The 57,671-nt window shown below is 69.8% G+C and carries 48 protein-coding genes (2 of these 48 running past the window's edge); 22 read left to right on the plus strand and 26 right to left on the minus strand.

The features are described 5' to 3' along the window. A protein-coding gene (locus HUN07_RS08770) for an MFS transporter (protein WP_174909144.1) crosses the window boundary here: on the minus strand, nt 1–1,413 show its 5' portion. The gene continues 15 nt to the left of window position 1, outside the view; 1,413 of the gene's 1,428 nt are visible here — the first part of the coding sequence; it begins with the start codon at nt 1,411–1,413; its stop codon lies off the left edge, out of view. Between the two features lie 166 nt (nt 1,414–1,579). On the opposite strand from HUN07_RS08770, the gene HUN07_RS08775 reads away from it, so the two are divergent. From HUN07_RS08775 to HUN07_RS08795, 5 genes are all read left to right on the plus strand, one after another. After that, nucleotides 1,580–2,722 carry a winged helix DNA-binding domain-containing protein gene (locus tag HUN07_RS08775; protein WP_174909146.1) on the plus strand — a complete coding sequence of 381 codons (1,143 nt, stop codon included), beginning with the start codon at nt 1,580–1,582 and terminating at the stop codon, nt 2,720–2,722. Nucleotides 2,723–2,752: 30 nt separating this feature from the next. Then, nucleotides 2,753–3,340 carry a suppressor of fused domain protein gene (locus HUN07_RS08780; RefSeq protein WP_114718460.1) on the plus strand — a complete coding sequence of 196 codons (588 nt, stop codon included), beginning with the start codon at nt 2,753–2,755 and terminating at the stop codon, nt 3,338–3,340. 54 nt (nt 3,341–3,394) lie between these two features. After that, nucleotides 3,395–4,279: a PHP domain-containing protein gene (locus HUN07_RS08785; protein WP_114718461.1), complete on the plus strand. Its 885-nt coding sequence runs from the start codon at nt 3,395–3,397 to the stop codon at nt 4,277–4,279. After that, entirely contained in the window at nt 4,279–4,593 is a 315-nt protein-coding gene (locus HUN07_RS08790; protein WP_174914559.1) for a hypothetical protein, read from the plus strand. Before HUN07_RS08785 ends, HUN07_RS08790 begins: the two co-directional genes overlap by 1 nt. Before the next feature lie 362 nt (nt 4,594–4,955). Next, entirely contained in the window at nt 4,956–6,146 is a 1,191-nt protein-coding gene (locus HUN07_RS08795) for an NAD(P)-dependent malic enzyme (protein WP_114718463.1), read from the plus strand. 91 nt (nt 6,147–6,237) lie between these two features. On the opposite strand, the gene HUN07_RS08800 is transcribed toward HUN07_RS08795, so the two are convergent. After that, nucleotides 6,238–6,702 (minus strand): MarR family winged helix-turn-helix transcriptional regulator, encoded by a 465-nt coding sequence (locus tag HUN07_RS08800; protein ID WP_114718464.1) that lies wholly within the window; start codon nt 6,700–6,702, stop codon nt 6,238–6,240. 134 nt (nt 6,703–6,836) lie between these two features. Between HUN07_RS08800 and HUN07_RS08805 the strand changes: the two genes are divergently transcribed. Then, nucleotides 6,837–8,291: an MFS transporter gene (locus HUN07_RS08805; protein ID WP_114718465.1), complete on the plus strand. Its 1,455-nt coding sequence runs from the start codon at nt 6,837–6,839 to the stop codon at nt 8,289–8,291. Here the strand turns inward: HUN07_RS08805 and HUN07_RS08810 are convergent. From HUN07_RS08810 to HUN07_RS08825, 4 genes are read right to left on the minus strand one after another with little or no spacing between them, the layout of a single operon-like run. Further along, nucleotides 8,218–9,006, minus strand: a complete 789-nt coding sequence (locus HUN07_RS08810; RefSeq protein WP_254622859.1) for an ABC transporter permease — start codon at nt 9,004–9,006, stop codon at nt 8,218–8,220. The genes HUN07_RS08805 and HUN07_RS08810 overlap by 74 nt on opposite strands. A 1-nt stretch (nt 9,007) precedes the next feature. Then, on the minus strand, nt 9,008–9,694 hold the full coding sequence (locus tag HUN07_RS08815; protein WP_114718466.1) for an ABC transporter permease: 687 nt from the start codon (nt 9,692–9,694) through the stop codon (nt 9,008–9,010). A gap of 4 nt (nt 9,695–9,698) precedes the next feature. Next, nucleotides 9,699–10,820: an ABC transporter ATP-binding protein gene (locus HUN07_RS08820; RefSeq protein WP_114718467.1), complete on the minus strand. Its 1,122-nt coding sequence runs from the start codon at nt 10,818–10,820 to the stop codon at nt 9,699–9,701. After that, nucleotides 10,817–11,761 carry an ABC transporter substrate-binding protein gene (locus HUN07_RS08825; protein ID WP_174909148.1) on the minus strand — a complete coding sequence of 315 codons (945 nt, stop codon included), beginning with the start codon at nt 11,759–11,761 and terminating at the stop codon, nt 10,817–10,819. The genes HUN07_RS08820 and HUN07_RS08825 overlap by 4 nt, the downstream gene beginning before the upstream one ends. A gap of 201 nt (nt 11,762–11,962) precedes the next feature. Here HUN07_RS08825 and HUN07_RS08830 point away from each other — a divergent pair, with 201 nt between their 5' ends. Beyond that, entirely contained in the window at nt 11,963–12,853 is an 891-nt protein-coding gene (locus HUN07_RS08830) for an ABC transporter substrate-binding protein (RefSeq protein WP_254622860.1), read from the plus strand. A gap of 23 nt (nt 12,854–12,876) precedes the next feature. Here the strand turns inward: HUN07_RS08830 and HUN07_RS08835 are convergent, their stop codons facing one another. The 4 genes from HUN07_RS08835 to HUN07_RS08850 all read right to left on the minus strand — a co-directional run bounded on the left by HUN07_RS08835 (nt 12,877) and on the right by HUN07_RS08850 (nt 19,593). Then, on the minus strand, nt 12,877–15,222 hold the full coding sequence (locus tag HUN07_RS08835) for a hypothetical protein (protein WP_174909152.1): 2,346 nt from the start codon (nt 15,220–15,222) through the stop codon (nt 12,877–12,879). After that, a complete protein-coding gene (locus HUN07_RS08840) occupies nt 15,212–17,071 on the minus strand; it encodes an HSP90 family protein (protein WP_174909154.1) in 1,860 nt (619 codons plus the stop codon). Before HUN07_RS08840 ends, HUN07_RS08835 begins: the two co-directional genes overlap by 11 nt. Before the next feature lie 96 nt (nt 17,072–17,167). Beyond that, nucleotides 17,168–17,998: an SDR family NAD(P)-dependent oxidoreductase gene (locus HUN07_RS08845; protein WP_174909156.1), complete on the minus strand. Its 831-nt coding sequence runs from the start codon at nt 17,996–17,998 to the stop codon at nt 17,168–17,170. After that, the gene (locus HUN07_RS08850) at nt 17,995–19,593 is read right to left on the minus strand and encodes a flavin-containing monooxygenase (RefSeq protein ID WP_174909158.1); all 1,599 of its coding nucleotides are present in this window, start codon (nt 19,591–19,593) and stop codon (nt 17,995–17,997) included. The genes HUN07_RS08845 and HUN07_RS08850 overlap by 4 nt, the downstream gene beginning before the upstream one ends. Nucleotides 19,594–19,664: 71 nt before the next feature. Between HUN07_RS08850 and HUN07_RS08855 the strand changes: the two genes are divergently transcribed. Continuing rightward, nucleotides 19,665–20,273 (plus strand): TetR/AcrR family transcriptional regulator, encoded by a 609-nt coding sequence (locus HUN07_RS08855; protein WP_174909160.1) that lies wholly within the window; start codon nt 19,665–19,667, stop codon nt 20,271–20,273. 39 nt (nt 20,274–20,312) lie between these two features. Here HUN07_RS08855 and HUN07_RS08860 read toward each other — a convergent pair whose 3' ends face one another. The 9 genes from HUN07_RS08860 to HUN07_RS08900 form a co-directional block, all read right to left on the minus strand. Next, nucleotides 20,313–21,719, minus strand: a complete 1,407-nt coding sequence (locus HUN07_RS08860; protein WP_174909162.1) for a selenium-binding protein SBP56-related protein — start codon at nt 21,717–21,719, stop codon at nt 20,313–20,315. Nucleotides 21,720–21,830: 111 nt separating this feature from the next. Next, entirely contained in the window at nt 21,831–25,580 is a 3,750-nt protein-coding gene (locus tag HUN07_RS08865) for a multifunctional oxoglutarate decarboxylase/oxoglutarate dehydrogenase thiamine pyrophosphate-binding subunit/dihydrolipoyllysine-residue succinyltransferase subunit (RefSeq protein ID WP_174909164.1), read from the minus strand. A 112-nt stretch (nt 25,581–25,692) separates the two neighbouring features. After that, entirely contained in the window at nt 25,693–29,550 is a 3,858-nt protein-coding gene (locus tag HUN07_RS08870) for an ABC transporter ATP-binding protein (RefSeq protein WP_174909165.1), read from the minus strand. A 67-nt stretch (nt 29,551–29,617) separates the two neighbouring features. Further along, a complete protein-coding gene (locus tag HUN07_RS08875; RefSeq protein ID WP_174909167.1) occupies nt 29,618–30,391 on the minus strand; it encodes an ABC transporter permease in 774 nt (257 codons plus the stop codon). After that, complete coding sequence (locus tag HUN07_RS08880; RefSeq protein WP_254622861.1) at nt 30,388–31,518, minus strand: ABC transporter ATP-binding protein; 1,131 nt, start codon at nt 31,516–31,518, stop codon at nt 30,388–30,390. Before HUN07_RS08880 ends, HUN07_RS08875 begins: the two co-directional genes overlap by 4 nt. A gap of 76 nt (nt 31,519–31,594) precedes the next feature. Further along, the gene (locus tag HUN07_RS08885; protein WP_174909169.1) at nt 31,595–32,317 is read right to left on the minus strand and encodes a DUF305 domain-containing protein; all 723 of its coding nucleotides are present in this window, start codon (nt 32,315–32,317) and stop codon (nt 31,595–31,597) included. A 93-nt stretch (nt 32,318–32,410) separates the two neighbouring features. Further along, on the minus strand, nt 32,411–32,812 hold the full coding sequence (locus HUN07_RS08890) for a DUF6153 family protein (RefSeq protein ID WP_174909171.1): 402 nt from the start codon (nt 32,810–32,812) through the stop codon (nt 32,411–32,413). A gap of 29 nt (nt 32,813–32,841) precedes the next feature. Beyond that, complete coding sequence (locus HUN07_RS08895) at nt 32,842–33,660, minus strand: alpha/beta fold hydrolase (RefSeq protein WP_254622862.1); 819 nt, start codon at nt 33,658–33,660, stop codon at nt 32,842–32,844. A 32-nt stretch (nt 33,661–33,692) separates the two neighbouring features. Further along, nucleotides 33,693–34,436 carry a hypothetical protein gene (locus HUN07_RS08900; RefSeq protein WP_254622965.1) on the minus strand — a complete coding sequence of 248 codons (744 nt, stop codon included), beginning with the start codon at nt 34,434–34,436 and terminating at the stop codon, nt 33,693–33,695. Between the two features lie 101 nt (nt 34,437–34,537). Between HUN07_RS08900 and HUN07_RS08905 the strand changes: the two genes are divergently transcribed. Next, nucleotides 34,538–34,876 carry a VOC family protein gene (locus HUN07_RS08905; RefSeq protein WP_441346816.1) on the plus strand — a complete coding sequence of 113 codons (339 nt, stop codon included), beginning with the start codon at nt 34,538–34,540 and terminating at the stop codon, nt 34,874–34,876. Nucleotides 34,877–34,880: 4 nt separating this feature from the next. Here the strand turns inward: HUN07_RS08905 and HUN07_RS08910 are convergent, their stop codons facing one another. Together HUN07_RS08910 and HUN07_RS08915 are read right to left on the minus strand one after the other, a co-directional pair. Next, the gene (locus HUN07_RS08910) at nt 34,881–35,939 is read right to left on the minus strand and encodes a glutathione S-transferase family protein (RefSeq protein ID WP_114718481.1); all 1,059 of its coding nucleotides are present in this window, start codon (nt 35,937–35,939) and stop codon (nt 34,881–34,883) included. Between the two features lie 50 nt (nt 35,940–35,989). Then, a complete protein-coding gene (locus HUN07_RS08915; protein WP_174909175.1) occupies nt 35,990–36,694 on the minus strand; it encodes a GNAT family N-acetyltransferase in 705 nt (234 codons plus the stop codon). Between the two features lie 71 nt (nt 36,695–36,765). On the opposite strand from HUN07_RS08915, the gene HUN07_RS08920 reads away from it, so the two are divergent. The 7 genes from HUN07_RS08920 (at nt 36,766) to HUN07_RS08945 (ending at nt 44,334) form a co-directional block, all read left to right on the plus strand. Then, entirely contained in the window at nt 36,766–39,126 is a 2,361-nt protein-coding gene (locus tag HUN07_RS08920) for an ATP-binding protein (RefSeq protein WP_114718483.1), read from the plus strand. A 139-nt stretch (nt 39,127–39,265) separates the two neighbouring features. Further along, nucleotides 39,266–40,126: an alpha/beta fold hydrolase gene (locus HUN07_RS08925; RefSeq protein WP_174909177.1), complete on the plus strand. Its 861-nt coding sequence runs from the start codon at nt 39,266–39,268 to the stop codon at nt 40,124–40,126. An 18-nt stretch (nt 40,127–40,144) separates the two neighbouring features. Continuing rightward, the gene (locus HUN07_RS08930; protein WP_174909178.1) at nt 40,145–40,963 is read left to right on the plus strand and encodes an enoyl-CoA hydratase/isomerase family protein; all 819 of its coding nucleotides are present in this window, start codon (nt 40,145–40,147) and stop codon (nt 40,961–40,963) included. An 87-nt stretch (nt 40,964–41,050) separates the two neighbouring features. Beyond that, nucleotides 41,051–41,611, plus strand: a complete 561-nt coding sequence (locus HUN07_RS26900; RefSeq protein WP_254622863.1) for an AMP-binding protein — start codon at nt 41,051–41,053, stop codon at nt 41,609–41,611. Continuing rightward, complete coding sequence (locus tag HUN07_RS08935) at nt 41,527–42,609, plus strand: class I adenylate-forming enzyme family protein (RefSeq protein ID WP_254622966.1); 1,083 nt, start codon at nt 41,527–41,529, stop codon at nt 42,607–42,609. The genes HUN07_RS26900 and HUN07_RS08935 overlap by 85 nt, the downstream gene beginning before the upstream one ends. Next, entirely contained in the window at nt 42,599–43,360 is a 762-nt protein-coding gene (locus HUN07_RS08940; protein ID WP_174909180.1) for a crotonase/enoyl-CoA hydratase family protein, read from the plus strand. The genes HUN07_RS08935 and HUN07_RS08940 overlap by 11 nt, the downstream gene beginning before the upstream one ends. Nucleotides 43,361–43,365: 5 nt before the next feature. Beyond that, on the plus strand, nt 43,366–44,334 hold the full coding sequence (locus HUN07_RS08945) for an adenosine deaminase (RefSeq protein ID WP_174914562.1): 969 nt from the start codon (nt 43,366–43,368) through the stop codon (nt 44,332–44,334). 81 nt (nt 44,335–44,415) lie between these two features. On the opposite strand, the gene HUN07_RS08950 is transcribed toward HUN07_RS08945, so the two are convergent. Further along, nucleotides 44,416–44,955: a Dps family protein gene (locus tag HUN07_RS08950; RefSeq protein ID WP_174909182.1), complete on the minus strand. Its 540-nt coding sequence runs from the start codon at nt 44,953–44,955 to the stop codon at nt 44,416–44,418. A gap of 183 nt (nt 44,956–45,138) precedes the next feature. Between HUN07_RS08950 and HUN07_RS08955 the strand changes: the two genes are divergently transcribed. Genes HUN07_RS08955 through HUN07_RS08965 form a run of 3 tightly spaced genes read left to right on the plus strand, consistent with a single transcriptional unit; the run spans nt 45,139 to nt 47,917 of the window. Continuing rightward, nucleotides 45,139–45,996, plus strand: a complete 858-nt coding sequence (locus tag HUN07_RS08955; protein ID WP_174909184.1) for a hypothetical protein — start codon at nt 45,139–45,141, stop codon at nt 45,994–45,996. A 35-nt stretch (nt 45,997–46,031) separates the two neighbouring features. Continuing rightward, a complete protein-coding gene (locus HUN07_RS08960) occupies nt 46,032–46,673 on the plus strand; it encodes an ArsR/SmtB family transcription factor (RefSeq protein ID WP_174909186.1) in 642 nt (213 codons plus the stop codon). Further along, nucleotides 46,670–47,917 carry an MFS transporter gene (locus HUN07_RS08965; RefSeq protein ID WP_254622864.1) on the plus strand — a complete coding sequence of 416 codons (1,248 nt, stop codon included), beginning with the start codon at nt 46,670–46,672 and terminating at the stop codon, nt 47,915–47,917. The genes HUN07_RS08960 and HUN07_RS08965 overlap by 4 nt, the downstream gene beginning before the upstream one ends. 60 nt (nt 47,918–47,977) lie before the next feature. On the opposite strand, the gene HUN07_RS08970 is transcribed toward HUN07_RS08965, so the two are convergent. The 3 genes from HUN07_RS08970 to HUN07_RS08980 all read right to left on the minus strand — a co-directional run bounded on the left by HUN07_RS08970 (nt 47,978) and on the right by HUN07_RS08980 (nt 51,931). After that, nucleotides 47,978–49,150 (minus strand): thiolase family protein, encoded by a 1,173-nt coding sequence (locus HUN07_RS08970; protein WP_114718493.1) that lies wholly within the window; start codon nt 49,148–49,150, stop codon nt 47,978–47,980. 71 nt (nt 49,151–49,221) lie between these two features. Beyond that, complete coding sequence (locus HUN07_RS08975; RefSeq protein WP_174909190.1) at nt 49,222–50,568, minus strand: amidase family protein; 1,347 nt, start codon at nt 50,566–50,568, stop codon at nt 49,222–49,224. 52 nt (nt 50,569–50,620) lie between these two features. Next, nucleotides 50,621–51,931, minus strand: a complete 1,311-nt coding sequence (locus tag HUN07_RS08980; RefSeq protein ID WP_174909192.1) for a D-arabinono-1,4-lactone oxidase — start codon at nt 51,929–51,931, stop codon at nt 50,621–50,623. Between the two features lie 77 nt (nt 51,932–52,008). Here HUN07_RS08980 and HUN07_RS08985 point away from each other — a divergent pair, with 77 nt between their 5' ends. Together HUN07_RS08985 and HUN07_RS08990 are read left to right on the plus strand one after the other, a co-directional pair. Next, complete coding sequence (locus HUN07_RS08985; protein WP_174909194.1) at nt 52,009–52,680, plus strand: TetR/AcrR family transcriptional regulator; 672 nt, start codon at nt 52,009–52,011, stop codon at nt 52,678–52,680. A 36-nt stretch (nt 52,681–52,716) separates the two neighbouring features. Next, nucleotides 52,717–53,895, plus strand: coding sequence for an amino acid deaminase/aldolase (locus HUN07_RS08990; protein WP_174909196.1), 1,179 nt, complete (start codon nt 52,717–52,719; stop codon nt 53,893–53,895). A gap of 7 nt (nt 53,896–53,902) precedes the next feature. Here HUN07_RS08990 and HUN07_RS08995 read toward each other — a convergent pair whose 3' ends face one another. Further along, nucleotides 53,903–57,376, minus strand: coding sequence for a TM0106 family RecB-like putative nuclease (locus HUN07_RS08995; RefSeq protein WP_174909198.1), 3,474 nt, complete (start codon nt 57,374–57,376; stop codon nt 53,903–53,905). A gap of 101 nt (nt 57,377–57,477) precedes the next feature. Here HUN07_RS08995 and HUN07_RS09000 point away from each other — a divergent pair, with 101 nt between their 5' ends. Next, nucleotides 57,478–57,671, plus strand: the 5' end (the start) of a protein-coding gene (locus HUN07_RS09000) for an alpha/beta hydrolase (protein WP_174909199.1). 433 nt of this gene lie beyond the right edge of the window; only the first 194 of its 627 coding nucleotides appear in the window; the start codon lies at nt 57,478–57,480; its stop codon lies beyond the right edge, outside the window.

The following is a 57,671-nucleotide window of genomic DNA, read 5'->3' on the forward strand; positions in this document are numbered from 1 at the left end:
CGCTTCCGCACCGGCCTGCCGGCGCCGGTGGGACTTCGCGGTAGCGAGGAACACCAGCAGGGTCGCGGCCACAGCGCATCCGGCACCGATCGCGAACGCGATCAGGTAGGCGTCCACCGTGGCTACACCGGCGGCAGTGTGGGTCGTGAGCAGGGTCGCCAACAGGGCGCTCGCGACGCTGCTGCCGACGGTCCGGGCGATCGAGTTGACGCTGTTGGCGACGCCCGTCAGGCCCGGTTCCACCTCCGCGACCAGCAACGCGGGCAGGGACGCGTACGACAGGCTCGTGAACGCGCACATCAGCATCGACGCGCACACCACCTGCCACGCGTGCTCGTGCGCCACGATCATCGAACCGAACCCGAGCACCCCGAGCACGGATGCCGCCGCCATCACGCTGCGCGGGCCGAACCGGGTGATGAGCATGCCGCTGCAGATCGACGCGATCACGCCCACGGTCGCGCCGGGGAGGATGAACATCACGCTGGCGCGCATCGGATCGGCGTCGAAGCCGTAGCCGGCGACCCCGAGGGAACTCTGCACGAAGTACATCACCGCCGTGACGTTGACGAACATTCCGGCGCCGACGAGCAGACCGGCCAGGTGGGTGAACAGCACGGGCCGGCGAGTGAGCATCTCGGTCGGCACGAGCGGCTGGCCGATCCGGCGTTCGAGGGCGAACCAGACGCCCAGCACGACGAGGCCGCCGAAGGCGCAGCCGATCGTCGCGGGCGAGGTCCAGCCCCACCGGACGCCCTCGGCCAGCGGCATCAGCAGCAGCACCAGCCCCGCGCCGAGCAGTGCGGCGCCGGCCCAGTCCACCCGACCGGGGGTGGGGTTCGGGCGGGACGGCACCGTCGCGACGACGCCGACGAGCGCGATGATCGTCATGCCTGTCGCGAGCCAGAACACTCGTCGGTAGTCGGTGCCCTCCGAGACGAGCAGTCCGGTCAGGACCATGCCGATGGCGCCGCCGAAACCGAGCGTGCCGGACAGCAGGCCCATCGCGGACGTCAGCCGCTTCGGCGTGAACTCGTCGCGCAGAATCGCGATACTCACCGGGAAGGCTGCGAACGACAGACCCTGCAGCACGCGTGCGACCAGCAGCCACGGCAGCGACTCGGTGACGGCCCCGATGATCGACCCGACCAGCACGATCACCAGGACGCCCAGCAGGACCGTCCGCTTGCGGCGCAGATCCGCCATCCGGCCCGCTATCGGTGTGGTGACCGCCGCCGCGAGGAAGCTCGCGGTGAGCGTCCAGCCGATCGCGGTCGTGTCGACGTCGAGCTGGTGGCCGATCACACCGGACAGGGGGATGACGATGGTCTGCTGGACCGACGCGACGAGGATGACGAAGCAGAGCGTGGCGGTCAGGGCGGTGCCGGGCGGGCGGGTTTCATTGCGGGGCAAGGGGACTCCTGGACGAATCTGAACGAGATCGAGCAAAGGGCGGAGCAAGGTGTGCGCGAGGCAAGGGGGAGTGCAAATTGGTTAATTCATCTAACTAGTGCGTCGGGTAGGGGATGTCCAGTCGGCTTCCCTGTGGTCGGGAGAGGATCGAAGTAGGTTCGAGCCCATGAACGTTCGACGCCCGAGCCCGACCACCGTTCGGCCCCACGCGTTGTCGCAGCGTTCGGCAGGGCGGGCAACGCTCGCGCGTCAGCACCTACTGCGGCGCAGCGCCGGCGACACGCTCACGACGGTGGAGCACCTGTACGGCGTCCAGGCGCAGTCCCCGTCGGCGCCGTACTTCGCGTTGTGGTCGCGGCTGAAGGGATTTCGGCCCGAGCATCTCGCCAGGCTGATCGAACGCGGCGAGGTGGTCCGCATCGCCTTGACGCGTGGCACCGTCCATCTGGTGACCGCCGACGATGCGTTCGCGCTCCGGGCTCTCGTCCAGCCGCTCTTCGACCGCGATCTCGACACCACTACGCAACACGCCCCGCACCTGGCCGGAATCGACCGGGTCGAACTCGCGGCGGTCGGACGGCGACTCGTCGAGCAAGAGCCCCGCACGATGGCACAGTTGCGCCCGCTGCTGGCCGAGTGTTGGCCCGGACGTGACCCGAACGCCCTCGCGCACGGGGTGCGCGGGCTGGTCCCGCTCGTGCAGCTTCCACCCCGCGGACTGTGGGGCCGGTCGGGGTCTGCGGTGTGCACCACACTGGACTCGTGGGTGGGCAGGTCCGCGGCGTCGGCCCCCTCGGTGGAGCAGATGGTGCTCCGGTACCTCGCGGCGTACGGTCCCGCGAGCGTGCGCGATGTCCAGGCCTGGTCCGGCCTCACCCGGCTGGGGGAGGTGGTCGACCGCCTGCGGCCCGGGCTCGAACGATTCTCGTCGGAGGCGGGGGCCGAGCTGTTCGACCTTCCGGACGCTCCGCGGCCCGACGCCTCGGTCCCGGCCCCGGTGCGGTTCCTCGCGCCGTACGACAACATGCTGCTCTCGTACGCCGATCGCACGCGTTTCCTCGCCGACGAGCACAGGCGGGCGCTGTTCACGCAGAACGGGATCGTCAAGCCCGCGCTGCTCGTCGGCGGCACTGTCGCCGGATGGATCGCAGCGCGGATGGAGGGTGCGACCGCGGTGCTCGAGGTCTCGACCTTCCGGACCCTCGCCCGCACCCACGCGGCGGCCGTGGAGGCGGAGGGGCGGCGTCTGCTGCGCTTCGCCCACCCGGAGGCCGAGACGTTCGATGTGCGGATCGGGCGAGCGGAGTGAGCCTCGCGCGCCCGGGTGTTAGATGGGTGTGTGACTGACAGCGTTATCTCCGCCGTACGCGCACATCTCGACGAATACATCGGCGGGCCGGAGCCGACCGCCGCGTCCGTGACGTTCCTCGGAGTCGAACCCGTCGATGTCCTCCGCTACCCCGGCGACGGTGATGGTCCGGTCCGCTACGCGAGCCTGGGGTGCTCGCGGCACCCGATGGGCGATCCGAGCGACATGATCGCCGACCCGACACGTGGTCCGCGCGCCGAACTGGTGCTCAGCCTCGTCGGCGGCGCGGGCGTCGCGTCCGGCGTGCACCGCACGCTGGCCGTCCTCGCCGCTGCACCGTCCGTCGAGGGCGTGGTCCTCAAGCCGGACGGCCTGATCGACCTGGGGGAGCCGCTGTGGAAGGGCGTGCCGTTCACCGCGGTTCTGCTGGGGCCCAGCGAGATCCCGGACCTGGTGCTGCCCGAACCTCTGGACCCCGTCCAGTTCCTCTCGGTGGTGCCGTTGACCGGAACCGAGGCGGCGTGGGTGCGTCTGCGCGGCGCCGCCGCGCTGCGTGAGGCCTGGGCGGAGGCCGGAATCGACGTGCGCGACCCCGATCGGGGCGCCGCCGCCTTGTGACCCGCCGGTAAAGCGGGCGCAGCGCACATCTTTCGGACCTGACACACTGGACCGGTGCGTATCGATCTCCACACCCACTCGACCGCCTCCGACGGCACGGACACGCCGACGGAACTGGTGCACGCCGCGGCGCGGGCCGGAGTCGACGTACTCGCGATCACCGACCACGACACCACCGCAGGCTGGAGCGACGCGGCGGCCGCCCTTCCCGCCGGAATGCAGTTGGTGCGGGGCATGGAGATGTCGTGCGAGGGGCGGGGCGAGGACGGGCGTCCGGTGGCCGTGCACCTGCTGGCCTACCTGTTCGATCCGAGCGCGCGCGAATTCGCCGTCGAGCGCGAGCGCCTGCGCGGGGAGCGGGTGGCGCGGCTGCGTGCGATGGCGACACGGATGGCCGACGACGGGCTTCCGATCGATCCCGACGCGCTGATGGCCGACGCCGGCCCCGCTGTCGGACGGCCGCACCTGGCGCAGGCGCTGGTCCGTGCCGGCGTGGTCGCCAGCGTCGGCGAGGCGTTCACCGATCTGCTGTCCACCCGGAGCCGCTACTACGTGCACAAGGTCGACACCCCGCTCGAGCACGCGGTCCAGATGGTCGCCGGTGCCGGCGGGGTGAGTGTGATCGCGCACGCCCGGGCCCGCACGCGCGGACGGCTGCTGTCGCTCGACCACATCCGTGTACTCGCCGAGCGCGGTCTGGGTGGACTCGAGGTCGACCACCCCGATCACGACGAGCACGACGTCGCGGTCCTGCGGTCGCTGGCGTCCGAACTGGATCTGATCACCACCGGGTCGTCGGACTACCACGGGTCGAACAAGACCATCGAGCTCGGCCGGCACACCACCGATCCCGGCGAGTTCGAGGCGCTGGTGGCGCGGGCGAGTGGAGTGCCGGTGCTCTCCGGCAGCGACGTCACGATCGGGGGATCCGGCCGGTGATGCGGGACGGATTCGACGGCGTCCGTCGTCGGGGTGACTCGTGGGCGGTGCGTGCCCTGCGGGGGCTGTCCGGTGTCGTGGCGGGCGGCGTCGTGGTCCTCACGCTCGTCGTGATCGGTACCGCGTACCTCGCGTCGGACCGCGGTTTCCCCGGGCCGGGCGGCGAGTCGATCACCGCGCACGCGCTGGCGAGTGTCGCCGTTGTCGGGCTCCAGGTGTTCGCGGATCGGCGCCGCGGGGGAGCCGCGGTGATGTCGGCGATCGCGGCGCTGGCGATCACCGGGCTGTTGCTGTGGAGCCAGTGGTGGTCCTGACCGCCCACTTTCGTCGCCATCCGGCGCGCGACACTGTGCGTCCTCACAGGTAGAACCACTTTTCGGTGAGGTTTCGACCGATCTGACGGATTTGATTCCTGCCTCCCGATGGTGCAGAATTACTGCACTCCACGTGGGTGCTACCGCCCTTCGTTGGAGTTCTCCAGGTGGCAGAACTTGAGCCAGGGCCCACCCCGCCCGGCGCCATCACGCTCCGGCAGTAGTGCAGCGATCGCGCGCCCCGGTAGCTGCAACCGATCAAATCCTGTGTTTCGAAGTGCTGTCTCGTTTTCATCTTGCCGAGACGGTTACTTCTCAGTAACCAGGACCCGAGTGAGTCTGGCCTCAAGAGGAGTGTCATCGTGTCCCCTGTGTCTGAAGCTTCCGTAACGCCAAAGGTCGAAATCACCGACGAGGAAATTTTCGCGGGCCACATCGGTGGCAAGCTCTCAGTTGAGACGACCGCGCCCCTCGATTCCCAGCGTGCGCTGTCGATCGCGTACACCCCCGGTGTTGCGCAGGTCAGCCGTGCGATCCACGCCGACGAGACGCTGGCCGATCGCTACACGTGGACCAGCCGGCTCGTCGTCGTCGTGAGCGACGGCACCGCGGTTCTGGGCCTCGGCGACATCGGCCCGCGCGCCTCGCTTCCCGTCATGGAGGGCAAGTCGGCGCTGTTCAAGAACTTCGCCGGCCTCAACTCGATCCCGCTGGTGCTCGACACCAAGGATCCCGACGAGATCGTCGAGACCCTGATCCGTCTGCGCCCGAGTTTCGGCGCAGTGAACCTCGAGGACATCTCGGCGCCGCGCTGCTTCGAGATCGAGCGCCGCGTCATCGAGGCGCTGGACTGCCCCGTGATGCACGACGATCAGCACGGCACGGCCATCGTGGCGCTCGCGGCGCTGCGCGGTGCCGCGAAGGTCCAGAACCGCGGGATCGAGGGTCTGCGCGTGGTGATCTCCGGTGCCGGTGCAGCCGGTGTCGCGTGCGCCAACATCCTGCTCGCTGCGGGTGTGCCCGACGTGACCGTCCTGGATTCGAAGGGCATCGTCTCGAGCGACCGCGGCGATCTCAACGAGATCAAGGCCGACCTCGCTGCTCGCACCAACCCGGCCGGACGCACCGGTGGGATCGTCGAGGCACTCGACGGCGCCGACGTGTTCCTGGGTGTCTCGGCGGGCACGGTGCCCGAGGAGATCATCGCGACGATGGCTCCCGAGTCGATCATCTTCGCGATGTCGAACCCGGATCCCGAGATCCACCCCGACATCGCGAGCAAGTACGCCGCGATCGTCGCGACGGGCCGCAGCGATTTCCCGAACCAGATCAACAACGTGCTCGCGTTCCCCGGTGTCTTCAAGGGCGCCCTGGACGCCGGTGCGCGCCGGATCACCGAGGGCATGAAGCTGGCAGCCGCGGAGGCGATCCTGTCGGTGCTCGGCGACGAGCTCGCGGTCGACAAGATCGTCCCGAGCCCGCTGGACCCGCGGGTTGCCCCGGCGGTCGCCGCGGCGGTCGCGCAGGCGGCCAAGGACGAGGGCGTCGCGTAGGACGTCCAGGGCGCATCGCGTCTATCGGATCAGCGAAACGCTCGGCCGGGGTTCCCCGGCCGAGCGTTTTCGTGTTCTGGCCCGGTCCCCGTCAACGTCGTTGCGCGAGTAGCGCCGCAGCGAACGCGTCGAGGTCGGCATTGAGGCGTCGCACTCGCTCGGCGCCGAGTTCCTCGACCAGCCGACCGTGGAAGTCCTCCAGGATGTCCCGGCCTGCGGCGGCGGCCGTTTCGCCCGCGTCGGTGAGGGAATGACCGATGATCCTCCCCTTGCCCGGGGTGCGGAGGATCAGGCCGTCGCGTTCCAGGATCGCGGCCATGCTCGTGAGGGACTGGGGCGTCTGCAGCGTCGTGTTCGCCAGCGCCGCGCCCGAAACACCTGGGTGGCGCTTGATCGCCGCGAGCACCGTGTACCTCGCGATCGTGAGATCGATCGTCGCCATCTCGTCGTCGACGACGCGTAGCGCGAGTTGGGAGACATACCGGAGTCGGTGATGAAGGTTGTCGAGTCCGGTCGGATCCGGTTGCGAGAGAAGGTCGGACAGATAGTCCGCCACGGTGGTCTCCTCGAGTTCGTCGTGCCGTTGCCGGCAGTCTATATCAGGTGCCTTATCAGGGACCTGATATAAATGGTTCGGCTCGCCTTCCGGTTCAGCCGACTCCAGAGAGAAGGGATGGACCGTTGCGGGCAGTGCGGCCGACCAACACGGACCGAGGCCGCCTCGACGCGGATCGCGACGACGACGCCGACGGGAAGCGCTCGAGAATGACCGTGCCCGTCATCGCCTTCTCGGCGCTGCTGGGCACGATGATGCAGGCCCTCGTCGTCCCGATGCTGCCGGAGCTCCCCGAAATGCTGAACGCATCGTCCGGTGCGACTTCGTGGATGGTGACCGCGATGCTCCTGTCGGGAGCGATCAGCAGTGTGCTGTTCGGCAGTCTCGGTGACCTCTACGGTCAGCGGCGGATGATGGTCATCGCCATGGCCTGCATGGTTGCCGGATCGGCGATCGGCGCATCGGCGACGACAGTCGGTCCGATGATCGTCGCCCGTGTCCTCCAGGGCGTCACGATGGCGATGATCCCCCTGGGCATCAGTGCGTTGCGTTCGTTCGTGCACGGCGACCGCGTGTTCAAGTCGGTCAGCCTGGTCAGCGCGATGGTGGGTGTGGGCGGTGCTCTCGGCTTCACGGTGAGCGCCGTGGCCGCCGAGTTCGTCGGGCTGCGCGGGTTGTTCGGTGCGTGTGTGGTTCTCGGCCTCATCGCTCTGGCCGGCATCGTCGCCGTCGTGCCGGAAACGACCGGGCGGCCGGGCACGCGAGTCGATGTCGTGGGCGCAGTGGGGCTGAGTATCGGCGTGATCGGCCTCCTGATCGCCCTCAGCAACGGAAACCTGTGGGGATGGGGTTCCGCGGCGACGATCGGCACACTCGCCGGTTCCGTGATCGTGCTCGCGTTGTGGGGGTGGTACGAGTTGCGGATCAGTGCGCCGTTGCTCGACCTGCGTACGACCGCGACCCGCCCGATCCTGTTCACGAACCTGGCCACGATCGCGGTCGGAATCGGTATGTACGTGATCCTGCTCGCGCAGCCTCAGTTGATGCAGCTACCGACCCAGACGGGATTCGGACTGGGGAAGTCCCTCGTCTTCACGGGTCTCTGTGTCGCCCCGAGCGGCCTGGTGTCGCTGACGATGCCGGGCATCGCGGCGCGGGTGTCGGAGCGGTTCGGCCCGAAGATCACGATGGTCATAGGCGCGAGCGGGTTCGCCGCCGGGTACGTGTTTCTCGTACCGTTCCACGGTCAGCTCTGGCAGTTGGTCGCGGCGAGCATGCTCATCATGGGTAGCGTCGCGTTCTGCTTCTCCGCGGCGCCCGCTCTGATTCTCCTGCACGTCGACCGGGCCCAGTCCGGCCAGGCGAACGGAATCAACACTCTCGGACGCTCCCTGGGAACGTCGATCTCGAGTGCCGTGACGACGGCCATCCTGTCGACGACGCTCATCACCACCGGCTTCGGTGCAGGAGAACTCCCGAGCGAACGCGGTTTCACGACGGCGTTCGTCATCGCAGTCATCGCCGGCGTATCGGCGGTCGCGTTCGCCGCAGCGATCCCCCGCGAGGGTCCGGCTGCGGACCGACTGTGACGGGAGCTTCGGAGTCGGTGGGGACGGTCGGTGCGGTGCTCGGTGCGATGTAGGGGCGGCGCAGGCGCCCGGTGCCGGGCACCGACGCCCACACCGCCGCGGCCAGCACGCCGTCGACGATCAGAGCCAGCACCGCCACCAGGATCGCGCCGACCAGGACGCGGTCGTAGCTGCGCAACGCCAGTCCGTCGAAGATGTAGCGGCCGAGGCCACCCAGATTGACGTACGCGGCGACGGTCGCGGTGGCGATCACCTGCAGGGTCGCGCTGCGCAGCCCGCCGAGGATCAACGGCAGCGCGTTGGGGATCTCGACCCGCACCAGCACCTGCAGCGGCGTCATCCCCATCGCCTCCGCGGCGTCCACCACGGTCCGGTCCACGTTCGCGACGCCCGCGTACGTGCCGGCCAGCAGCGGCGGGATACCGAGCAGGACCAGCGCGAGGATCGGCGGCACCAACCCCAGCCCCAGTAGCAGTACCAGCAGTGTGAGCACGCCCAGGGTGGGCAGGGACCGCAGCGCGTTCACCACGCCCACGACGACGATCTCGCCGCGGCGGAAGTGACCGATCGCCAGACCTGCCGGCACCGCGATCACCGCCGCGAACACGACCGCCAGCAGGCTGTACCAGAGATGCTGCAGGATCCGGGCGCCGATCCCGGTCGGACCCTGCCAGTTGGCGGGGTCGACGATGAAGTCCCATGCGCTCGTGAACATGTCAGGCCGGCCCCTCGGACAACTCGAGGGTGTCGCGCCGGGAACGATCGGGGCGCGGGCCGTGCTCCCACGGCGTGAGCAGCCGACCCAGGACGTACAGCGCGGCGTCGAAGATCAGCGCCAGCGCGACGATCGCGATGATGCCGGCCACGATCTGGTCCGGGTAGTCCCGCTGGTAGCCCTTCGTGAACAGCTCACCCAGGCCGCCCACTCCGATCAGCGAGCCCACCGACACGAGCGAGATGTTGGTGACGGCCACGACCCGGACGTTCGCGATCAGGACGGGCAGGGCCAGGGGGAGTTCGACGGTGAGCGCGCGGCGCAGCGGCGTGAACCCGATCGCGGTCGCGGCGTCCACGACATCGTCCGGCACCGCGTCCAACGCCTCCGGAACCACACGGATCAGCAGCGCGGTGGAGTACACGCTCAGCGCGATCACGACGTTGTTCGGGTCGAGGACGCTCAGCCCGAACACACTCGGAATGGTCACGAACAGCGCCAGCGACGGGATCGTGAACGCGATACTCGCGGCGACGAGGGTGGTGCGGCGCAGCCAGCGGACACCCCGGATCGCGGTGCCGACCGGCACCGCGATCACCAGACCGATCAGGAGCGGAAGCAGCGCCAGATAGAGGTGTGTGCGGGTCAGTTCCAGCACGTGCGAGAAGTTGTCGATCAGCCAGCGCACACGATCACCGGCCGTTCCGCAGTCGGTCCTCTTCGCGCCGCTGCTCGGCCAGCCGGGCGATCACGTCGGCCGCGTCGATGCCCCCGGCGACCACACCGCGCTCGTCCACCGCGACACCGATCCCGGAGGGCGAGGAGATGGCGGCGTCGAGGGCCCGGCGCAGGTCCGTGCCGACCGTGAACAGCGAACCGCCGGCCGCGGTCGCGTCCGCGACGGTGCGTCCGGTGCGGACGGCGTCGACCCCGGCCGCGTCGATCCAACCCTGGGGGCGGTCGTCGGCGGTGACGATCAACGCCCATTCGTCGGGGCCGAGCGTGGTTGTCGCGGCTTCGGATTCGCGCACGCGGCGGATCTCGCGCAGCTCCACCGTGTCGGCGCTGCGGAAGGACAATCCGCGGTACCCCCGATCGTGCCCCACGAAGTCGGCAACGAAATCGGTTGCGGGCGCCGAGAGTACGCTGCGCGGCGTGTCGAACTGCTGCAGGCGGCCGTGCGGGCCGAACACCGCGAGCCGGTCGCCGAGCCGGACGGCCTCGTCGATGTCGTGGGTGACGAACACGATGGTCTTGCGCAGCTCGGACTGCAGCCGCAGCATCTCCGACTGCAGATCGGCCCGTACCACCGGATCCACCGCGCTGAACGGCTCGTCCATCAACAGGATCGGGGGATCGGCCGCCAATGCCCGGGCCACGCCCACCCGCTGCTGCTGACCGCCGGACAGCTGGCCCGGATACCGTCCGGCCAGCGCCGGGTCCAAGCCCACGCGTTCGAGCACCTCGAGCGCGACCCGCCGCGCTGCGCGGCGCGAGTCGCCGCGCAGCACCGGAACGGTCGCGACGTTGTCGACGACGGTGCGGTGCGGCAGCAGGCCGGCGCTCTGGATGACGTACCCGATGCCGAGTCGCAGTCGGACGGCGTCCGTCGCGGCCACGTCCTGACCGTCGACGGTGACGGTTCCCGCGGTGGGCAGCACCATCCGGTTGATCATCCGCATCGACGTCGTCTTGCCGCACCCGGACGGGCCGACGAACACCGTGAACGAGCCTTCGTCGATCTTCAGGTCGAGGTCGTCGACGGCCACCGTGCCGTCGGGAAAACGTTTGGTGACACCGGAGAACGAGATCACGAGACGGGAGCGTCCAATCCCTGCCGTGCGACCCACTGCTTCGCCGCGGCCTCCGGTTCGGTCTTGCTGTCGCCCGATACGGCGTCGTTGAGGCCCACCAACTCCTCGGTGGTGAGCTTCGCCGACACAGCGTCCAGGACGCGCGCCAACTGCTCGGTCTTCGCGGATGCACGCAGCAGCGGCACCACGTTCTGCGCCGGGAAGTTGCTCTTCGGATCGGCCAGCACCACCAGATCGTTCGCCTCGATCGCGGGTGAGGTCGTGAAGATGTTCGCGGCGGTCACCTGTCCCGACGTCAGCGCCTTCACCGTCGCGGGGCCACCGCCGTCGGCGATCGGAACGAAGTTGGACGGCGAGATCTCGAGTCCGTAGTTCTCGCGCAGGCCCGGAAGACCCACCGCGCGCTCCTGGAACTCGGCCGGCGCCGCGAACTTCACCTCCGCCGAATGCGCGGCGAGGTCGGCGATCGACGTCAGGTTCCATTTCTCGGCCGTCTCGCGCGTCACCACGACGGCGTCCTTGTCCTCGGCCGGTGCGGGTGTGGTGATCGCGAGATCCGGCGCGAGCGCAGCGGGCAGGGCGGCGTCGATTTCCTCGGCGGTCGTGGCCGTCGAGGACGGGTCGATGTAGTCGAGGAGATTCCCGGTGTAGTCGGGAATGAGCGTGAGCGAACCGTCGCGCAGGGCCGGGACGTAGATCTCCCGGGAACCGATGTTCATCTTGGTCTGCACGTCGAAACCGTTGGCCCGCAGCGCCTCGGCGTAGACGAAGCCGACCGTCTCCGACTCGGGGAAGTTGGCGGAGCCGACGACGATCGAGTTGGGGTCACCACCGCTCGATCCATTGCTTTCGAGCGGGTCGCTGCTGCCGCACGCCGTGAGGAGTGCCAGTGACGCCGCGACTGCGACGCCCGCGAGCCTGTGGATCCGAGAACTCTTCATGTCGTCCTTCCATCGGATCCGGCGTGGCGGCCGCCCAGGGGAGCGGAGCCGTGCGGTGACAAGCCGGATCTCTCGACCGCTCGTGATGGTGCGCGAAGTCAGTGTAACGATAGGTACGACAAGTGCGCGGTACCGACAGGTGCCGGTTCGCACCGCAGCAGAGCGGAGAGGGACACGGTGTCACCGAACGGAAATGGGCGCGTGGGCAGGTTCGCGGCGCGGTTGACGATCGCTGCGCTGCTCGCGGTCGTGACGGCCTGCGGTGTGGACACCGGCAGCAGCGTCGGGGGACCCGAGACACCCGAACCGGTCGTCGTCGGCGCCTCGGACACGGTCGAGAGCGAACTCGTCGCCCGGTTGTACGCGGGCGCGCTCGAAGCTGCCGGGCGCAGCACCGAAGTCGTGCTGGGGCTGGGAGACCGCGCCGACCGCGTCGCCGCCCTCGATGCGAACCGGGTGGCACTGGTGCCGGAGCACACCGGGCGCCTCCTGCACTGGTTCGATCCGGACGCCGATGTCACCGACGCCGAGGACGTATTCGAGGCGCTCAACAAGTCTCTGCCCGAAGGCCTTACGGTGTCCGACTACTCGCCGGCCGACGACCGGTCCGCGCTGGCGCTGTCCGCGGCACAGGCCGACGACCTCGGTGCCCGGTCGATCGACGACATCGCTTCCGCGTGCGCAGGCATGACGCTGTACGCATCCGACACGTTCCGCGAGGATGCGCAGGCGCTCTCGGGTCTCCGATCGGCCTACGGGTGCACGTTCGGGACCGTCGTCCCGGTCCGTTCGACCTCCGACGCGGCCCGTGAACTGATCGTCGGCGCGTCACCCGTCGGCGGCACCACGGCCGCCGCACCCGACGTCGCGCGGGACGAGCTCGTCGTTCTCGCCGACACGAAGGACGCGTTCACCGCGCAGAACGTGGTGCCGCTCTTCCGCAGCGGGGTGCTGCGGGCCGACGACGTCAAGGGGCTCAGCGTGGTCCTGCAACTCACCACCGCGGACCTCACGGACATGGCCGGGCGGGTCCGCGGCGGCGAGATCACCTCGGCCGACGCCGCGGGGGAGTGGCTCGCCGAGCACATCTGACGGCCCCGCGGGGTCGGCCGTCGTCAGCCTCCCACCCGTGCCCGCGCTGCCGCGGCGGCGTCGTGCCGGCCGAGAGCTTCGTGGGCGTCGCCCTCCATCAGCGCGACCCGGACCGCGAGCCGCGGCGCCTCGGTCACCCGCGGCGCGGCGTCGGCGAGCACCGCGAGGGCCTCCTCGTGGCGGTCGGTCGACAGCAACGCCTGCGCGACGACGATCAGTGCGCTGCCGGAGCCGACGACGTCCTCGGCTGCGGCGTAGGCATCGGAGGCCGCGAGCCCCGTCCGTACCGCCTCGTCGAACCGGCCCAGCTGGGACAGTGCCCGAGCCGTCGAGTCCTCGATGTCCGCACGGGTCCAGGGGTCGGCGTGTTCGGCCGCGGCCCGTAGGTCCTCGAGCCCGTCCTCGTCGGCGAACTGGCACCGAGCCCGCCCACGTGCGTGCAGGAGGTCGGCGAGTGCGTCCGGCTGATCGGTGAGTTTCCGGGCGTCCTCGACCGCGTCGTCGAGGGCTTCGACGGCGTCCTCGTCGTCGAACTGCATCATCAGAAGCCCGAGTTCCTTGCCGACCCGTGCCGCCACCGCATAGTCCTCGCCCGCCCGGGCCAGCTCCCGGCCTTCGACCCACACCGCGACCGCTGCCCCCGGCTCGCCGGCGTCGCGCCTCGCGTAGCCGAGCCACAGGAGGGTCAGGGCACGGGATGCGGGCTCGGTGTCCCGGGCTTCCTCGATCTCCGCCACCGTCGTGAGTTCGTCGACGGCCTCGTCGGGGTGTCCGGACCGTACGAGCGTCACGCCGAGCCGGTAGCGGTGGCCGACGGACTCGGTGCCGGCCAGATCCGCCTCGCGCGTGGCCAGGCGCAGTCGGCCGGCCGCCTCGTCCAGCCGGCCCAGGTCGTCGCAGATCTGGGCGCTCAGGGCAGCCAGCGGGGCGGTCACGGACCGGGCAGCGTGGGTAACGGACAGGTCGAGCGCGGCGTCGACCGCGGTCAGCGCCTCCTCGAACCGGCCGCCCCCAGCCAGTAGTTGGGCCAGCAACCGCAACAGCACCGCGCGGCGTCCGGGCGCGGTTGTCGGGGTCAGTTCGGACTCGAGCCAGGCGAGCGCCGCCTCCCCGCCCTCGGCACCCAGGATCGTGTCGACCTGCTCGTCCAGCGGGCCCGAGCCTGTCACCTCGTCGACGAAGGCCGTCGTCGCGGCCGGGTCCGCCGAGGCGGGAGGAGCTGGCACAACGTGCGTCGTGCCGATCGGCAGGTCCCAGTGCTGCCCAGCCAGAGTCCTTGCGGCGGCGACCTTCTCGCTGCGCCGCTCGGTGCCGTTGCGCTCGTCGAATCGGGTCGCGAGTTCCTCGGCGGCACGCCAGGATGACTGTGCCAGTTCGGCGACGGTCCAGGCGCCGGTGTGCGCGCCGAAGAACCGGCGGAGGGGCTCCGCGCCGGCCCCGCGGACGTGCTCGTGTCCGAGCCCGGCACGGTCGGCCGCCGTGCACGTCACCGCGAAGGCGGTGAGGGCGTCGAGGTGCGCGATCGCGTTGAGGTTGTCGTGCGCCAGCCAGCCGATGTGCCGTTCGAGCATCTCCAGGGCGCGCTGAGCGTTTCCGGTGACCGAGAGGAAGATCAGGTGCTGCCCGACCATGTCGATGTTGTCGACGTTGCGGCGTGCGAGTCGGTAGCCCCGCATGTGCATCTGCTCGGCATCGTCGAGACGGCCGACCTGGAGCAGCGGCACCAGCGTGTGGGCCATCGCCCGCTCCGGTTCGTCGGCGCACCCCATGTCCTGGTCCAGCATCTCCTGGACGACGGCCAGTCCGGCCTCGAGGTCCCCGGTGGCGAGTCGGAACTGGGCCTCCTCGGAACGAACGCACGCCTCGCAGTGGCTGTAGTCGTCGCGCGGGGTCCGTCCCAGCTCCTCGAGGTAGCGGGCGGCCTCCTCGATCCGGCCTGCCTCGAATGCCTGCCAGAACCGGGTCTGCACCACCCCGGACAGGCCGACGCCGGCCTGCCGGTACGCGATCTCCATCTGCTCGATCGACTCGGCGATCGTCGCCCGCGGGAACATCGGGTTCGAGGCGAGCGCGTCGGCGATCCACTTGTGGAACCACAGCAGGTCGTGGTCGTCGACCTCGGTGGGGAAGGTGGCCGGGTCGGCGGCGTTTCGCCCGACACACCACGCGAATGCGGTGAGCAAGGCGTCGGTGTCGCCCGTCATGGAGGCGGACTGGATCAGGCGCATCCGCACGGCGTAGGCGGCGGCCTCGTCGCCGGTCTCCTCGGCGAGCGTGATCGCCCGCTCGATGAGTTCGCGTTCCGCCGGTCCGTAGGCCGTCGAGTCGATCTCGCTGATCAGTGCGTCGAGGGTGGTCTCAGTCGGCATGGTCGTCCTTGTCGATGGTGGAGGGGGAGTGCGGTCCGGCATCGGTGACGACGCCCGCGTCGAGACCGACGGACAGGTGCACGATGTCGGTCATGGCGTCGGTCAGGGCCGAGCGATCGGTCGCCCGCAGCGGCCGGTGCCCGGCAAGCAGTGCCTGGACGTAGAGGATCCGCACCGCCCGCGACAGCACCGCATCGTCGTCGACTGCGGCGAGGGTACGCACCAACCGATTTCGCCAGTTCAGGGCCAGCCGACCGGAGGCGTCGGCACCGGAGGCCGCCGCTGCGTCCTCCACCCGGCCGAGGACATCGGCCCAGAACCCACCGGCCGACTCGCCGGCTTGCTCGCGCCGCAGGTTCCGGAGCACCGCCTCGTCCGCGACGTACAGGGCGGGGACGGTTTCCGGCTGGAACGCCCGTACCGCGGTCGCGCAGTCGAGGTCCGCCAGCGCGGCGTCGGCACGCTCCTGCAGGCGGCGGGACGCGGCCCGCTCGGACAGCGGCGGCACATCGAGGTGGTCGATTTCGTCTGCCACGGTGACGATCTCGACTGCGGCACCGGGCACGAACTCCGGCAGCCGGGCCGCGATCTCCGCGTCGTAGACGTAGCCGCCGTTGACGATCGGAGCGCCGGGGCGGGCGATCCCGGCCAGCTGCCGGAACTCGTCGACGGTCCGGGTGTACCGCACCGTGCCGCGGCGGGCGGCCTCGCCGAAGGTCGTCTGCCCCTCGGTGGTCTCGATCGGCAGGTGGGGGACGATGAATCGGGCCAGTTCGTCGTCGTGGAGGACGAGCGCCCGCAACGCCAGATGGTGCACGGACAGGAACGCCGCCAGCCGGTGCGGCGATTCCGCCGCCAGACCGATGACCCAGCGGCGAACCGCGGCACCCAGCTCGGCACGAGTCTCCTCGAGCGCGGTGTCCTCGATCAGGGACTCGCGGGAGGCCGTCGGGTGCAGCCCGGTGGTGTCCACGACGGACCGCACGAAGAACGCCCAGTCCGGCAGGAGGTCGTCCATGCGCTCGGACAGCAGCATGCCGCCCAGGTAGACGCGGCTCGACTGCCGTTGGCCGGGGGAGAGCTGGAACGGCAGCACGAACGCGGTGCCCCGGGTGCCGGTGGACGGGACATGCAGCGGAATCGTGGCGAAGGGCTCGGCACCGACGATCTCCCGGCCCAGCTCGCGCAGCTCGGGCGACGGGACTGTCGTGCGCTCGAGGAACGACGCCGGTCGAGTCACCGTCTCACCGGCCACGGTCACCCGCACCGGCAGGTGCCGGCCGAACCGGTCTGCCAGCTCGTGCGCCCCCGCGCGCGATACGAGTCCGGCCGAGTCCGGGCGGGGGAACAGTTCGACCCGGGTTCCGACCGGCAGATCGTCGGCGAGCTCGGTCACCGTGAACGTGCCGTCGGTGCGGCCGACCCATTCGACGGCGGGCGCACCGGTGGCCGACCGGGACCGGACCCGGATCTCGTCGCTCACCATGAAGCAGCTGAGCAGGCCGATCCCGAACTGGCCGAGGCGGTCGGTGCGGGGCAGATCGAGGATGTCGCGCTTGGAACTGCGGCCCACCGTCGCGAGCAGCTCGCCCACCTCGGCCGCGGTCAGCCCGACGCCGTCGTCCTCGACCGCGAACACGGCCCCCGCCTCGTCTGCGGGCAGCACCCGGATGGTGCCGATGTGGCCGGGTTCGTGGTCGCGACGGGCCGCGATCGCATCGCACCCGTTCTGCAGGAGCTCACGGATGAAGACCTGCGGCCCGGTGTAGATGCTCGCGCTGAGAAGCTCGATGATCCCACCGAGGTGTACCTGGAATGGACGGCTGCCGCCGTCGGCTCTCGTTGTCATCGAGGGAAGAGCTTAGCGAGGGGTAACGACATTTCGGTCAGCCGCGATCGGCCCAGGTGGTCCGGGGCGGCCGGCCGGAGAGTCGGGACCGGCCCGTCAGTTCGCCTTCGGCAGGACGCGCGAGGTGATCGTCGCGACCACCCGCTGGTAGCTCGGGCCGACGATGCGCACCCAGGCGTCGAGGAACTTGGCGTCGGCACCGATCAGCACGCGCGCCTTGCCTTTTCGCACTCCGTTCACGATGGTCTTCGCGGCGTCCTCGGGCGTGGTGCGGGCCAGGTGCTTGTCGAAGAACTGGGCGAAGGTCACCTGGTCGTCGCCGTCGGGCACCGCCGCGTTTCGGGCGATCGCGGTCTTGATGCCGCCGGGATGCACGCACGTCACCTTCACGGGGTGCTTGGCGATCAGCATCTCCTGGCGCAGCGATTCGGTGAACCCGCGCACCGCGAACTTGGCTGCGTTGTACGCGCTCTGGCCCGGAATCGACAGCAGTCCGAACAGGCTCGAGACATTGACGATGTGTCCGTCGCCGGACGCGATCACGTGCGGCAGGAACGCCTTGGTGCCGTTCACGACACCCCAGAAGTCGACGTCCATGATGCGCTCGATGTCCTTGAACTCCGAGCGCTCGACCTCGCCGTGGAAGGCGATGCCGGCGTTGTTGTAGATCTGGTTGACCTTGCCGAAGTGCGCCACGACGGCGTCCGCGTACTCGAGGACGGCCTCGCGCTGGGTGACGTCGAGATGATCGGACTTCACGTGCGCGCCGAGCGCCTCGACCTGTCGTACCGTCTCCGCCAGGCCTGCCGGATCCATATCCGAGAGAGCGAGTTTCGCGCCCTGTCCGGCGAGGTTCAGTGCTACGGCCCGGCCGATGCCGGACCCCGCACCGGTGATGACACAGACCTCGCCCGCGAATTCACTCACTGTGCTGCCACCTTGTCGTCGTCGAGATCGGTCAGTTCGGTATCGATGTCTGCTGCGGTCGACACCGCCGCGGGTGCGGGCACCGGCAGGTCGCCGGTGGTCACGCTGCGGTACGCGCCGAGGTCGAATTGCTTTGTCATGTTGCGGAACTCGAACGTGAAGCCCGGCCACAGCGTGGTGTTGTTGCCGTGCTTGTCGAGGTACCAGCTGGCGCAGCCGCCGTTGTTCCACACGCTCTTGGACAGCCTGTCCTGCAGTTCCCGGTTGTAGCGGTCCTGCACGTCCTTGCGGACCTCGATGGTGCCGATGTCGTAGCGCTCGATCGCGTCGATCGCATCGACGACGTAGTTGAGCTGCGACTCGATCATGAACACCATCGACGAGTGGCCCAGTCCGGTGTTGGGGCCGACGAGGAAGAACATGTTGGGGTAGTTCGCGATTGCGGAGCCCTTGTATCCCTGCTGTCCGCCCTCGTCGAACGTCTCGGCCAGCGAGCGTCCGTCCTTGCCGAAGATGCCGGCGAAGGTGGGGGAGTCGGTGACGTGGAAGCCGGTGGCAACCACGATCGCGTCCACCTCCCGGACCGTGCCGTTCCTGTCGACGACGGAATCGGCGCGCACCTCGGCGATGCCGTCGGTGACCACGTCGACGTTCGACTGCGCGAGCGCCGGGTAGTAGTTGTTCGAGATCAGCATGCGCTTGCAGCCGATCTGGAAGTCGGGGGTGACCTTGCGGCGCAGCGCCCTGTCCTCGATCTGACGGCGCAGGTGGCGCTCGGCCGCGAGCTGCAACGGCTTCATGAAGATCGGGGCCTTGGCCAGACCCACGACCTGAGTCTCCCGCATCCAGTAGATGCCGGTGCGGCAGAGCTTCTGGAAACCGGGCAGGTACTTGAACGCGAGATGCTCGGCCTTGGTGTACTCGCGGTCCGCGCGCGGCAGGATCCACGGCGCGGTGCGCTGGTACACGTCGAGGTGGGAGACCTTCTGCGCGAGTTGCGGCACGATCTGGATCGCCGACGCGCCGGTGCCGATCACCGCGACCCGCTTGCCGGTGAGGTCGGCGTCGTGGTTCCACTGCGCGGAGTGGAAGATCTCGCCCTCGAACTCGTCGATGCCCTTGATGTCGGGCAGCGACGGCTCGCACAGCGCGCCGACGGCGGAGACGACGATCTTGGCCTCGAAGTCGCCCTTCGACGTGCGGACGTCCCAGCGGGCCGTGTCCTCGTTCCAGTGCGCCGAGAGCACGTCGCACCCGAACACGTGCCTGTCGAGCACGTTGTACTTGCGGGCGACCGACGAGATGTAGCGCTGGATCTCGGGCTGTGGCGAGAACGAGCGGGTCCACTCCGGATTGAGTGCGAACGAGTACGAGTACAGGTGCGACGGGACGTCGCACGCCGCACCGGGATAGGTGTTGTCGCGCCACGTGCCGCCCACGTCGGCGCCGCGCTCGAGGACGAGGAAGTTGCGCTTGCCTGCCTGCGTCAGTTTGATAGCCGCGCCGAGGCCGGCGAAGCCGCTGCCGATGATCAGTGTGTCGACCTGGCGCGGAGATGCCGCCCGGGCGGAAGTATCTGTGACGGGAAGACTCATGTAGATGAGCGTAGGGAGTTGTTGATTGCTAGTCAATAGTCTACTGAACACGATTCAGTAAGGTGGACGTCATGGAAGGCGCAAAACGCACGCGGCTCAGCCCCCAGGAACGGCGCGCGCAGCTCATCGATCTGGGCGTGCGCATGCTCGCGGAACGGACGCTCGAACAGATCTCGGTCGAGGACATCGCCGACCGGGCTGGGGTGTCCCGCGGCCTGCTGTTCCACTACTTCGCGTCCAAGCACGACTTCCACGTCGAGATCGTCCGCCACACCAGCGCCGAGATGCTCGACCGCACCGCGCCGAACCTCGATCTGGAACCGATCGAGATCCTGCGCGACGTCATGGCGTCGTACGTCGACTACGTCTCCGAGAACCGCGACACCTACGTCTCGCTGCTGCGCGGAACCGCGAGCGGTGATCCGGCGATGCGGGAGGTGTTCGAACAGACCCGGGCCGAGATGGCACGCCGGGTCGTCGAGCAGTTGCCGACGCTCGGCATCGAACCGGACGCGCGCATCGCGCTGTCCGTGCGAGGCTGGATCGCCTTCGTCGAGGAAGCGACCATCACATGGCTGCGGGCGCCCGAGATCTCCCGTGAGGAACTGATCGAACTCCTGGTCACGGCGCTGCCGGCCGTTGCGCTCAGCTCCGACATGGCGGCGGCGCTGCTCCAGTAGCGGCGGTGCCCCGGGATCGCGGCGTGCCGTCGCCGGCCGCTACCGGTAACAGTAGGAATCCGACGAGGCATCGCCACCCTGGAGCCGGACCTGGTGCGCCCGTAGGCCCCGGAAGTCTCCGTCGTGCGGGAAGAAGCGCTCGTCCACGGTCATCCCACCGCGCGGATCGGTGTGCAGCAACGCCATCCAGGCGCCGACCCCGTCCGGGTAGAACTGGTCGTCCCAGGCGCCGTACAGGGAGTTGGTGACGTACACCCGCCGGCCGTCCCGACTGATCTCGACCATCTGTGCACCGCCGGACAGCGGCCGGTCCGGTGCGGCCGGATGCGCGGTGCGGCCGACGATGCCCCCCAGCCGGACGGACGCGGTCTCCTTCGGGGAGGCGGGGTCCCGCACGTCGAACTGCTTGAGCTCACCGGTGCCCCAGCACGAGACGTAGAGGAACGCGTCGTCGACGGACAGGTCGATGTCGGTGACGAGCGGGGGCACCGCACCGAACGGTTTCAGCGCCGGTGGGAGCGCGTCCGGCTCGGCGGTCTCGGCCGGGATGGTGATCACCTTGTCCACCGCCCAACCGCCGTCGTCGCGGTGCCAGCGCCACACCGAGGCCGACAGGTCCTCGGTCGAGACCACCACGCCGACGAATCCCCAGGTGGCCTCCGGATCGTGCGACGGGCGCAGTTCGAGCGGCATCTGGTGTTGTGCGCCGAGGTCCACCCGCTGCTGGTGCCGACCGGTGGCCAGGTCCCAGAAATGGATTGCGTGGCCGTACTCGTTGGCCAGCAGCAGGTCCGGTCGCAGCCCGTCCTCGATCATCGACGGCGTGCCCCATTCGCTGCTGATCAGCGTGTTCTGGTTGAGATGCCACCAGGCGTCGTACGCGAAGTACTGCGGTCCCCGATCGGTCTCCCAGCGTCGGAGCACGTCGAACGTGTCGTGATCGAGCAGGGCGATCCCGCCCGGGCCGTCCGATCCGTCGGCCCCTCCGAGGCAGGTCATGAAGATGCCGTCCGGCCCGCAGTGCAACGTGTGCGGCCGGGAGTATCCGGCCTTGGCGGCGAGTTCGGCGGCGTCCACCACCCTGGTCACCGTCGGCCGGCGCGGGTCGGGTCCGGTGTCGAGCACGTTCAGGGTGGACGAGCGCAGCCCCGGCACGATGAGGTACCGGCGGGCCAGCCCCGCCATGTCGTGCCCCTCGTGCTTCAACGCGCTGCTACACGCGTTCCAGCCGAAATGGTGCAGCTCGTTGCCCAGACCGGGAACTTCCGTCCAGCCCACCACCCGGCCGTAGGTGTCCGAGCCGGGATCCACGTCGACGACGCTCATCGCGTCGGGCTGGTCCGCCGCGCGGTCGAACGCGGCCACGTAGGCCAGTGACTCCGGTGGTGCGGCCGCCGCGTCCGCGGCTGTCCGGTAGAACGTCGGGTCCGTCGTCGGCTGACTCATCTTCAGCCTCCTTCGTAGAGACGATGAGCCCCGCTTCTCAGCCTATGAGAGCCGGGCGTGAGAAGGAACCGTGGTGACCGGGCCGCCGGGCCGGGATGCCGTGAAAGTCGATCAGACGGTGGGCGTGAACGCCGCGTCGATGATCTCCTGCTGCTCGACGGCGTGGACCTTGCTCGATCCCGACGACGGTGCCGACATCGCACGACGGGAGACGCGCTTGACGCCCGCCAGCTTCTCGGGCAGCAGCTCCGGCAGTGCCAGGCCCAGGAACGGCCATGCACCCTGGTTCGCCGGCTCCTCCTGGACCCAGTAGAACTCGGAGACGTTCGGGTAGCGGTCCAGCGTCTCCGCGATGCGGCGGCGCGGCACCGGGTACAGCTGCTCGATCCGGACGATCGCGACGTCGTCGCGGTTGTCCTTCTGCTTCTTCGCGAGCAGTTCCCAGTACAGCTTGCCCGAGGTCAGCAGCACGCGCTTGACCTTGGCGCGGTCGGCGTTGCCGGTCTCGTACGTCGGCTCCTCGAACACCGAGCGGAACTTGCCGGTCGTGAAGTCCTCGAGGTTGCTGACCGCGGCCTTGTTGCGCAGCATCGACTTCGGCGTGAACACCACCAGCGGGCGGCGGATGCCGTCGAGGTGATGGCGCCGCAGCAGGTGGAAGTAGCTGGCCGGAGTGGACGGCACGGCAACGGTCATCGAGCCCTCGGCGCACAGCTGCAGGAACCGCTCGATACGACCGGAGGTGTGGTCCGGACCCTGGCCCTCGTGGCCGTGCGGCAGCAGCAGCACGACGTCCGACAGCTGGCCCCACTTGGCCTCACCGGAGCTGATGAACTCGTCGATGATGGTCTGCGCGCCGTTGACGAAGTCACCGAACTGCGCCTCCCACAGCACCAGCGCGTCGGGGTTGCCCACCGAGTAGCCGTACTCGAAGCCCACGCCCGCGTACTCGGTCAGGGCCGAGTCGTAGACCATGAACTTGCCGCCGTTGTCGGCGTTTGCCGCGATCTCGGAGATCGGGTTGTACTCGTCGCCGTTCTTGCGGTCGATGAGCACCGAGTGGCGCTGCGTGAACGTGCCGCGGCGCGAGTCCTGGCCGGTCAGGCGCACCAGTGCGCCCTGCTCGACCAGCGAGCCGAACGCCAGGAGCTCGGCGAACGCCCAGTCGATGTGGCCCTCGCGGGACATCTCGCGACGCTTCTCGATGACCGGCTTGACGCGCGGGTGCACCGTGAAGCCCTCGGGCACGTTGACGAACGCGTCACCGATGCGCTCGAGCACCGACTTGTCGACGGCCGTGGTCAGGCGCGCAGGCGGCGTCTGGTCCAGCTCCACCGACTCCGACGGTTCGGGCTTGAACTTCTCGAGCTCGCGAACCTCGTTGAACACCCGCTCGAGCTGGCCCTGGTAGTCGCGCAGGGCGTCTTCGGCTTCCTTCATCGAGATGTCGCCGCGGCCGATGAGGGACTCGGTGTAGCTCTTGCGGACGCTGCGCTTGGTGTCGATCACGTCGTACATCGCCGGCTGGGTCATCGACGGGTCGTCGCCCTCGTTGTGACCGCGACGGCGGTAGCAGATCATGTCGATCACGACGTCCTTGCCGAACTTCTCACGGAAGTCGACGGCGAGCTGCGCCACCCAGACACAGGCCTCGGGGTCGTCGCCGTTCACGTGGAAGATCGGTGCGCCGATCATCTTCGCGATGTCGGTGCAGTACTCGGACGAACGCGAGTGCTCCGGAGCGGTGGTGAAGCCGACCTGGTTGTTGACGACGATGTGCACGGTGCCGCCGGTGCGGTAGCCGCGCAGCAGCGCCAGGTTCAGGGTCTCGGCCACGACACCCTGGCCCGCGAAGGCAGCGTCGCCGTGCAGCATCAGCGGCAGGACGGTGAAGCCCTCCTGGCCCTTGTCCAGGATGTCCTGCTTGGCGCGGACCAGACCCTCGAGGACCGGGTCGACCGCTTCGAGGTGCGACGGGTTCGCGGTGAGCGAGACCTTGATGTCGTTCTCGCCGAACATCTGGATGTAGGTGCCCTCGGCGCCCAGGTGGTACTTCACGTCGCCGGAGCCGTGTGCGGCCGCCGGGTTCATGTTGCCCTCGAACTCGGTGAAGATCTTCGAGTAGGGCTTGCCGACGATGTTCGCCAGCACGTTGAGGCGACCACGGTGCGGCATGCCGATGACGACCTCGTCGAGGCTGTGCTCGGCGCTCTGGTCGATGACGGCGTCCATCATCGGGATGACGGACTCGGCGCCCTCGAGCGAGAAGCGCTTCTGGCCGACGTACTTGGTCTGCAGGAAGGTCTCGAACGCCTCGGCGGCGTTGAGCTTGCTCAGGATGTACTTCTGCTGCGCGACCGTGGGCTTGACGTGCTGGGCCTCGACGCGCTCCTGCAGCCATGCCTGCTGGTCCGGCTCGAGGATGTGCGTGTACTCGACGCCGATGTGGCGGCAGTACGCGTCACGCAGGATGCTCAGCACGTCGCGGAGCTTCATCCGGGCCTTGCCGTGGAAGCCGCCGACGTTGAACTCGCGGTCCAGATCCCACAGGGTCAGGCCGTGCGTCGTGACGTCGAGGTCCGGGTGGCTGCGGAACTTGTCCTTGACGAACTGCAACGGGTCCGTGTCGGCCATCAGGTGACCGCGGTTGCGGTACGCCGCGATGAGCTCGAGCACACGGGTGTTCTTGTCGACCGCGCCCTCCGGCACATCCTTGCGCCAGCGGACCGGCTCGTAAGGAATGTGCAGCGAGTGGAAGACCTCGTCGTAGAACTCGTCGCTGATCAGCAGGTTGTGGATCGTGCGCAGGAAGTCGCCGGACTCGGCGCCCTGGATGATCCGGTGATCGTAGGTGGAGGTCAGCGTCATCAGCTTGCCGACGCCCATCTCCGCGATGCGCTCGTCGCTCGCGCCCTGGAACTCGGCGGGGTACTCCATCGCACCGGCACCGATGATGGCGCCCTGGCCCTGCATCAGGCGCGGGACGGAGTGGACGGTGCCGATGCCGCCGGGGTTGGTCAGCGAGATCGTGACACCCGAGAAGTCCTCGGCCGTGAGCTTGCCGTCGCGCGCGCGACGGACGATGTCCTCGTACGCGCTGTAGAACTGCACGAAGTTCATCGAGTCGGTGCCCTTGATGGCAGCGACGACGAGCGAACGGCTGCCGTTCTTGCCGGGCAGGTCGATGGCCAGACCGAGGTTGGTGCTGGCAGGCGTGATGACGTTGGGCTTGCCGTCGATCTCCGCGAAGTGGCGGTTCATGTTCGGGAACGCCTTGACCGCCTGCACGATCGCGTAACCCAGGATGTGGGTGAACGAGACTTTGCCGCCACGGGTACGGGCGAGGTGGTTGTTGATGACGATCCGGTTGTCGAACATCAGCTTCGCCGGGATGGCGCGAACGCTGGTGGCAGTCGGGATGTTGAGCGAAGCCGACATGTTGCGGGCCACGGTGGCGGCCGCACCGCGCAGCACCTGGTTGGTGTTCTGAGCGGGAGTTTCCGAGGCGGGGGCAGCCTGGGGAGCGGCGGCCTTGGCGGCCGCAGGCTTGGGGGCGGCTGCCTGGGGGGCAGCTGCGGGCTTGGGTGCCGGCGGGGGCGCGGCCTTCGGGGCCGGAGTGGCAGCGGGTGCCGGGGCGGCAGGTGCCGCAGCCGCAGCACCGTTGGCTGCCTTCGTGGCGACATCACCGGCGCCGTTCAGCGCCTCACCGTTCCCGCCCGCATTCGCCGCATCGGGCGAGTAATCCGTCAGAAACTCGTGCCAACTAGCGTCCACGGATGAGGGGTCATCCTGAAAGCGTTGGTACATCTCGTCAACCAACCACTGGTTCTGTCCGAACTGGGAAGTAGAGCTGCTGCTCACGGCAGGTGTTCGCCTCGTTTCTTTCTTCGGTACCCGATCAGAGCGCCTATACACATGAGGCTAGCCTCCGCGCGTCGAGCTCGGGCATCCGGTCCGTCGCGTGTCGGCTGTCTCACATTGTTGCGATGCGGTCACCATCGATGACGGTTCTCGACGACGAATTATTCCCCTGATGACTGGCCGCCGCATCACAGAGCCTCGCGTAGTGCCCGCCCGAATGTCGAAGTGTGCTGTGAGCACCGGTTTCGACGATCCGGCCACCGTCGACCACCACGATCAGATCCGCCCGGGCGGCGGTCGCCAGGCGATGCGCGACCACCACCGACGTGCGCTTTCGAGTGACCATTCGGTTCGATTCGAGGACCACGCGCTCGGTCGCCGGGTCGAGGGTCGCGGTCGCCTCGTCGAGCAGGAGCAGGTCCGGATCGACCATCTCGGCACGCGCGAGCGCGATGAGCTGACGCTGACCCGCGGACAGCCCCTGCCCGCGTTCGCCGATCGGCTGGTTCATGCCGCCGCGCAGCGCCGCGATGGTCGGCAGTGCACCCACCGCCCGCGCCGCCGCCTCGATCTCGCCGCGGCTCGCATCCGGTCGTCCGTACGCGATGTTGCTCGCCACGGTGCCGGTGAACAGGTGTGCCTCCTGGGGGACGACCCCGAGCCGGCCCCGGTACGTGTGCAGCGGGTAGCGGCGGAGGTCTTCCGCGTCGACCCGGACCGATCCGGACGTCGGATCGTAGAAGCGAGCGAGCAGCTTCACGACGGTCGACTTGCCTGCGCCGGTGCGGCCCACCAGCGCGACCGTCGTGCCGGCGGGGATGTGCAGGTCGATGTCGCTGAGGGCATCCGAGTCGGCGCCCTGGTAGCGGAAGGTCACGTCGTCGAACGTCACGTCGCCGCGCAGATGACCCTCGATCGGGACGGTGTCGCCGGCGTCGGCCGTTTCGATCGAGCTCGGGGTGGCGAGCAGGTCGGCGATCCGCCGCAACCCGACGGCGGCCTGCTGGTAGCCGTCGAACACCTGCGACAGCTGCTGGATCGGCCCGAACAGCAGGCCCAGGTACAGCACGAACGCGACGAGGGTGCCGGCCGTCGCGGAACCGTCCGCGACACGATGCGCGCCCACGAACACGACCGCGGCGAGAGCGAGGTCCGACAGCAGCGTGATGAACGGGAAGTACACCGAGATGGCCCGCTGCGAGCGCATGCGGCTGCGGCGGTAGCTGTCCGCGCGCTCGGCGAACCGCCGCGCCGCGAACCCCTCGCGACGGTAGGCCTGCGCCGCTCGCAGGCCGGCGATGTTCTCCTGGAAATCGGCGTTGACGATCGAGATTCGTTCGCGGGAGACCGAGTACGCGGTGCCGGACACGCGGCGGAACACGATCGTCGCGACCGCGAGCGGGACGAGCGCGGCGAGGGCGACCAGCGCGAGTGTCGCATCGGTCACCAGCAGGGCGACGGCGATACCGCCGAGCGTGAGCAACGCGACCACCGCCGTCGACAGTCCCGTCTGGATGAACGACGACAGCGCGTCGACGTCGGTCGTCATGCGGGTCATGATCCGGCCCGACAGTTCACGTTCGTAGTAGTCGAGGCCGAGTCGCTGCAGGTGTGCGTAGCTGCGCACCCGCAGCCCGAACAGCACGCGCTCCCCGGCACGGGAGGTGATCACCGTGAGCACCGCGACCACGAGCCAGCCGACCAGCGCGAGCAGGGTGCCCACGGCGGTCGCGGCCCACAGCGGACCCGAGTCGGCGGCGGCCACGCCATGGTCGAGCGCGTACCGGACGATCGACGGGAATGTGATGCCGATCAGCGAGTCCAGGGCCAGACACGCGACGACGCCCGCCAGGATCCAGCGCACCGGATGCAGCAGCCGGCCCAGTCGGAACTCGGAGTCGTCGCGGCGCAGCCCGGTGGTGTCGGTGTGCGGGTCCTCCTCGGCCGGCGGCAGCGCCTCGACGGCGCGGAGCAGTTCGGGGGTCGCGGCGACACCACCCAGGGCGCCGGCCATCGGGCCGCCGCCGTGGCCGCCGCCACCGTGCCCGGTTCCCGGACCTGCCTGCGCGGACCCGTTCCCGGCGGTCGCCGCGTCATCCGCTGCGGCCGCGTCCACAGCCGGCCACAACTGCGCCTCGGGGGGCTCCGCGATCGGTGCCGTGACTGCGGCGAAGCCGTTTCCGTCCGGGTCTGCGGGGTCGGCCGGGTCGGGCGCCGCGAGCAGCGTGCGGAACAGCGCGCACCGCTCGTCCAGTTCGTCGACTGTTCCGATGTCGACGATGCGGCCGCCGTCGAGGACCGCGACACGGTCCGCCAGGGTCAGCGTGGACCGTCGGTGCGCGAGGATCAGCGTCGTCCGGCGCCGACCGTCGCGGAGTGCGTCGAAGATGACGGCCTCGGTGTTCGCGTCCACCGCCGACGTCGCGTCGTCCAGGATCAGGACCCGGGGATCGACGAGCAGGGCACGGGCCAGCGCGACCCGCTGGCGTTGCCCGCCGGACAGCGTCAGGCCGCGTTCGCCGACCACGGTGTCGTAGCCGTCGGACAGCGACGAGATGAACTCGTCGGCCTGGGCCAGTTTCGCGGCGGTGCGGATCTCCTCGGAGCTGGCGTCGGGCCGGCCCAGTGCGATGTTCGCAGCGACGGTGTCGGAGAACAGGAACGGCTCGTCGAAAACGAGGCCGACCGCCTCGCGGAGCTGGTCGGCGCGCAGCGCCGACACGTCGAACTCCCGGCCGTCGCTCGTGAGGGACACCGTCCCGGCGCTCGGGGTGTAGAAGCGCGGTAGGAGCAGCGACAGTGCGGTCTTGCCCGAACCCGCCGGACCCACTACGGCCACCGACTCGCCCGGCGCGATCGACAGGTCGAGACCCGAGAGCACGCTGCGGTCCTCCTCGAAGGCGAACTCGACGTCGCGCAGTTCCACGCCGAGGGGACCGCTCGGGAGATCGACGGGGTGCGGCGGATCGGAGACGTCGGGCTCGGTGTCGATCACCTCGTAGACCCGCTCGACGGCGGCCCGGGACAGCTGCGCCATGATCACGACCTGCGACAGCGTCCGGGTCGCGGTCGTCATCATCGTGACGTACGCCGCGAACGCCAGGAACGTGCCGACGGTGATCGTGCCGTGGAGCGCGAGGTAGCCGCCGAGCGCGACCACACCGACGAGACCGAGTTGGGGGAGCGCGGCCATCGACGGCGCGAACCGCGCGTTGATCCGTGCCGCCCGCATGCGTTCGGCGTACAGCGTGCGGCCGAGGTCCTCGAGCTGGTCGACCGCCCGCGCCTCCTGCCCGAACCCCTTGACGACCCGGACACCGGTGACGGTCTCCTCGACGTGCTGGGCGAGGTCGGCGGCCCGCTGCTGCGCCGACCATGTCGCGGCGAACAGGACCGGGCGCACCAGGTAGACCACCAGGGCCACCGCGGGGACCACGACGAGCGCGACCAGCGTCAGCAGCGGCGACAGCCACGCCATGATCCCCAGCGCGAGGACGAACTGCAGCACCACTCCCGCCGACATCGGCACCATCGCCAGCAGTCCCTGCACCAACTGGAGGTCGGTGATCGAGCGGGAGACCACCTGGCCGGTCCGGATCTGGTCCTGGCCGCGGCCGTCGAGGCGCTGCAGCGATCCCAGCAGCCCGAGGCGGAGGTCGTGCTGCACGTCGAGGGAGAGCCGGCCGGCGAGCATCCGGCGGCCGTACTGACAGCCGAAGCGGACGACAGCGAGGACCGCGATGAGTCCCGCCACGCCGGTGATGACCTTGGTGACGGTGGACTCGCCCGCTGACGCCGCGTCGAGCGCGACCTTCGTCAGCAGCGGGAAGACGATGTCGATGATCGCCGCCACCACCGTCACGGTGAGCGCCCCGACCGCGGTTCTGCGGTGGTTCCAGCACTCGGCTCCGAGTCGTCGTATCCAGCCGCGGTGCTCGCCGGACACCGTTGTCGCGTCGTGTGTACCCATCGCGATCAACGGTAGTCCGGCCCGGTGACAGGTCGTGTCGAGGCCGGTGTCCGTGTTGCCCGCGGTGTCAGGTGATGTCGCGCGAGCGGGTGGCCCACCAACCGAGTCCGCACGACGCGACGGCCCACAGACACAGCACCAGCAGCGACAGCGGCCAGCCGGGCATGCCGTCGAGGGCGCTGTGGTCGATCGTGCCGACGAAGGCGGTGACGGTGACCGAGCCCGGGAGCCATTGGGCGACCGCGTCGGCACCGAGCCCGGCCAGCACCAGGCGCACGATGCCTTCGCCCATGACGTACCAGACCACGAGCCCGACGGCGCTGGCGATCGACGAACCCGTCGCGAGAGCCAGACCGGCGCCGATCAGCGCCCACAGCGTCGACGCGACCAGGCCGATCGCCAGTACACCGACGATCGTCCCGTCGATCTCGAAGTTGTCCGACAGGGCGAGCAGCAGGGGCACGCTCACGACCTCGATGACGAGGCAGTAGAGGAGGCCGAACAGGGCCGTCACCGCGAGCTTCGCGGCCAGGACTCCGTCGCGCCCCCGGGCGGTGAGGAAGGTCGTGGTGAGCGTGTTGTGGCGATACTCGGTGCCGGCGTTGACGGCCCCGAACAGCGCCGAGAACAGGAACACCAGGCCCAGCGCGACGAACAGTCCGATCGCGGCGGCGGCGGTGTTCGCCTCCGTCGAGGCGACCTCGTCCGCGACCGCATTGAACATCGGGATGCTGATCGCGCTGGACATCACGCCGACCAGCAGCGGGGCCAGGCCCAGCGCCCACCAGAACCTGAGCGATGTGACTTTGCGGAACTCCGCGGTGAGCAGGCGTGTGGTCACTGTCCGCCTCCGTCGGTCGGACCGAACCACTGCTGGGGCGGCGGAGTCGGCGTGTATCCCGGTGGGGCGCCGTATCCCGGCGGCGGGGGACCGGGCGGACCCTGCGGCGGCAGGCCGGGGCCGAAGCCGTGACCGGGGGCCGCGTACTGCCCCGACGTCATCGCCAGGAAGACCTGCTCGAGATCGACGTGCTCGGTGGACGCGCCGAACACCGTCACCTCGACGTCGGCGGCGACCCGTCCCACCGTGGCGGGGTCGGATCCGGAGATCGCGATCCGCCCGTCGGCGAGGTGCTGGATGTCGATGATTCCGGCGGCCGCGAGGGCTGTCGCGAGCCGGACCGGGTCGGAGCACGCGACGAGCAGTCGTGCGCGGTGGGCTCCTCGGAGCTGATCCATGGCGCCTTGGAACACCAGCGACCCACGGCTGACGATCACCAGGTGATCGACCATCTGCTCGACCTCACGCAACTGGTGGCTCGACACCAGCACGGTGCGACCGGACCGGGCGAAGGCGACCAGGAAGTCGCGCAGCCACGCGATGCCCTCGGGATCGAGACCGTTGGACGGCTCGTCGAGCACGAGGATCTGCGGATCGCCGAGCAGGGCGGTCGCGAGGGTCAATCGCTGGCGCATGCCCAGGGAGAAGGTGCCGGCCTTGCGGTCGGCCGCGTCGGCCAGCCCGACCAGGTGCAGCACGTACAGGGCTCGATCGTCCGGCACACCGATCGCAGCGCAGTACATCCGGAGATGGTGGAGTGCGGTGCGTTTCGGGTGCAGCCCGCGGGAGTCGAGGACGGCGCCGACGGCTCGCGCGGGCTCGTCGATCGCACCGAACGGCCGACCGAAGATCGTCGAGCCTCCGGCGCTCGGGCGCACGAGCCCGAGCAGCATCCGCAGAGTGGTGGTCTTTCCCGCCCCGTTGGGCCCGAGGAACCCGGTGACCGAGCCGTGCGGGACCGAGAAACTCAGGTCGGACACGGCCCGAATCGTCTTGAACTGTTTGGACAGTCCCCGCGCCTCGATGGCCGGCGCGGCCGGTCCCGCCGGCCCGTAGCTCCCCGCCGGCCCGTAACTCCCTGCCGGCCCGTAGCCCCCGGGCGGACCGAACTGCATGGCTGAACTCACGAATCCCCCTCCGCGGCGATCACAGTCGATCGAATTCTTGAGAGGGTACCGGCCGGTCTGCACTACGCAGCTGGGACTACTTGCTCAGGAGAGCTTCCATCTGGGCGATCTCCGCCTGCTGGCTCGCGACGATCTGCTGGGCCAGGTCGCGCACCTGCTGGCTCTCACCGGTCTGGAGGATCTGCTCGGAGCTGGCGACCGCGCCCTGGTGGTGCTCGATCATCATCTCGAGCCACATCCGGTCGAACTCGGGTCCGTTCGCGTTCTCGAGGGCCTGCATCTGCTCGCCCGTCATCATCCCTTCATGACCGCCCTCCATGCCGGGCGTGCCGGACATCGATGCCATGGGGGCCGAGGTGCCGTGGCCCATACCGTCGTGGTCAGAGCCGTCGCGGTCCATGCCGTTGGGGCTGGCGGTGGCACCGGGCGTCCCGACATGGCTCGGTTCGGGAACGCCCCAGGCCTTCAGCCAGCCCTCCATCTGCTCGATCTCGGGGGCCTGGGCCTTCTCGATCTGGGCGGCGAGGGCGACGACGTCGGGATTCCCGCTCCGGCTCGGCACCAGTTCGGCCATCGCCACGGCCTGCTCGTGGTGCGGGATCATCATCTCGACGTAGGCGACGTCCGCGTCGTTGTGCGGGCCGCCCTGTTCGGCGGTTCCCGACGCGCTCGCCGACGTGGTCGTCGAGGTGCCGGTGGCCGAGGTGGCGGTGCCCGAGTCGTTGTTCGAACAGCCGACGACGAGGGTGACGGCGGCCGCCGCCGCACCGATTCCGACCAGCATGCGCTTGGTTTTCATGACGTGTCGTTCCTTACGTGTGTGCACTCGTGTGCGGGATCAAGGACCGGACTGCGGCCGGAACGACCCGAAGGTCGCGCCGCAGTGGCCCTGTCACACCCGCAGGATGCACAGTGACGAGAGGAAGACCGAGGTGGACGGCGCGAAGGGCGGACCGCGTCCCGCCCGGCGCGCCGGCCCGGAAGCACGGCGCGGGCGCACGCGCTGTTCCCGCGCGGTCCGCAGCAGCAACCACACGGCGAGGGTGAGCGTCGCGGCGAGGAGTACCGCCAGACACATGTGGAAGCTGTCGTGGTCCGGCGGGTGGATCGGGGCGTCGGCGGAGCCGTCCGACCCCGTGCCGCTCTGGTGGCCGAGTGCGTGATGCGCGGAGTCCGCGCCCGACGGTGTCGAGACGAGGGGGCCGGTCGTGACGTGGTGCATCGCCAGGACACCGAACGCGAGCGCACACGGTGCCGCGAGTCGAGCGAAGGACACTCGGACCTGGGCACGCATGGCTACAACTGTACCGATCGGCACGGTGCTCACCGTTCGAGAAAGGGGATGACCTCCGCGAGAAATTCGCTGGGGCAGTCCAGCTGTGGGCAGTGCCCGCAACTCGGGATGATCGCAACCCGGCGGTCGACGGACCGGGTGATCCGGTGGGCCGCGCGGGCGGGGGTGAGCAGGTCGTTGGCGCCCCACAGCAGGAGGGCCGGGACGGTCAACTCGTCCACCATCGTCGCGACGGGCAACTCCGCGATCTCCCGGATGACGACCCGCCCGATCGCGAGCAGGTCGGCTACCTGCGCCTTGGTGGCGTAGTGCTGGGTGTAGTCGGCGCGCACCCGGGCATCGGCCCGGCGCGGATGTCGCAGCGCTGCACCGGCATACAGGGTGCCGATCATCTGCTGCAGGTACCGGTCGGGCACCGGGCCGGTGAGCGCCCGCGTCACGCGATCCACACCGAACCGTGCGCCGCGGGTCCACGAGCGCGGAATCCCGGTCACCCCCGGCATGTCCGCGAGGACCACGTCGGTCACCAGGTCGGGGCGCGCGGAGGCGAAGGCGAGGGCGGTCACCGCGCCGAGCGAGTTGCCGATCACACTCACCGGTCCGGTCTCGTCGTCGACGAGGGCGGCGAGGATGTCGACGTAGCCGTCGATCAGCGGCTCGGACCACGATCCGGCGCTGAGGCCGAAACCCGGCAGGTCGACGACGAGGACCCGGAAGCGCTCGCCGAGCGTCGGCACCACTTTCTGCCAGGTGCCGCCGTGATCCGAGTAGCCGTGGAGCAGCACCACCGTGCGATCGCCCGATCCGGAGGTGAGTACGTGGGGAACCTCGGGGGATACGGGGAACACGACGACATCCTTTCGTCGGAGCTGACCCGGTCTCAGGACCGCATGCGGCGAGCCTCGCCCGGCAGTGGTGGGACCACCTGCAGTCGTGCTGCGCCGTCGACCGCGCGGAGTCGGTCCGGCCAGAGGGCCGGTGCCGGGCCGAATGCCTCACGCGCATTGTCGACGACGCCGCGGCCGATCGCGCGATTTCCGGCACCACCGATCACCGCGCCGACCCCGGCGGGGAGCAGCTTGCCGAGGATCAGGGCACTGCGCTTGGCCGCGTACTTGGTCACGAACTTGCGGACCAGCGAGCTGTTCATCGCCCGCATCGTGCTCGGCGGAATCCGGCCGGTGACAAGTCGTGCCCAATTGGTCGCCGTCAGGCCGGTCGCACGCTCGACGATCTCCATGCCCGATTCGCCCAGGGCCACCGCCAGCACGAGCGCGCGGCGCTGCTGGTGATCCTGCGGGGAGATGCCGTGCACCGCGGCGATCGCGAGGGTCAGCAGGGCCGACGCCTCGAGGAAGAACGCGGTCTCGGCGCCCACCGCCGCGATCGAGGTCACGGTTCCCACGGCCGGAACGGCCGCTGCCGCCCCCACCGCGCTGCCGCTGCCGGTGACCGCGGTCAGGAACATCTTCTCCATCCGCGCGACGATCTGTGCCGGGTTCTCGTCGGGATGGGCGCGGCGGACCCGCTCGACGTACTTGGCCACGGCCGGAGCCTGCAGCCGGCTGGCATTGTCGAGGACGGAGACGATGGTCGACTCCACACGTCCCTGCTTCTCGCCCATCATCAGTCCTCACTTCGGTATCCGGCGGTCGGTCGTCCGGTCACGCGATATCCGACTGTCTCGCTATCCGACTATAGGGAAACCGGGCTGTCGACCCCCGAATTCCCGGGGCCGGGACGGAGGCTCCGGGATACGCTGGACGGGTCTGTGACCGCGAGTGGAAGCAGGTGTCGGATATGGCCGAGACGACCAGGGTGTGGCCGGGAGGCGGCATCATGCTCGGCTCGCCCCGCGCCGACTCCGTCCTCGTCGACCTGCCCAGCGGGGTAGGGGCGGTGTACCTCGTCACCGACGATCCCGACGGGCTCTACACGCGCGCCGTCGACGCCGGTGCGTCGGTGGTGCAGGGGCTCGAGGACGAGGACTACGGTTCCCGGGGATTCACGTGCCGGGATCCGGAGGGCGTGTACTGGAGCTTCGGTACCTATACCGGTGAATAGCGGGTCAGTCCCGCTGCGCGCTCGCCCAGTGTGACAGCGGCACAACCTCTTCCGGTCGTGGCGGGTGCGGCGCAGTGCCGCTGCCGAACGGCCGGCCGCCGAGTGCTTCGCGGCCGTGCGGTTCGAGCCAGTGCGACAGGTCGGGGCCCTTGGGCACGATCTGCGTCGGATTGATGTCCTTGTGGACGATGTAATAGTGCTGCTTGATGTGGGTGAAGTCGATCGTGTCCCCGAAACCCGGGGTCTGGAACAGGTCCCGCGCGTAGTTCCACAGCACCGGCATCTCCGACAACTTGCTCCGATTGCACTTGAAGTGGCCGTGGTAGACCGCGTCGAACCGGGCGAGCGTGGTGAACAGGCGGACGTCGGCCTCGGTGATGGTGTCGCCCACCAGGAACCGCTGCGTCGACAGACGTTCGGTCAACCAGTCGAGGCGCTCGAACAGACGGTCGTACGCGCCGTCGTACGCCTCCTGTGAGCCGGCGAAACCGCAGCGGTAGACGCCGTTGTTGACGTCGTGGAACACCAGTTCGGACACCTCGTCGATCTCGCCGCGCAGGTCCTCCGGATACAGGTCCGGGGCCCCCTCGCGGTGGAATTCCTTCCACTCGGTGGACAGGTCCAGCGTGATCTGCGGGAAGTCGTTGGTGACGACCTGTCCGGTCTCGATCTCGACGATCGCCGGCACCGTGATCCCGCGCGAGTATCCGGGGAAGCGGGCGAAGTACGCGTCCTGCAGTCGGGGGATCTTCAGCACCGGGTCCACCCCGCCGGGATCGAGATCGAACGTCCAGCTGCGTTCGTCGTGGGTCGGCCCGCAGATCCCCATGGACAGAACGCCTTCCAGCCCCAGCAGACGTCGCACGATGATCGACCGGTTGGCCCACGGACATGCGCGGGCCACGATCAGGCGGTACCGGCCGGGCTCGACGGGATAGCCGTCACGGCCGTCGGCAGTGATCCGTGTCGTGATGTAGTTCGTGTCGCGGGTGAACTCCTTGCCCGGTTCCACGAAATCGGCTCCGACGTCTTCGGTGTCTTTCCTGTCCGTGCTCTCGCTCATCGCGCATCAGCTCCGTGTCTCGGCCTCGCCGCTGCCGTGTCACCCCCAACTCACACGGTACTGGGAGCGACCTCGATCGACACCGAGGTTCCGAGTTCCTCGTATCCCAGCGCCGAGGCCAGTCGGCGGGAAGCGACGTTGTCGCGGTGCGCACGCCACTGCGGGATCAGCCCGGCGTCGAGCGCGTCGTTGGTGGCCAGCAGTGTTGCGGTCGCACCGAACCCACGCCGGCGGGCAGCGGGTGCCGTCAGCGCGCCCATGTCCGCGACGATGCCCTGCCACTCCGTGTAGCCGGCCGAGGAAAGCGGACGGTGGGCGTCGTCTACGACGGTGAACCAGGCGCCCTTGTCGGCGAGTCCGGCCTCCGCGACGTCGTCGGGCGGGCAGAGGTTCTGCAGTTCGAGAACGTGCGCGAGGTCGTGCGAGACCAGCGGTTCCTCGACCGCGATGTCCGTCCCGAAATCCGCGGCCCAGGCCAGTTCGGTGGGTCCGCCGCTGCGACCCGCGTGATCCTTCGCGAGTGCGGACAGAGCGCCGGAGCGGGCCAGCTCGTCGTCGGACCATTCTTCCGCGCGTTCGGCGGCCCACGCCGGGCCCACGAGCGCGCTGGCACCGGCGATCGTCACGAACCGGATCCGGTTCGCGGTCTCGTCGACCCGCACGTGGCGGGTGCCGGGGGAGTCGAGGGCGCGGTCGGGGAGACCGAGTTCCCGAGACCAGGCGAGCCGGATGATGTCGATCTGATGCGCGTCCACGGGCCCAACGGTAGTGCGGGTTCGCGGCGTACCGTCGAAGCTGCAGGGAGCGCGAGGGAGCGTGACGGTTGATGGCGACCACCGTCCGGAGCAAGGTCGGGAATCTGCCCTCCGCGCTGACCACGTTCATCGGACGTCGGCGCGAGCTCACTGCGGTCAAGCGTTTGCTCTCGTCGGCGCGGCTGGTGACGTTGACGGGTATCGGGGGTGTCGGCAAGACTCGGCTCGCGCTGCGGGTGGCCGAGGACGTGCGGCGCGATTTCGCCGACGGTGTGTGGCTCGTCGAGCTCGCGGAACTGCACGACCCCGAGCTGGTGCCCGACACCGTCGCCGCCGTCTTCGGGCTGCACGACCAGGCGGCCCGGTCTCCGATGGACCTGCTCGTCGAGCACTTCGCGGATCGGGACGCGTTGTTGATTCTGGACAACTGCGAGCACCTGGTGGCCGCGGCCGCCGAGCTGACGTCGGTGCTCCTGCGCGAGTGCCCCCGCGTACGGGTGCTCGCCACCAGCCGGGAGCCGCTCGGTGTGGGTGGGGAGGCGATCTTGCGGGTGCCGCCCTTGGCGGTTCCGGATCCGGACGCACCACCGACACTGCACGCGCTTCCCCGGTACGAAGCGGTGACGCTGTTCGTCGATCGAGCACGCTCGGCGCTGCCGGATTTCGTTGTCACCGAATACAATCGAGTTGCGATTGCTCGCATCTGCCATCGCCTGGACGGTTTGCCCCTGCCGATCGAGTTGGCCGCTGCCAGGGTCCGTGCCCTGTCCCCGGACCAGATTCTCGAGCGCCTGACGGACAGGTTCCGGCTCCTCACCGCGGGTAGCAGGGTCGCTCCGACGCGGCAGCAGACTCTGCGCTGTTCCGTCGACTGGAGTTACGAGTTGTGCACGCCGAAGGAACGTCGGATGTGGACTCGGTTGGCGGTGTTCTCGGGTGGTTTCGAACTCGATGCTGCAGAGGGCATCTGCGTGGATGACGCCGCGCCGGGGGAGGTTCTGGACGTCGTGGCCTCGCTGGTCGACAAGTCGATCCTCCTCGTGGAGGGTTCCGGCCCGGTGGTGCGGTACGGCATGTTCGAGACTCTGCGCGACTACGGCCTGGAGAAGCTCGAGGAATCCGGCGAGCAGGTGCGCTGTCGGCGGCACCACCGCGACTGGTTTCGTGGCTTCGCCGAGCGCGCGGCGGCCGGCTGGATCGGGCCCCGACAACCGGAGTCGATCGCCCGACTCGACCGGGAACAGGCGAACCTGCGTGACGCGCTGGAGTTCTGCGTCACCGAACCGGGCGAGGCAGACGCGGGGGTGGGCATGGCGGTCGCGATCTTCCCGTTCTGGTTCTGTCGCGGGATGTTCGGCGAAGCCCGACGATGGCTCGCGCGGACGCTCGAGCGGGCCGAGGACCGTCCCGATCGGGTCCGGGTGGGGGCGATGTGTGCGGCGAGTCAACTGGCGGGCATGCAGGACGACTTCGCGGCGGGTGCGGACTTGATCGCGCACGCCGCACACCTCGCCGAGCTCATCGGAGATCCGCTGGTCGACGCGACGGTCGCACACGCCTGTGGTCGCCAAGCGATGTTCCGGCGTGAGTTCGAGCGCGCGACCGGCTTCTTCGAGCAGGCGGTCGGTCCGTTTCGGGAGGAAGCCGATCCGCATCGGCTGATCTGCGTCCTGCAGGGTCTCGGACTGGTCGGCGGCATGAGCGGCGACATCGCGCGAGCGAAGGCCTGTCACGAGGAGGTCGTCGCGATCACGGCCGCACGTGGTGAGTGCGAGTTCCGGGCGCGGGCGATGTTCATGCTGGGCGTGGCCCTGTGGTGGCAGGGCGACCGTGCTCGCGCGTCCGGATTGTTCGTCGAGGCGCTGCAACTGACCCGCCGGGTCGACGATCACTTCGGGGGCGCGGGCTGCCTCGAGTCGATGGCGTGGGGGGCCGCGGCTCTCCGGGAAGGCGAGCGAGCGGCGATCCTGTCCGGTGCCGCGGAAGCCCTTCGGCAGTCCATGGGTGTGTCCGTCGCGCTGATAACGACCATGCTCGCCCCCCACGAGGAATGCCGGCGGTTGTGCCGTCAGATTCTCGGCGACCGGGCGTTCGAGGCAGCGTTCGCGAACGGGGCGGCACTCGAGTTCGCCGAAGCCGTCGACTACGCGCTCGGCCGCCGGGACGGGTTCGAACTGTCCCGCGCCGAGATGGAGGCCCCGACGGCGCCGATGCGGATCGTGATGCCGACCCCCGAGACGCCGGCGCTGACCCGCCGCGAAAGTCAGGTCGCGGATCTCGTCGCCCGCGGGCTGACGAACCGCGAGATCGCGGAGAAGCTGGTGATCTCGCCGCGCACCGCGGAGGGTCACGTCGAACGCGTGCTCGCCAAGCTCGGATTCGGCTCACGCGCCCAGATCGCGGCCTGGGTGGCCGAACACGATCGAACCTGACCTGGTCATTCCGTGTGTGGCGCGGATACCCGCCGTAGCGAAGCACGTATGGATACCGGTAGATCTACCGTCCCCGACGGGACGATTCCAGGGCACGCTGCGACCTGTCCCATCCGGTTCCGGAAGTCGAGGTCGTCCTGTGCGCCAGTATCCACCCGTTCACAGTTCGATCGAGGCCCGCTCTGCGGAGGTCCGCTGGCGGGACGTCGTGGTGGACGGGCGGAACGCGCCGTACGGCGTGGCCGGATCGGGGTCACCGGTGGTGTTTCTCCACGGGTTCGGGCTCACCCACCGCACCTATGCGGGCGCAGTCGAGCGACTCGCGGCCACCGGTGTGCGCGTGTACGCGCCCGCGTTACCCGGCTTCGCCGGCACCGACGCGCTGCCCCCGCACCGGGACGGGTTCGGAGGCTACGCGCGGTGGCTGGACCGGTTCCTCGACACGGTCGGTGTCGACGGGCCCGTCATGCTCGTCGGGCACTCGTTCGGCGGCGGGGTGGGGATCGCGTCGACGCACGACCTCGGGGCGCGGGTGTCGAGGTTGGTGCTGGTCAACTCTGTGGGTGGTGGGGCCTGGGCGCCCGGTGGGCCGCCGCGCGAACTCCGCGAACGTCCCCTCTGGCGGTGGGGCGCATCCGCGGCCGTCGACGCTGTCCTCGCCCGGACCCCGGCGAGCGCGATCGCGTCGATCGCCGGCGACGCGCTGCGCAACGCGGTCCGCAGCCCGGCAACGCTGTGGCGGATCGGTGAACTGGCCCGCGGCGCCGATCTGCGGGCCGAGGCGTCCCGGATCGCCGAGCGCGGCGTACCGACCACGATGGTGTGGAGCCACGGCGACACGTTCATCCCCCGCGCCAGCTTCGAGTCACTGCGGGGAGCGCTGCGCGACCCGCACGTGCACCGGGTCCCCGGCTGTCACGGCTGGCTGATCGGCGATCCGGACAGCTTCGGCCGGGCGATGACCACGGTGCTGGGGCTGCCGATCGCGCCGGCCGCGTGACGGTGGCATTCTGTGCCCATGACCGAACCTGACGCCCTGTCCGCCGCAGGATCCCGTCCGACCCGACTCGAGCGCGTCATCACCGACGCCGGTGCCGAGATCGCGATCCTCACCTTCGCGCACGGGCCGCTGAACCTGTTCGACCGGGCCATGTTCGACGCGGTCATCGCCGACATCGCGGACCTCACCGCCCGGCCGCCGCGGGCGGTGCTGTTGCGGGCCGAGGGCAAGGTGGTCTCGGGCGGCGTGGATGTCCACGTGTTCGACGGGCTCACGGTGGAACAGGGCACCGCACTGTGGCAGTCGCTGTTCGCGCAGATCGGGCATCCACTCGAGGCGTTGCCGTGCCCCGTCGTCTTCGCCGCCCACGGGTTGACCCTCACCGCCGCGTTCGAGATCGCGCTCGCGTGCGACATCGTCATTGCCGGTCCGAAGGCGAAGTTCGGACTGGTCGAGACCGTTGTCGGGTTGACGCCCTCGATGGGCGGCCCGCAGCGTCTGGCCGAACGCGCCGGATCGGGACGCGCCCGGGAGTTGGTGATGACCGCGGACCTGTACGACGCGGCGACCATGCACGAGTGGGGTGTCGTCAACTACGTCCACGAGGACGTCGACGGCGCGGCCCGGTCGCTGGTCGCGCGCCTCGCGGACGGTCCCACCCGCGCGCATGCCGCCACCAAGGAGATTGTCTCGGCGTGGCGTTCCGGCGGTGTCGCGCACGCGGATTCGATCACACCGGAGACCTCCGGTGCGCTGTTCGCGACGGCCGATCTGCAGGGGGCCGTCCGCAGCTTCCTCGACGTCGGGCCGGGGCACGCGACGTACACCGGGGAGTAGCGGCGCGCCGAGGGTGCGGTTCGACGGACGCGAGTGTGACGGCGGTCATATAGTCGTGCTGGTGGAACCTACTCGGTGGAGGTGGGCATGGCGTCGCTGCTCGAGTACTCGGCCGGGCCCGGTCGCCTGCGGGACGACCGCTTGGTGCGCGGTACGGACGGTCTGCTCCGATACACCGGGCTGACCTCCTCGCTCACCGAACTCCTCGACGTCGCCGCGCACCGCTTCGGCTCCCGGGAGGCCGTCGTCGAGGTCGGCGGTGCGCGCCTCACGCACGCACAGTTGTGGACGTCGGCGTCGCGGGTTGCCGGGGGTCTACTCCAGCAGGGGATCGACATCGGTGACCGTGTCGCGATCCGCATGCCGAACGGGGCCCGCTGGGTGCAGGCGTTTCTCGGTGTGCTGCTGGCCGGGGGAGTGCCGGTGCCGATCCATCCGGGCCACGGCGTCGAGGAGACGCGGCACATCATGGCCGACAGCGGCAGTGTCCTCGTGCTGGACGGCGAACTGCCGCAGGGGGTCCGTTCATCGACGACGGTGCGGGACCCGACGATTCGGCGCTGCTGTTCTATACCGGCGGCACGACGGGCCCGCCGAAGGGTGTCGAACTCTGCCACGAGAACGTGCTCTCGACGATCGAGGCGGTGATCCGGGCCTGGGACCTGGATGTGGGAGCCGCCGGAGCCGTCGGCGGCGTACGCCACGCGATCGCGTTGCCGCTCAGCTCGGCGGCGGGCTGCGTATCGCAGTTGCTTCCGACGCTCGTCGTGGGCGGCACCGTCGTCCTGCAATCCCACGCCGACGTCGGCGGTCTGCTCCACGCGCTCGATGTCGAACGAGTCGAACGTCTTTCGGTGGCCGCGCCTCTCTACCGGCAGATGGTCCGGGCGCCCGGCCGCGAGTTCGATGCGGTGCGGTTCCTCGCACTCGACGACGAACCGCTCTCGACCCCGATGCTGCGTCGCCTGCGCGACCGCTTCCCGGCAGCCGACGTCGCCTCCGGCTGGGCGATGACCGAGACGGGTGGTGCCGGACTGATCCAACGGGTCGGTGCCGCCTCCGGTGACGACCACCTACTCGAATCACCGCACGGGGGAATGGAGTTCGCGGTCGCCGAATCCGATCCGGGTATCGGCGAGTTGTGGTGCCGAGGCCCCAGCGTGATGCGGGGCTACTGGGGTGATCCCGCGACCACCGCCCGCACCACGGTCGGGGGATGGCTGCACACCGGTGACGTGATGCGGGTCGGTCGCAACGGTTCGTTCCGCATCGCGGGCCGTGCCGGGGATGCGATCGAGTTCCCCGGCGGGGTCGTCTACAGCCGAGAGGTCGAGGTCGCGCTGCTCGAATGCCCCGGGGTGTCCGAGGCCGCGGTGGTGGGGGTGACCACCGCCGGCGGGCCGGACCTGGGCGTGGCCGTCGTCCGGGAGTCCGGCGCCGACGTCGGTCTCGACACGGTCCGTGAGCACGTCCGAGCCGTGCTGTCGGGGTATCGCCCGTCACGTCGCCTGTGCGCGAGCGTGCCCATGCTGCCGCGCACGTCCACGGGACGCGTCGACCGGCGGTCGGTACGGTCTTGGCTGCAGGGTGTGCACGGTTCGCCAGGTTTCTGCTCCACGACGAAGGGATATGTCGATGTCGGATGAGGTCCTGCTCGACCGCCGCGATCGGGTGCTCGTGATCACGATCAACCGTCCGGAGGCGCGCAACGCGATCAACGGCGCGGTGAGCCGCGGTCTCGCCGCCGCCGTCGACGAGTTGGACGAGGATCCGGATCTGTCCCTCGCGATCCTGACCGGTGCCGGTGGGAACTTCTGCGCGGGTATGGATCTCAAGGCATTCGTGGCCGGCGAGAACGTCGTGGTGCCGGGCAGGGGCCTCGGCTTCACGGAGGCGCCGCCGCGCAAGCCGATCATCTCGGCCGTGGAAGGGTATGCGCTGGCGGGCGGCACGGAACTGGTGCTCGCGACGGATCTGGTGGTGGCGTCGCGCGAGGCCAAGTTCGGCATTCCGGAGGTCAAGCGCGGGCTGGCCGCCGGGGCCGGTGGCCTGTTGCGGCTGCCCGAGCGGATTCCGTACCAGAAGGCGATGGAGTACGCCCTGACCGGCGATCCGTTCACGGCCGCGGAGGCCGCCGCGTACGGGTTCGTGAACACGCTGACCGAGCCGGGCTGCGCGCTCGACGGCGCGCTCGCGCTCGCCGACCGGATCACGGCCAACGGCCCGCTCGCCGTCGCCAAGACCAAGGAGGTGCTCGTCCGTGCCCGCGACTGGCCCGCCGACGAGGCGTTCACCCGGCAGCTCGAGGTGATCGGCCCCGTGTTCGGTTCCGAGGACGCGCGGGAGGGGGCCACCGCGTTCGCGGAGAAGCGGGCCCCCGTGTGGAAGGGGCGTTGACGAACATGGCCGCGTTGCCGTTCGCGGAGTTGCACATGCACATCGAGGGGGCTCTCGGCCCGGAGCTGATCTTCGCGTTGGCCGAGCGCAACCGCATGCACCTGCCCTACGTGGACCTGGCCGATCTCGAATCGCGCTACGAGTTCACCGATCTGCAGTCGTTCCTCGACCTGTACTACGCGAACATGGCGGTGCTGCGGACGGCGGAGGACTTCGCCGACCTCACCCGGGACTACCTGCGCCGTGCGGCCGCCGCGGGAGTGCGGCACGCGGAGATCTTCTTCGACCCGCAGGCCCACGTCTCGCGCGGTGTTCCGCTGCAGGTGGTGCTGGACGGGATCCTCGACGCGCTCGCCGCCAGTGAGCGGGAGTTCGGCGTGAGCAGCGGCCTGATCGCGGCGTTCCTGCGCGACCAACCCGTGCACGACGCGGAGGAGGTGCTCGCGGAGATCCTGAGACTGCAGGCGCCGATCATCGGCGTCGGACTCGATTCCGCGGAGGTCGGCTACCCGCCGACGCTGTTCGAGGACGTCTTCGCCCACGCCCGCGCCGAGGGTCTGCACGTGGTGGCGCACGCCGGCGAGGAGGGCCCGCCCGAATATATCTGGCAGGCATTGGATCTCCTCGGCGCCGAGCGGATCGACCACGGTGTGCGCTGTCTCGAGGACCAGGCACTCGTGCAGCGTCTGGTGGACGAGGAGATCCCCCTGACCGTGTGCCCGCTGTCGAATGTCCGTCTGCGCGTGGTGGATACGATCGCCGAACATCCCCTGCGCACGATGCTGCGCGCGGGTCTGCGGGTGACCGTCAACTCCGACGACCCCGCCTACTTCGGCGGTGACGTGGGCGAGAACTTCGCACAGCTGCGGGCCGGGATCGGGTTGACCGACGACGAGGTCGAGACGCTGGCACGCAACTCGATCGAGGCGTCCTTCGCGTCGCCCGCCCGCAAGGCCGAACTGCTCCGCACCTAGGCGGACGGGCGGTCCGGGCGCCCCCGGCGGGCGCCCGGACCGGGATCTGGTGGATGCGCTGGTGCGTGTGGCGGGTACCGGTCAGCGCACGGCGGCCGCGGCCTTCTTCTCGGTGGGCTCGCCCTCGTTGGCCAGACGGCCCCCGGAGTTCTCGAGGTGGGCACGGACGAACCACTGGAACTTCTCCAGTTCCGCGGTCTGACCGATCAGCATGTCCTCGGTGATCGGGTCGATCTCGCCGACCTTCGCAATCGCCTTCCGATTGTGCTCGATCACGCCGGTGTACACGAGATCGAGAGCAGCGAGGTGCGCCTGGGCGCTGTCGCGCCCGACGGAGTAGTCGTCCCACGACCGGTCCTTCTCGATGGCGCCGGGCGTGCCCTGGGGGGAGGCACCCAACGCTGCGATCCGTTCGGCGACCGCGTCGGCGAAGCCGCGGACCAGGTCCACCTGCGGGTCGATCATCTCGTGGACGCCGATGAAGTTGGGGCCCACGACGTTCCAGTGGATGTGCTTGAGCGTCAGGTGGAGGTCGTTGTAGGCGCTGAGTCGATTCTGGAGCGTGTTCGCGACCGTGGCGCCCTGGTCTGCGGTCAGTCCGGGAACGGTGAAGTTCGTCATCGTCTGTCCTTTCGATCCTGTGTCCACACCTGCCGGCCGATTCGAACTCTTTGTCGGCCGAGCGATGTTGTCCTGTTCAACGGTACTACAAAATCTATGTCCTGCACGGTAGATAAGTTGACGCAGGTGGGGCGAGAATTTCGAACCCTGGTCGGTGGGCGAGCGCGGTGTCAGGATCGACGCGTGGACGTCGAGGAAGTGGCCGACGAGCTGTACGGGCTGGATCCGTCCGTGTTCGTCGCGGCCCGCACCGGCCGGGTCGCACAGGCGAAGGCGAGGAAGGATCGTGACGCGGCCCGGGCGCTGGCGGCGTTGAGGAAGCCCACGACCGTCGGGTGGCTCGTGAACCTGCTGGCCCGCGAGTCGCCCGACGACGTCTCCGCGGTGCTGGCGCTCGGGGATGCGCTGCGACAGGCGCAGCGACGCCTCGACCCTACGGCGCTCCGCGAACTCTCCGATCAGCGGCAGCGGGTGGTGCGGGCGCTCGCGGAACGCGCGGGCCGGTTGGCTGCGGAGCGTGGCAGGGTGGTGGGCGAGGCGGCACTGCGAGAGGTCGCGCAGACGCTGCATGCCGCGATGGCGGACCCGGACCTGGCGCGCACCGTGGAGCGGGGACGGGTGCTCTGTGCCGCGAGGTACAGCGGTTTCGGGCCGGCCGTCCTGGAATCGGTGGGTCGCGGAGAGCGCTCGGCGGCGGGCGCCGCGGCGGCTCGGAAAGGCTCTGGCGCAGCGAGTCTCGGTGCGGACGCCCGGGAGGTCGCGCGGGCCGAGCTCACCGCCGCCCGCGCCTCGGCCGAGGCGGCGCGGGAGGCGACGGACGTCGCCGAGCGTGAGGTGTCCCGGCTCGATGCGGAAGCCGCGGAGATCGCGGACCGGATGGAGGTCCTGCGGCGCGACCTCGAACATCTGGAACAGCGCGACGCGTTCGTTCGGGAGTCGGCGCACGCGGCGAACGCGGCTGCGCGGTCGGCGCGAAGCGATCTCGAGCGTGCCCGCCGCTGGGAGTCGGAGGCGGAGGCGGCTGTCGAGGACGGCAACTGAGGTGCGTATTCTCGTATTCCAAGGAGTGATGGAATATGAGTGAGTCCGATGCGGACATGTACGACCAACTCGCACGCACAGCGAAGGCGATGGCGAACGGCAAGAGGCTGGCACTACTCGAGTTGATGGCGCAGGGCGAGCAGTCCGTCGAGACCCTCGCTCGGGGAGCGTCGCTCAAGGTGACGAGCGCGTCCTCGCACCTGCAGATCCTCAAGAGTGCCGGCCTGGTGCGCACGCGGCGCGAGGGCACCACGATCTTCTACCGGCTCGCCGGGCTCGACGTCGCGCGGCTGTACGTGTCGATGAAGGACGTCGGTGCGGCGCACCTGCCCGGACTCGCGCACGGCGAGGGGACCGAGTTCTCCGACGAGCTTGCGACGCAGATGCGTTCCGGATCCGTCGTCGTTCTCGACGTCCGGCCGCACGCGGAGTTCACGGCGGGACACCTGCCCGGCGCGGTATCCATCCCGCTCGACGAGCTCGGCGCGCGCGCCGATGAACTGCCGGTGAGGACGCACGTCGTCGTGTATTGCCGCGGTGAGCTGTGCGGAATGGCCCGCGACGCCGCCGACCTCCTCCGGCAGCGGGGACTGAGCGCGGCCGCGTTGGACGAGGGCATCCTCGAATGGCGGGCCTCGGGCATCGAACTCGCCGGGACCGCCGGAGACGCCTCGTGACGGCGCAGCGGGCGCTCGTGACGCCGGACCTTGCCGCCAGTCAGCGCCGGATCCTCGCGGTCCTGGTCGCGGCGCAGATCCTCAGCGGTGCCGGCCTCGCCGCCGGGATCACCGTCGGCGCGCTGCTGGCCCAGGACATGTTGGGCGGCACCGGCCTCGCCGGTGTGCCGAGTGCCCTGTTCACGATCGGTTCCGCGGCCGCCGCGGTCTCCGTCGGCCGGATCTCGCAGCGCTTCGGCCGTCGACCCGGTCTCGCGCTCGGCTACGGCACCGGCGCGCTCGGCAGTGTGGGAGTGGTCGCGGCGGCGGTCGCCGACAATGTCGTGCTGTTGCTGATCTCGCTGTTCGTCTACGGCGCCGGAACGGCGACCAACCTGCAGGCGCGCTACGCCGGTGCCGACCTGGCCGCCCCGGCCCACCGGGGCCGCGCCGTGAGCACGGTGCTCGTGGCGACCACCGTCGGTGCGGTCGTCGGCCCGAACCTCGTCACGGTCATGGGTGATTTCGCCGAGGGGCTCGGAATCCCGGCACTCGCAGGACCGTTCATCCTGGCCGCAATCGCGTACGCGGCCGCCGGCGCGGTGCTGTGGGTGATGCTGCGCCCGGATCCGCTGTTGCTGGCGCGTGCGGCCGCCGCCGACACTGCGGACCACGCGGCCGGCCCTGACATCGAACCGTCCGCCGCGCGCACGTGGAATCCGTCCGTCGTGCTGGGCACGACCGTCATGGTCGTCACGCAGCTGGTCATGGTCGGTGTCATGACGATGACCCCGATCCACATGCAGCATCACGGGCACGGAACCGGGGCCGCAGGCCTGGTCATCGCGATCCATGTCGCCGCGATGTACCTGCCCTCGCCACTGTCGGGGAGGCTCGCGGACCGGTTCGGCCCGCGGGTCGTGGCCGCCGCGGCCGCGGTGACGATGCTGGCCGCGGGTGTCACGGCCGCCGCCGCTCCGGTGCACTCGGTGCCGGCGCTCGCGGTCGCGCTGGCGCTGCTCGGGCTGGGCTGGAACTTCGGGCTCATCAGCGGCACGGCGATCATCACCGATGCGGTCCCGCTGGCGACACGTGCCCGCACGCAGGGCACCGTCGATCTGACGATCGCGATCGCCGGCGCGGGCGGCGGACTGTCGTCCGGTGTCATGGTCGCGGCCACCAGTTACGGCTGGCTGGCGCTGCTCGGGGCGGCGATCTCGTTGCTCATCGTCCCCGCGCTCGCCCTGCACGCGCGCCGGGTCTGACGAAACTGAAGGCGGCCGGCTCCGAAAGGAACCGGCCGCCTTCACGACGTGCGGGAGGTGCTAGATGCGCTCGTAGATGGTGGCGTTCGCGGTGCCGCCACCCTCACACATGGTCTGCAGGCCGAAGCGGCCGCCGGTGCGCTGCAGGTGGTGGACCAGCGTGGCGGCCAGACGCGCACCGGAGCCACCGAGCGGGTGGCCGAGCGCGATCGCGCCGCCGAGCGGGTTCATCTTGTCCATCGACGCGCCGGTCTCGAGCTGCCACGCCAGCGGCACCGAACCGAACGCCTCGTTGACCTCGAACGCGTCGATGTCGTCGATCGACAGACCGGCCTTCTTCAGCGCGAGCGCGGTGGCCGGGATGGGGCCGGTGAGCATCTTGACCGGGTCGTCGCCGGCGACGACGGCGGTGTGGATGCGAGCGAGCGGGGTCAGGCCCAGGGCCTTCGCCTTCTCGGACGTCATGACCAGCACGGCGGCCGCGCCGTCGGAGATCTGCGAGGCGCTGCCGGCGGTGATGACGCCGCCCTCGAGGAACGGGGACTTGAGCTGGCTGAGCTTCTCGGTGGTGGAGCCGCGGCGGATGCCCTCGTCGGCGGAGAAGACGGTGCCGTCCTCGAGGGTGACCGGGGCGATCTCCGCCTCGAACGCGCCGGCGTCCTGTGCGGCGGCGGCACGCTCGTGCGAGGCAACCGAGTACTCGTCGAGCTGCTCGCGGGAGATCCTCCACTCCTGCGCGATGAGCTCGGCGCCGACGCCCTGGTTGAAGCGGCCGTTGAAACCGGGTGCCTCGAGCTGGGCGGCGTAGCGAGTGCGGGCGGGACCTGCGGAGTCGCCGGTGCCCGGAACGTTCGAGGAGCCGAGCGGCACCGCGGTCATCATCTCCACGCCACCGGCGACGATGATGTCGGCCTGGCCCGAGATGACGGACGCGGCCGCCATCGAGATGGTCTGCTGCGACGAACCGCACTGGCGGTCGACGGTCAGGCCCGGCACCGACTCGGGCCAGCCGGCGCCGAGGACGGCCATGCGGCCGATGTTGCCGGTCTGCATGCCGACGCTGTTGACGTTGCCCCAGTAGACGTCGTCGACGATCGCCGGGTCGATGCCGGTGCGCTGGGCAATCGAGCGCAGGACGTGGGCGGACAGCTCCACCGCGTGCACGTCCGCGAGCGAGCCCTTCCGCTTGCCGATGGGGGTACGAACTGCCTCGACGATCACTGCGTCACGCATGGCGCCTCACTCTCGATGAAGTCGGTCGAATCTAAAGAGTTAAACGAATGTACTTCATCGGTGGTGCGGCCTCAGGAGCGGGCGGCGATTCCGGTGCCGGCCATCCGGCCCGCCAGTGCGAGCAGGTCCCGGTCCCGGCCGGGTGGACCCACCAGGGACAGGCCCACCGGCAGGCCACCCGGCGAGGTCACGGGCACGGTCACCGTGGGCAGTCCCGCGACGGCCGCAACTGCGACGAGCATCCCGGTGGTCCGAAGCTTCTCCGCGACAAGGACATTGCCGGGATCGTCGGCGGTCGACGGTGCCGGGGACGCCGCCGTTGGCATGACGAGGACACGGGAGCCCAGGTAGTCGCGGACGGAGCGGCCCGCGGCGCCGAGTTCGTCGAGGCTGCGCCGATACGTGGATTCGGAGATCTTCGACGCCGCGAGGAAGTTCGCGCGGGCCTCGTCGCCGACCGACCCGACGGCCGTCGACACCCAGGCGCCGTGTTGCTGCCACGCCTCGTAGCCCTGCACGGTGGTCACGGCGTCGTACCAGTCGGGGAGTTCCGCGATGTCGAGGTCCTGCTCCGACAACGGCGGTAGCGCCGACCGCCTCCATGATGCGAGCGCCTCCCGGACCGCGGGTTGGACGTGCTCGTCGGCGACGGCGGTCACGCCGGGCGCCGTCACCGCCGCGCCGAACGGACTCGCCGACGCCGGGGGGAGCAGCGCGTCGCCGACGGCGATCAGGGTCGTCGGGTCGGCGCACACCCAACCGACCCGATCGAGGGTCTTCGAGAGCGGCATCATGCCGAGTACCGAGACGGTGCCGTGCGTCGGGCCGAAACCCCACAGCCCTTGATAGGAGGCAGGGATCAGGACGGATCCGATGGTGTCGGGGCCCAATCCGACGGACGCGCTGCCGAGCGCGACGGCGGTGGCCGCCCCCGAGGTCGCGCCTCCCGGAATGCGGCCGGACGCGGCGGGATTGGCCGGCGTCCCGTAGGCCGCGTTCACGCCGGAGTGGCCGAAGCCGAAGTCGACGGTCTGCGTGATTCCGGCAACGGCGGCGCCCTGCCCGAGCAGGCGGGAGATGCTGTCGGCGGTGGTCGTCTCGGTGGGCGCCAGCCCCAGCCATCGGGGATTGCCCGCGCCGACCCGCTGGCCCTCGACGGCGAACAGGTCGGTCACGGCGACCGTACGGCCCGCGAGCGGCCCGGAACCGCTACCTGCGATCAGCGGATCGCCCTGGAGTCGCCACGTCGCGGTGTCGGCGGGCTTGGTGTCCCCGCCGGGTAGTGGCGGCACGCCGGGGTCGCGGAGGTCGTCGCCACATCCCGCGAGCAGCGTCGCGCCGCCCACCGCGGCGCCGAACGCGCCGGCCCGCAGGAACGAACGACGGTCGAGGCGAGGGGAGTTCGGTCCGGTCGGCACGCCGCTCACAGTAGCGACGCGCCGACCGGATCCGGACGGTTCGAGCCCCGTGTCAGGCGAGAACCTGGCGGAGGTACTCGTTGTCGAACGTTCGCGACGGGTCGTGCTTGTCGCGGACCGTGCAGAAATCGTCGAACCGGGCGTACGTGGGGCGCAGGTCGTCCGCGGTGCGGCTGTGCATCTTGCCCCAGTGCGGACGGCCGTCGACCGCGCGGGCGATCGCCTCCACCGCGTCGAAGTACTCGCGGTGATCGCGGCGGTGGTACTGGTGCACGGCGATGTAGGCGCTGTCGCGGCCGTTCGCGGTGGACATCCACACGTCGTCGCCGGGAGCGAAGCGGACCTCGACCGGGAACGCGATTTTGCAGTCGGACCGGTCGAGCCAGTTCGAGATCTCCCGGAGGGTGTCCTTCACGGCCTCCTGCGGCACCGCGTACTCCATCTCGCGGAACCGCACCCGGCGCGGCGACGCGAACACGCGGTAGCTGCGGTCGGTGAACTCGCGGGCCGACAGTGCCCGCGCGCTGACCTGGTTGACCTGCGGAATCGTGGCAGGGAACGCCGACGTCAGCCGGTTGACGCCCTCAAAGAGCGTGTTCGACATCAGCTCGTCGTCGATGAAGCCGCGGATGCGGCCCACGGGTTCGAGCGGCGTGTCGCCGGGCAGTCGTGTGTTCCGCTTCGTCAGAACGCGATTGGTGTGCGGGAACCAGTAGAACTCGAAGTGGTCGACGGTCTCGAGATCGTGCGCGAGTCCGTCGAGCGTCTCGTCGAGTCGCGCCGGTCCCTCGACGGCGCGCATCGCGTAGGCCTGGGTGACCGCGAGGTCGAGTTTGGTGATGATGCCGAACGCGCCGAGGCCGATTCGGGCGGCCTGGTAGAGCTCGGGGTTCTCGGCCTCGGAGCAATCCACGACCGACCCGTCCGCGAGCACGATCTGCAGTCCGCGGATCAGCGTCGCGAGCCCACCGAACCGCGCTCCCGTCCCGTGCGTGCCGGTCGAGAGCGCGCCGGCGATCGACTGGACGTCGATGTCACCGAGGTTGATCATCGCCAGCCCGCGCCCCCACAGCTGCTCGTTGAGGCTGCGCAGGCGAGTCCCGGCCATCACCGTCGCGACCGGACCCGCCGGCGTCGTGCGGACGGATTCGATCCCGGCGAGGTTGTCGAGGCTCACCAGAACGCCGTCGGTGACAGCAACTCCGGTGAACGAATGGCCCGCCCCCACGGCTTTGACGCGTAATCCCCGCTCGGTCGCATTCGCGACCAGCGTGCTCAGCTCGGCTACCGATCGCGGTGTTTCGAATCGGTGAGGTGTCGACGAGTGGGTCCCCGCCCAGTTGCGCCACGTGTCCTGTGCCATTCCCGTCACTATTCACCTGGACGAGCGTCCAGGCAAATGAGACACGTTTTTTCCGTTTCGGGTTTTACGATCGGGGGATGTTGAATCGGCTTCCAGCGGAAGAACGCCGCGCCCAACTCGTCGAAGCGGCGCTGTCCATCGCCGAACGCGGCGGGATCGCAGCGGTGACGATCCGTGCTGTCGCGGAGGAAGCGGGCGTCTCGCTCGGCGTGGTGCACTACTGCTTCGAGAGCAAGGAAGCCCTGGTCGCGGCCATGGCCGAGAGTCTGGTGCTGCAGCTGAGCGCCGGGATGCGCGAGTCGTTCGCGTCGGTGTGGGACTCGCAGGAGTTGAACGGTCTGCGGGATCTGCGCGAGGTGCTGCACACCGGGCTGACCGGGATGTGGCCGCTGGTCGAGGCCACCGCGGATCGCCAGTTGCTCACGTACGAGATCACCGCATACGCGCTGCGCCACCGCGCGGCGGGCGCGCCGCTCGCCGGGAGTGTCGCGGACGAGCAGTACCGAACCATGGACATCGAGGCCACGGTGTTCCTTCAGGAGAGCGCCCGCAGGACCGGGACCACGTGGACCGAACCGGTCGAGGCGATCGCGCGGTTCGCCCTCGCCGTCATCGACGGCATCGTCCTGCGCTGGCTCGTCGACCGCGACAGCAATGCCATCATCACCGAGCTCGACGATCTGGTGCGCATCGTCGCGAGCAAGGCGGTCGACGCGGACCCAGACCTGGACAATCGTTCAGGAGAGTGATCGACTGGTCCGAACGCCTACGACGAACGGACTGATGTGACTGCTGCGATCGACCGACTCACCGCTGCCACGGCTCATCTCGATCCGCCGCTGGCGGCTCTGGACCTCGCCACACTGCACACCAATGCCGCCGACCTGGTGCGGCGTGCCGCCGGCACCCCGGTCCGGGTTGCCAGCAAGTCGGTGCGGTGCCGTGCGGTGCTCGAGGTGGCGCTCGGCTCCGGGCTCACCGCGTCCGGAGGGTTCCGCGGCATCATGTCCTACTCGCTGCGCGAGGCGATGTGGCTCGCGCAGCGAGGCGCCGAGGACGTGCTGATGGGTTATCCCACCGCCGATCGCGCGGCGCTGGCCGAACTCGGCGCCGACCGCACGCTCCTCGACCGCATCACCCTGATGGTCGACGACATCGCGCAACTGGACCTCATCCGGTCGGCGGTCGGATCCGAGAGCGTCCGGCCGCGGGTGTGTCTCGACGTCGACGCGTCGTTGCGCCTCGGCCCGGCCCATCTCGGGGTGCGCCGGTCGCCGCTGCGGGAACCGGGGCAGGTGGCACGGCTGGCTCGGCTGGCGGCCGACCGCGGCTTCGCCGTCGTCGGGGTGATGTTCTACGAGGCGCAGATCGCGGGCCTGCCCGACAGCAGTTTCGCCGTGCGCATGGTGAAGAAGGCGTCGGCCGCCGAACTCGCCACGCGCAGAGGCACAGTCGTGGACGCCGTCACCGAGGAAGTCGGGAAGCTCGAGATCGTCAACAGCGGCGGTACCGGCTCGCTCGAGGTCAGTTCGGCCGACTCGGTGGTCACCGAGGTCACCGCCGGATCGGGGCTGTACGTGCCGACGCTGTTCGACCGCTACCACTCGTTCACGCCGCGTCCGGCGCTGTTCTTCGCCCTGCCGGCGGTCCGCAAGCCGACGCCGAGGATCACGACGTTGTTCGGTGGCGGCTACATCGCGTCGGGTCCCGCCGGGAACACGCGCGTGCCGGCTCCGGTGTGGCCGCGCGGGTTGAAGCTGCTGCGCAACGAGGGCGCCGGCGAGGTCCAGACGCCCGTCACCGGCGCGGCGGCCGCCGAGTTGGCTGTGGGCGACCGGGTCTGGTTCCGCCACGCGAAGGCCGGCGAGCTGTGTGAGCGTTTCACCGAGGTGCACCTCGTCGACGCCGACGGCACGGCCACGTCCACACCCACCTACCGCGGCGAGGGCAAGTGCTTCGGGTGACCTCGGGTCACTCGCCCAGACGCGTGAACGCGCCCAGTTCGGTCAGCCCGGCAGGTGTCGTCGGAAGGTAGTGCGTGAGCAGCCGCGACCGCACGATCACCGCACACCACTTGCCGCGGGAGACCGCGACGTTGAGCCGGTTGCGGGACAACAGGAACGACATCCCGCGCGGCACGTCCTCGGCCGACGACGCCGTCATCGACACGAGCACCACGGCGGCCTCTCTGCCCTGGAACTTGTCGACCGTCCCGACGTGCACGTCGGCCAGTCCGGCGGCGGCCAGGTGCCGTCGGATCAGGCTCACCTGCGCGTTGTACGGCGCCACGACGAGGACGTCGGACTGTCCGAGCGGGCGGGTCCCGTCGAAGCCGGTCGGATCCGTCCACGCCCGGCCGAGCAGTGCCTGGATCCGCCGGACGACCTCGCGTGCCTCCTCGACGGATTCCGTTGCGTTGCCGCGGTGGTCGAGGACCGCGCTGTCCACGCCGGGCTCGACACCGGCGAGGTGGCGCGCGGTCGTGACCGGTTCCTCGGACTGCAGGCGCCCGCCGTACGACAGCGCCGACACCCGGGCGCACAGCGCCGGATGCATCCGCCAGGTGCGCGCCAGGAAGTAGCCGTGTTCCGGTGGCAGCGCGTCGTGGCCGGCGGCGAGCCAGCCCAGCGCCGACTCGTCCACCGGTTCGGGGTGGGTGCCCTGACTGACCTGCGGTAGCTGCTGCGGGTCGCCGAGGAGCAGAAGATTGCGGGCCGACGCTCCCACCGCCACGGTGTTCGCGAGCGCGAACTGTCCGGCTTCGTCGATCACCAGCAGGTCGAGACTGCCGGGTGGGATCCGCTCGGCGTGCGCGAAGTCCCAGGCGGTCCCGCCGACGACGCACCCGGTCGCCGCGGCGTCGTCGAGGAACTGCGGGTAGGCGTTCGCGGTGATCCCCGTCCACGCGCGGTCCTCCGCGCGGCCGTCCTTCTTCGCGACCATCCGGCCGTCGAGTCCCGCCGCGACCACCGCGTCGAGCATGTTCTCCACCACCGAATGCGACTGTGCCACCAGGCCGATCCGCCAGCGGTGGTGTGTCACGAGGTGGGTGATCACGCGCGCGCCGGTGTGGGTCTTGCCGGTGCCGGGCGGGCCCTGCACCGCGAGGTACGAGTGGTCGAGGTCCAGCAGTGCCGAGACGATCGCGGCGGCGTGGTCACCGGCGCCGTCGGCCGTCGGCAGCCCCGCACCGCTCCGGGTACGCGGAGGGATCCGGCGCAGGACGTCGACGGCCGCGTCCGGCGGCATCGCCGGCAGCATCGCAGCCATCTGCTCGGCCGCTGCCCCGATCGCGGTCTCCATCCGCACCGTAGCGATCGGGTGACCGGGCGCCACGGCCATCGGCAGTGCCGTGTATTCGTCCGGACCGGTGAGCAATTCCTCCACGACGATGACGTCGTCGAAGTTCTCGTCGGCGCCGACCGACAGCACCACCGCCGTCGCTGTCCCGCGTTGCGTGGGGGTCGATCCGGTCATCGCCTCCGCCGGTAGCGGCGGGTCGTACAGGGTGAACACCTCCGCACCGGGGACGACGGTGCTCCCGGTCCCGTACCGGCCCGTCAGCCGCAGATGGCGGCGCAGCTTCCGCTGACGAGGGGTGCTGCGGTGCCAGTCCTGCACCACCACGGCGTGGTCCACCTGCAGCACGTCGCGGGTGTCGGCCCACTCGTCGACCACCTGTGTCAGCCGGTCGAAATGCGCCCACCAGAACGGTTTACGTTCCCGCCGGTGGTAGCCGACGGCGGCTGCCATCAGTGCGGCGGCCTGCTGGTCGGCGCTGCGGGACCCGCGTGCTTCGTCGCCGGCGAACCGTCGCAGAGCCTGCTCGGTGAGGTCGACCTCGCCCTCGTCCGGGACGGGCGGAGGGTCCTCGCGTCGATGCGGCGACACGTCGTGGTCCGCCGCGATCGCGAGCAGCCAGCTGCGCAACTCACGGGTCGAAACGCAGTCGTACTCGTTGTAGTCTCCGATCCCGCGCAACAGCTCGGCGGCCTCCGGCCGCCCCTGGTCGCGGAGGTCGCAGTAATCGGCATATGCCACAACGGAATCGGCGGCGTTGGTGACGTCGCCGTCCCGCAAGCGGGTGCCCATGTAGAGCGGCTCGAGCTTCTTGATGCTGTACGACTGCGCGCCGACCCGCAGTGATGCCCGGACGATCGGATAGAGGTCCACGAGCACCCCGTCCCGCAGGAGTTGGTCGACGGCCTCCTCGCCGACTCCGTGCCGACCGGACAACCGCAGCAGCGCGGACTTCTCGTACGCCGCGTAGTGGTAGATGTGCAGGCCCGGGTGCGCGGCGCGGCGGGCGGCGACGTAGTCGAGGAAATCGATCAGCGCCCGACGCTCCTGCGCTCGATCGTGGGCCCAGAACGGCCGGAACACCGGATCTCCGGCGCCGGTGGGCGGCTCTTCGAGCACGCCGAACAGGTACTCGAGCCCCCACTGCGCCGATCCCGCCTCGGCCCACAGCGGGTCGCCCTCGAAGTCGAAGAAGATGTCGCCGGCGTCCGGGCGGGGCAGGCCGGCGAGGGCGGTCGGGTCGAAGACCTCGAAGGGGTGGCCGCCCTGCGCCTCCCGGCGCAGTTGGAGTGCGGCCTGCGAACGGAGGGCGGAGAGTGTTCGCGCCGACACGTCCGGGACCGGGTCGACTCGCTCCGCCAGGGCGTCGATGGTCGACACTCCCGCCGATACGAGGTGCTGGCGGGTGCTCGCGCGAATCCCCGCGACCAGCAGCAGATCTCGATGCGCCTCGACCTCGGCGGCGCAGGTCTCGCAACGCCCGCAGGACTGGCAGTTCGCGTCCTCCCACGCGACCGGGACGCCCCGGGATCGGTGGTCGTCGAGGATGCGTTGCAGGCGTGTGCGGCGCGCGGTGTACACCGGGACGAGGTCGGCCAGCGCGTGTACCGAGTCGGAGCCGTCGCCCAGCAGGAGGTGTGCCCGCGGTGCCGGGCGCACACCGCCGGCCGCGAGGGCGTCGGCGTACGCAGCCAGTTGCAGCAGCGCGGGGACCTCGACATGGCGGGCCAGTTTGGTGTCGTACACCGCATACATGTCGCCGTCCGGATCGTCCTCACGGACGAGGAAGTCGCTGAAGCCGAGGAACCGGCCGTCGAAGAACGTGCCCTGGTAGATCACCGGAGCCCCGGACCGGGCGGCCGCGACGGTCGATCGGTGCGCGTCGTACAGGCCGACCGTCGTGTATTCGGGCCGCGCAATGGTCTCGATCCGTCCGAGGCGGCGCTCGAAGTCGTCCCGGACCCGTCGTTCGTGGGCCTCGCCGAGCAGGGAGGTCCGCTGCAGCATCGGATCGGCGGCCGAACCCGCCGCGGCCGGAGCGAATCCGAGCAGCCCGTCGAGGCGGCGCAGCAGAGCGAACTCGCACGTCGCGGCGAGCGTCAGATCGCCGGTGCTGTAGATCACCACATCGTCGAGCAGGAACATCGCGCCCCTTTCCCGGTCGGTTCGGGCCGATTGTGCCATCGGGCGGCGACAACCAGGGGAGGGCTCGCGGCCGCCGCAGCGTCCCCCACCACAATGGAGCCATGCCGTTCTTCACCGGGGCGACCGGACAGATCCACTACCGTCGCTGGACCGTCGATCAACCGCGCGCCGTCGTGGTGTTCCTGCACGGGATGGGCCAGCACACCGGGCACTATCACCGGTTCGCCGCCGGACTCGCCCGGCACGACATCGAGATGTGGGGGATCGACCAGGCCGGGCACGGGCTGTCGGAAGG

This window comes from Rhodococcus sp. W8901, assembly GCF_013348805.1.
GTDB lineage: Bacteria > Actinomycetota > Actinomycetes > Mycobacteriales > Mycobacteriaceae > Prescottella.

Bases quoted from the DNA above. Each gene is read 5' to 3' on its own strand.
- HUN07_RS08920 (WP_114718483.1), top strand. From the start codon at position 36,766: ATGGCGACCACCGTCCGGAGCAAGGTCGGGAATCTGCCCTCCGCGCTG.
- HUN07_RS08840 (WP_174909154.1), bottom strand. From the start codon at position 17,071: ATGACAACGAGAGCCGACGGCGGCAGCCGTCCATTCCAGGTACACCTC.
- HUN07_RS08980 (WP_174909192.1), bottom strand. From the start codon at position 51,931: ATGGCACAGGACACGTGGCGCAACTGGGCGGGGACCCACTCGTCGACA.
- HUN07_RS08970 (WP_114718493.1), bottom strand. From the start codon at position 49,150: ATGCGTGACGCAGTGATCGTCGAGGCAGTTCGTACCCCCATCGGCAAG.
- HUN07_RS08790 (WP_174914559.1), top strand. From the start codon at position 4,279: ATGCGGGACGGATTCGACGGCGTCCGTCGTCGGGGTGACTCGTGGGCG.
- HUN07_RS08890 (WP_174909171.1), bottom strand. From the start codon at position 32,812: ATGCGTGCCCAGGTCCGAGTGTCCTTCGCTCGACTCGCGGCACCGTGT.
- HUN07_RS08945 (WP_174914562.1), top strand. From the start codon at position 43,366: ATGGCCGCGTTGCCGTTCGCGGAGTTGCACATGCACATCGAGGGGGCT.
- HUN07_RS08995 (WP_174909198.1), bottom strand. From the start codon at position 57,376: ATGTTCCTGCTCGACGATGTGGTGATCTACAGCACCGGCGATCTGACG.
- HUN07_RS08855 (WP_174909160.1), top strand. From the start codon at position 19,665: ATGGAAGGCGCAAAACGCACGCGGCTCAGCCCCCAGGAACGGCGCGCG.
- HUN07_RS08930 (WP_174909178.1), top strand. From the start codon at position 40,145: ATGACCGAACCTGACGCCCTGTCCGCCGCAGGATCCCGTCCGACCCGA.
- HUN07_RS08825 (WP_174909148.1), bottom strand. From the start codon at position 11,761: ATGAAGAGTTCTCGGATCCACAGGCTCGCGGGCGTCGCAGTCGCGGCG.
- HUN07_RS08885 (WP_174909169.1), bottom strand. From the start codon at position 32,317: ATGAAAACCAAGCGCATGCTGGTCGGAATCGGTGCGGCGGCGGCCGCC.
- HUN07_RS26900 (WP_254622863.1), top strand. From the start codon at position 41,051: ATGGCGTCGCTGCTCGAGTACTCGGCCGGGCCCGGTCGCCTGCGGGAC.
- HUN07_RS08775 (WP_174909146.1), top strand. From the start codon at position 1,580: ATGAACGTTCGACGCCCGAGCCCGACCACCGTTCGGCCCCACGCGTTG.
- HUN07_RS08810 (WP_254622859.1), bottom strand. From the start codon at position 9,006: ATGTTCACGAGCGCATGGGACTTCATCGTCGACCCCGCCAACTGGCAG.
- HUN07_RS08960 (WP_174909186.1), top strand. From the start codon at position 46,032: ATGAGTGAGTCCGATGCGGACATGTACGACCAACTCGCACGCACAGCG.
- HUN07_RS08985 (WP_174909194.1), top strand. From the start codon at position 52,009: ATGTTGAATCGGCTTCCAGCGGAAGAACGCCGCGCCCAACTCGTCGAA.
- HUN07_RS08835 (WP_174909152.1), bottom strand. From the start codon at position 15,222: ATGCCGACTGAGACCACCCTCGACGCACTGATCAGCGAGATCGACTCG.
- HUN07_RS08940 (WP_174909180.1), top strand. From the start codon at position 42,599: ATGTCGGATGAGGTCCTGCTCGACCGCCGCGATCGGGTGCTCGTGATC.
- HUN07_RS08850 (WP_174909158.1), bottom strand. From the start codon at position 19,593: ATGAGTCTTCCCGTCACAGATACTTCCGCCCGGGCGGCATCTCCGCGC.
- HUN07_RS08860 (WP_174909162.1), bottom strand. From the start codon at position 21,719: ATGAGTCAGCCGACGACGGACCCGACGTTCTACCGGACAGCCGCGGAC.
- HUN07_RS08870 (WP_174909165.1), bottom strand. From the start codon at position 29,550: ATGGGTACACACGACGCGACAACGGTGTCCGGCGAGCACCGCGGCTGG.
- HUN07_RS08910 (WP_114718481.1), bottom strand. From the start codon at position 35,939: ATGAGCGAGAGCACGGACAGGAAAGACACCGAAGACGTCGGAGCCGAT.
- HUN07_RS08900 (WP_254622965.1), bottom strand. From the start codon at position 34,436: ATGGGCGAGAAGCAGGGACGTGTGGAGTCGACCATCGTCTCCGTCCTC.
- HUN07_RS08950 (WP_174909182.1), bottom strand. From the start codon at position 44,955: ATGACGAACTTCACCGTTCCCGGACTGACCGCAGACCAGGGCGCCACG.